General features: G+C 73.1%; 44 protein-coding genes, 1 tRNA gene, 1 other RNA gene and 1 riboswitch (2 of these 47 running past the window's edge). Of the genes, 8 read left to right on the forward strand and 38 right to left on the reverse strand.

The window, feature by feature from the left end; translation table 11 throughout:
- The 3 genes from ACW14Y_RS16335 to ACW14Y_RS16345 all read right to left on the reverse strand — a co-directional run.
- Positions 1 to 701: the 5' portion of a S16 family serine protease gene (locus ACW14Y_RS16335; protein WP_380443615.1), read on the reverse strand. It extends 106 nt beyond the left edge of the window; the window shows 701 of its 807 coding nt (coding positions 1–701); the start codon lies at positions 699 to 701; its stop codon lies beyond the left edge, outside the window.
- Positions 702 to 781: 80 nt separating this feature from the next.
- Positions 782 to 1,432: an IclR family transcriptional regulator gene (locus tag ACW14Y_RS16340; RefSeq protein ID WP_030308168.1), complete on the reverse strand. Its 651-nt coding sequence runs from the start codon at positions 1,430 to 1,432 to the stop codon at positions 782 to 784.
- A gap of 467 nt (positions 1,433 to 1,899) precedes the next feature.
- Positions 1,900 to 3,732 carry a DEAD/DEAH box helicase gene (locus ACW14Y_RS16345; protein WP_380302742.1) on the reverse strand — a complete coding sequence of 611 codons (1,833 nt, stop codon included), beginning with the start codon at positions 3,730 to 3,732 and terminating at the stop codon, positions 1,900 to 1,902.
- 324 nt (positions 3,733 to 4,056) lie between these two features.
- Between ACW14Y_RS16345 and ACW14Y_RS16350 the strand changes: the two genes are divergently transcribed.
- Complete coding sequence (locus ACW14Y_RS16350; protein ID WP_380387105.1) at positions 4,057 to 4,491, forward strand: SsgA family sporulation/cell division regulator; 435 nt, start codon at positions 4,057 to 4,059, stop codon at positions 4,489 to 4,491.
- 90 nt (positions 4,492 to 4,581) lie between these two features.
- Here the strand turns inward: ACW14Y_RS16350 and ACW14Y_RS16355 are convergent, their stop codons facing one another.
- The 3 genes from ACW14Y_RS16355 to ACW14Y_RS16365 are packed head-to-tail and all read right to left on the reverse strand — an operon-like array spanning position 4,582 to position 9,193.
- Positions 4,582 to 7,227 carry a rhomboid family intramembrane serine protease gene (locus tag ACW14Y_RS16355; RefSeq protein WP_402723895.1) on the reverse strand — a complete coding sequence of 882 codons (2,646 nt, stop codon included), beginning with the start codon at positions 7,225 to 7,227 and terminating at the stop codon, positions 4,582 to 4,584.
- The gene (locus ACW14Y_RS16360) at positions 7,224 to 8,552 is read right to left on the reverse strand and encodes an alpha/beta hydrolase (RefSeq protein WP_380312945.1); all 1,329 of its coding nucleotides are present in this window, start codon (positions 8,550 to 8,552) and stop codon (positions 7,224 to 7,226) included. Before ACW14Y_RS16360 ends, ACW14Y_RS16355 begins: the two co-directional genes overlap by 4 nt.
- Positions 8,549 to 9,193, reverse strand: coding sequence for a class F sortase (locus ACW14Y_RS16365; RefSeq protein WP_380312943.1), 645 nt, complete (start codon positions 9,191 to 9,193; stop codon positions 8,549 to 8,551). The genes ACW14Y_RS16360 and ACW14Y_RS16365 overlap by 4 nt, the downstream gene beginning before the upstream one ends.
- A 434-nt stretch (positions 9,194 to 9,627) precedes the next feature.
- Between ACW14Y_RS16365 and ACW14Y_RS16370 the strand changes: the two genes are divergently transcribed.
- Entirely contained in the window at positions 9,628 to 10,872 is a 1,245-nt protein-coding gene (locus ACW14Y_RS16370) for a polysaccharide deacetylase family protein (RefSeq protein WP_380312941.1), read from the forward strand.
- A gap of 154 nt (positions 10,873 to 11,026) precedes the next feature.
- Here the strand turns inward: ACW14Y_RS16370 and ACW14Y_RS16375 are convergent, their stop codons facing one another.
- Together ACW14Y_RS16375 and ACW14Y_RS16380 are read right to left on the reverse strand one after the other, a co-directional pair.
- Positions 11,027 to 12,466, reverse strand: coding sequence for an MFS transporter (locus tag ACW14Y_RS16375; RefSeq protein ID WP_380303863.1), 1,440 nt, complete (start codon positions 12,464 to 12,466; stop codon positions 11,027 to 11,029).
- 105 nt (positions 12,467 to 12,571) lie between these two features.
- Positions 12,572 to 12,886: a DMT family transporter gene (locus ACW14Y_RS16380; protein ID WP_456987352.1), complete on the reverse strand. Its 315-nt coding sequence runs from the start codon at positions 12,884 to 12,886 to the stop codon at positions 12,572 to 12,574.
- Positions 12,887 to 12,931: 45 nt separating this feature from the next.
- Positions 12,932 to 12,996, reverse strand: a riboswitch (guanidine-III (ykkC-III) riboswitch).
- A 259-nt stretch (positions 12,997 to 13,255) separates the two neighbouring features.
- On the opposite strand from ACW14Y_RS16380, the gene ACW14Y_RS16385 reads away from it, so the two are divergent.
- A tRNA-Cys gene (locus ACW14Y_RS16385) sits at positions 13,256 to 13,330 on the forward strand.
- Between the two features lie 125 nt (positions 13,331 to 13,455).
- Here the strand turns inward: ACW14Y_RS16385 and ACW14Y_RS16390 are convergent.
- The 6 genes from ACW14Y_RS16390 to ACW14Y_RS16415 all read right to left on the reverse strand — a co-directional run bounded on the left by ACW14Y_RS16390 (position 13,456) and on the right by ACW14Y_RS16415 (position 20,865).
- Positions 13,456 to 15,783: a xanthine dehydrogenase family protein molybdopterin-binding subunit gene (locus ACW14Y_RS16390; RefSeq protein WP_380303860.1), complete on the reverse strand. Its 2,328-nt coding sequence runs from the start codon at positions 15,781 to 15,783 to the stop codon at positions 13,456 to 13,458.
- Positions 15,780 to 17,033, reverse strand: coding sequence for a (2Fe-2S)-binding protein (locus ACW14Y_RS16395; RefSeq protein ID WP_380303858.1), 1,254 nt, complete (start codon positions 17,031 to 17,033; stop codon positions 15,780 to 15,782). Before ACW14Y_RS16395 ends, ACW14Y_RS16390 begins: the two co-directional genes overlap by 4 nt.
- Positions 17,030 to 17,896, reverse strand: coding sequence for an FAD binding domain-containing protein (locus tag ACW14Y_RS16400; protein WP_266271710.1), 867 nt, complete (start codon positions 17,894 to 17,896; stop codon positions 17,030 to 17,032). The genes ACW14Y_RS16395 and ACW14Y_RS16400 overlap by 4 nt, the downstream gene beginning before the upstream one ends.
- A 303-nt stretch (positions 17,897 to 18,199) precedes the next feature.
- Entirely contained in the window at positions 18,200 to 19,810 is a 1,611-nt protein-coding gene (locus tag ACW14Y_RS16405; RefSeq protein ID WP_456987355.1) for a beta-N-acetylhexosaminidase, read from the reverse strand.
- A 103-nt stretch (positions 19,811 to 19,913) separates the two neighbouring features.
- Positions 19,914 to 20,195, reverse strand: coding sequence for a DUF3039 domain-containing protein (locus tag ACW14Y_RS16410; RefSeq protein ID WP_030394272.1), 282 nt, complete (start codon positions 20,193 to 20,195; stop codon positions 19,914 to 19,916).
- A gap of 85 nt (positions 20,196 to 20,280) precedes the next feature.
- A complete protein-coding gene (locus ACW14Y_RS16415; protein ID WP_030394273.1) occupies positions 20,281 to 20,865 on the reverse strand; it encodes a YqgE/AlgH family protein in 585 nt (194 codons plus the stop codon).
- A gap of 319 nt (positions 20,866 to 21,184) precedes the next feature.
- Between ACW14Y_RS16415 and murA the strand changes: the two genes are divergently transcribed.
- Complete coding sequence (gene murA, locus ACW14Y_RS16420; protein ID WP_380303853.1) at positions 21,185 to 22,558, forward strand: UDP-N-acetylglucosamine 1-carboxyvinyltransferase; 1,374 nt, start codon at positions 21,185 to 21,187, stop codon at positions 22,556 to 22,558.
- Positions 22,559 to 22,654: 96 nt separating this feature from the next.
- Here the strand turns inward: murA and ACW14Y_RS16425 are convergent, their stop codons facing one another.
- From ACW14Y_RS16425 to ftsE, 8 genes are all read right to left on the reverse strand, one after another.
- Positions 22,655 to 22,936, reverse strand: a complete 282-nt coding sequence (locus ACW14Y_RS16425; RefSeq protein ID WP_045938702.1) for an HU family DNA-binding protein — start codon at positions 22,934 to 22,936, stop codon at positions 22,655 to 22,657.
- A gap of 558 nt (positions 22,937 to 23,494) precedes the next feature.
- Positions 23,495 to 24,967, reverse strand: coding sequence for an NAD-dependent malic enzyme (locus tag ACW14Y_RS16430; RefSeq protein ID WP_380303850.1), 1,473 nt, complete (start codon positions 24,965 to 24,967; stop codon positions 23,495 to 23,497).
- Between the two features lie 431 nt (positions 24,968 to 25,398).
- Positions 25,399 to 27,699 carry a HelD family protein gene (locus ACW14Y_RS16435; protein ID WP_380303848.1) on the reverse strand — a complete coding sequence of 767 codons (2,301 nt, stop codon included), beginning with the start codon at positions 27,697 to 27,699 and terminating at the stop codon, positions 25,399 to 25,401.
- Positions 27,700 to 27,827: 128 nt separating this feature from the next.
- Positions 27,828 to 28,210, reverse strand: a transfer-messenger RNA (tmRNA) gene (ssrA, locus tag ACW14Y_RS16440).
- Between the two features lie 86 nt (positions 28,211 to 28,296).
- Complete coding sequence (gene smpB / locus ACW14Y_RS16445; protein WP_030394277.1) at positions 28,297 to 28,773, reverse strand: SsrA-binding protein SmpB; 477 nt, start codon at positions 28,771 to 28,773, stop codon at positions 28,297 to 28,299.
- 44 nt (positions 28,774 to 28,817) lie between these two features.
- Positions 28,818 to 29,966, reverse strand: a complete 1,149-nt coding sequence (locus tag ACW14Y_RS16450; protein WP_456987359.1) for a S41 family peptidase — start codon at positions 29,964 to 29,966, stop codon at positions 28,818 to 28,820.
- Positions 29,967 to 30,088: 122 nt separating this feature from the next.
- On the reverse strand, positions 30,089 to 31,000 hold the full coding sequence (ftsX, locus tag ACW14Y_RS16455) for a permease-like cell division protein FtsX (protein ID WP_266311368.1): 912 nt from the start codon (positions 30,998 to 31,000) through the stop codon (positions 30,089 to 30,091).
- A 76-nt stretch (positions 31,001 to 31,076) separates the two neighbouring features.
- A complete protein-coding gene (gene ftsE, locus ACW14Y_RS16460; protein WP_030394280.1) occupies positions 31,077 to 31,766 on the reverse strand; it encodes a cell division ATP-binding protein FtsE in 690 nt (229 codons plus the stop codon).
- A 350-nt stretch (positions 31,767 to 32,116) separates the two neighbouring features.
- On the opposite strand from ftsE, the gene ACW14Y_RS16465 reads away from it, so the two are divergent.
- A complete protein-coding gene (locus tag ACW14Y_RS16465) occupies positions 32,117 to 32,311 on the forward strand; it encodes a hypothetical protein (protein WP_030394281.1) in 195 nt (64 codons plus the stop codon).
- A 100-nt stretch (positions 32,312 to 32,411) separates the two neighbouring features.
- On the opposite strand, the gene prfB is transcribed toward ACW14Y_RS16465, so the two are convergent.
- The 3 genes from prfB to ACW14Y_RS16480 all read right to left on the reverse strand — a co-directional run bounded on the left by prfB (position 32,412) and on the right by ACW14Y_RS16480 (position 37,080).
- Complete coding sequence (prfB, locus tag ACW14Y_RS16470) at positions 32,412 to 33,527, reverse strand: peptide chain release factor 2 (protein ID WP_380303842.1); 1,116 nt, start codon at positions 33,525 to 33,527, stop codon at positions 32,412 to 32,414.
- Positions 33,528 to 33,630: 103 nt separating this feature from the next.
- Positions 33,631 to 34,890: a serine/threonine-protein kinase gene (locus tag ACW14Y_RS16475; RefSeq protein ID WP_380303840.1), complete on the reverse strand. Its 1,260-nt coding sequence runs from the start codon at positions 34,888 to 34,890 to the stop codon at positions 33,631 to 33,633.
- Positions 34,891 to 35,115: 225 nt separating this feature from the next.
- A complete protein-coding gene (locus ACW14Y_RS16480) occupies positions 35,116 to 37,080 on the reverse strand; it encodes a serine/threonine-protein kinase (protein ID WP_456987363.1) in 1,965 nt (654 codons plus the stop codon).
- Between the two features lie 427 nt (positions 37,081 to 37,507).
- Here ACW14Y_RS16480 and ACW14Y_RS16485 point away from each other — a divergent pair, with 427 nt between their 5' ends.
- On the forward strand, positions 37,508 to 40,324 hold the full coding sequence (locus ACW14Y_RS16485; RefSeq protein WP_456987365.1) for an FtsK/SpoIIIE domain-containing protein: 2,817 nt from the start codon (positions 37,508 to 37,510) through the stop codon (positions 40,322 to 40,324).
- Between the two features lie 411 nt (positions 40,325 to 40,735).
- Here ACW14Y_RS16485 and ACW14Y_RS16490 read toward each other — a convergent pair whose 3' ends face one another.
- The gene (locus tag ACW14Y_RS16490; protein ID WP_456987367.1) at positions 40,736 to 40,957 is read right to left on the reverse strand and encodes a DUF397 domain-containing protein; all 222 of its coding nucleotides are present in this window, start codon (positions 40,955 to 40,957) and stop codon (positions 40,736 to 40,738) included.
- A 17-nt stretch (positions 40,958 to 40,974) separates the two neighbouring features.
- Positions 40,975 to 41,790 (reverse strand): helix-turn-helix domain-containing protein, encoded by an 816-nt coding sequence (locus ACW14Y_RS16495; protein ID WP_375984802.1) that lies wholly within the window; start codon positions 41,788 to 41,790, stop codon positions 40,975 to 40,977.
- A 270-nt stretch (positions 41,791 to 42,060) separates the two neighbouring features.
- On the opposite strand from ACW14Y_RS16495, the gene ACW14Y_RS16500 reads away from it, so the two are divergent.
- Positions 42,061 to 42,498, forward strand: a complete 438-nt coding sequence (locus tag ACW14Y_RS16500) for an ATP-binding protein (RefSeq protein ID WP_456987370.1) — start codon at positions 42,061 to 42,063, stop codon at positions 42,496 to 42,498.
- Between the two features lie 203 nt (positions 42,499 to 42,701).
- Here ACW14Y_RS16500 and ACW14Y_RS16505 read toward each other — a convergent pair whose 3' ends face one another.
- From ACW14Y_RS16505 to ACW14Y_RS16555, 11 genes are all read right to left on the reverse strand, one after another.
- The gene (locus ACW14Y_RS16505) at positions 42,702 to 43,199 is read right to left on the reverse strand and encodes a hypothetical protein (protein WP_456987372.1); all 498 of its coding nucleotides are present in this window, start codon (positions 43,197 to 43,199) and stop codon (positions 42,702 to 42,704) included.
- Between the two features lie 505 nt (positions 43,200 to 43,704).
- On the reverse strand, positions 43,705 to 44,010 hold the full coding sequence (locus tag ACW14Y_RS16510) for an XRE family transcriptional regulator (RefSeq protein WP_043474747.1): 306 nt from the start codon (positions 44,008 to 44,010) through the stop codon (positions 43,705 to 43,707).
- Positions 44,011 to 44,382 (reverse strand): type II toxin-antitoxin system RelE/ParE family toxin, encoded by a 372-nt coding sequence (locus ACW14Y_RS16515; RefSeq protein ID WP_456987374.1) that lies wholly within the window; start codon positions 44,380 to 44,382, stop codon positions 44,011 to 44,013.
- A gap of 113 nt (positions 44,383 to 44,495) precedes the next feature.
- A complete protein-coding gene (locus ACW14Y_RS16520; RefSeq protein WP_456987376.1) occupies positions 44,496 to 45,578 on the reverse strand; it encodes a CU044_5270 family protein in 1,083 nt (360 codons plus the stop codon).
- A complete protein-coding gene (locus ACW14Y_RS16525; RefSeq protein WP_456987378.1) occupies positions 45,575 to 46,204 on the reverse strand; it encodes an RNA polymerase sigma factor in 630 nt (209 codons plus the stop codon). The genes ACW14Y_RS16520 and ACW14Y_RS16525 overlap by 4 nt, the downstream gene beginning before the upstream one ends.
- 100 nt (positions 46,205 to 46,304) lie before the next feature.
- The gene (locus ACW14Y_RS16530; protein ID WP_456987380.1) at positions 46,305 to 47,198 is read right to left on the reverse strand and encodes a hypothetical protein; all 894 of its coding nucleotides are present in this window, start codon (positions 47,196 to 47,198) and stop codon (positions 46,305 to 46,307) included.
- A gap of 111 nt (positions 47,199 to 47,309) precedes the next feature.
- Entirely contained in the window at positions 47,310 to 52,256 is a 4,947-nt protein-coding gene (locus ACW14Y_RS16535) for an NAD-glutamate dehydrogenase (protein ID WP_456987382.1), read from the reverse strand.
- A 333-nt stretch (positions 52,257 to 52,589) separates the two neighbouring features.
- Positions 52,590 to 54,215, reverse strand: a complete 1,626-nt coding sequence (pruA, locus tag ACW14Y_RS16540) for an L-glutamate gamma-semialdehyde dehydrogenase (RefSeq protein WP_456988185.1) — start codon at positions 54,213 to 54,215, stop codon at positions 52,590 to 52,592.
- A gap of 186 nt (positions 54,216 to 54,401) precedes the next feature.
- Positions 54,402 to 55,058 carry an HAD family hydrolase gene (locus ACW14Y_RS16545; protein ID WP_380305097.1) on the reverse strand — a complete coding sequence of 219 codons (657 nt, stop codon included), beginning with the start codon at positions 55,056 to 55,058 and terminating at the stop codon, positions 54,402 to 54,404.
- Between the two features lie 104 nt (positions 55,059 to 55,162).
- Positions 55,163 to 55,672 (reverse strand): DUF6912 family protein, encoded by a 510-nt coding sequence (locus ACW14Y_RS16550; RefSeq protein WP_266269693.1) that lies wholly within the window; start codon positions 55,670 to 55,672, stop codon positions 55,163 to 55,165.
- 198 nt (positions 55,673 to 55,870) lie between these two features.
- The gene (locus ACW14Y_RS16555; RefSeq protein WP_456987385.1) at positions 55,871 to 56,980 is read right to left on the reverse strand and encodes a patatin-like phospholipase family protein; all 1,110 of its coding nucleotides are present in this window, start codon (positions 56,978 to 56,980) and stop codon (positions 55,871 to 55,873) included.
- Positions 56,981 to 57,401: 421 nt separating this feature from the next.
- On the opposite strand from ACW14Y_RS16555, the gene ACW14Y_RS16560 reads away from it, so the two are divergent.
- Positions 57,402 to 57,671, forward strand: partial view of an Rv3235 family protein gene (locus ACW14Y_RS16560; RefSeq protein WP_456987387.1) — the 5' portion only. Its footprint extends 219 nt past the window's final position; the window shows 270 of its 489 coding nt (coding positions 1–270); it begins with the start codon at positions 57,402 to 57,404; the stop codon falls past the right edge of the window.

Here is a 57,671-nt window from a genome sequence, read left to right on the forward strand (position 1 = left end):
TTGGCGTCCGTGCACTCGTCCTTGGGCACCAGGAAGACGGTCGCGCCGTCCCGCGCCGCCGCCTGGGTCTTGAGCGGCACACCGCCGACCGGGCCGATCACGCCCTGGTCGTCGATGGTCCCGGTGCCGGCGACGGTCAGCCCGCCGGTGAGGTCGCCGCCCTGGCCGTCCCCGCGGAGCTTGTCGACGATGCCGAGCGCGAGCATCTGCCCGGCGCTGGGGCCGCCGATGTCACCGAGGTCGATCTTGACCTTCACCTGCGCGGGCGACAGCTGGAGGTAGCCGAGCGCGGCCGTGGTGGCGGCGTCCTGGGACTCCGCCATCTGCTGGGCGGTGACCTCGTTGGCCTTGGCCGGGTCGCCCTGCGGGTAGACGGTCTCGCTGGGCCGGACGGCCTCGTCCTCGTCGAACCAGGCCTGGAGCGAGCGCCACAGCGTGGTCCGCTCCCCCGGGTTGGTCGCCGAGATGGTCACCATCCGCAGCTGCCCCTCGGTGGCGCGGACCGGTGCGCCGGTGACGGTGAGCACCGGGCGGCCCTGGTAGCTGCCGAGGGTGTCCGCGGTCACGCCGGGGAAGGTCAGCGTGTAGGGCAGCGGGACGAAGGCGGCCACCCCGAACAACGCGGCGACCGTCGCGCCGCAGAGCGCGAGGGCCCGGGTCCGGGGGGAGGTCAGGGCCTTGGGCAGCTTGGTGTCGGACACAGGGGCATCCAAACACACCGGGGCCGTCCGGCGGGCACGCACACGGCCACCCGAACGGCCCACCCGGCGGACCGGGGCGGTCAGCGCAGCGCGTCGGCGACCTCGGTGGCCGCCTCCACCACCCGGGGGCCGACCCGCTCCGGGACCAGCCCGTTCAGCATCACCACGCCGACGCTGCCCTCGATCCCGCTCAGTCCGAGCAGTGCCGCGGCGGCGCCGGACGCGCCGGACTGCTCCTCCGCCCGGGTGATGACGAAGCCCTGCTCCGGCCGGCGCTGGCTGGGGAAGGTCCGGGCCTCCAGGATCGCCCGGCCCGCCGCGCTCTCCCCGAGGGGGTGGCGCAGCCCGGTCCGGTAGGCGACGTGGAAGTCGGTCCAGCTGGGTTCGACGACGGCCACCGCGAGCGCCTCGTTGCCGTCCACCAGGGTCAGGTGGGCGGTGGCCCCGAGGTCCTCGGCGAGGCTGCGCAGCGCGGGCAGTGCCGCCTCGCGCAGCAGCGGGTGGACCCGGTGGGCGAGCCGGAGCACGCCCAGGCCCACCCGGGCCCGGCCGCCGATGTCCCGGCGGACCAGCCCGTGCTGCTCCAGGGTGGCCAGCAGCCGGTAGACGACGGTCCGGTTGACGGCGAGGCGGGCCGCCAGTTCGGTCACGGTGAGCCCGCGCTCCGAGTCGGCGAGGAGTTTGAGGACCCGGACTCCCCGGTCCAGGGTCTGGGAGGTCTCTGCAGTCACGACGCGCAATTCCTTTCCGCGGCGGTCGCGGATCGGCTGGCCGGTCCGGGACTCGGTGGTCGCGCGCAGGGGGGTGGCCGCGCCAGGGCCGCGGTGTGTCGTCCTTGACGTCCTGGGGCCCTGCGGCGCCCGTCCCGAGGGGGTTGCCCGGCGGGAGAGCGTGGGGGAAAGGTAGTGAAGGAAATGCGGCGGCGGAAGTGTTTGTCCAAAATTCGGTCAAGATCAATTCTTCCGGGCCGGACAGAAGCGGACGAACTACCGCATTCTGCCCGGCCCGACCGGGCGCAAGTTCGAGCACAGTCCGAAGTCCGGACAGACGCCCGGGGCCGGAGGAGCCGGACGAACGACCCCCGAGCGGCCCCGGAACGCCCGGGAACGACCCGGAGCACCCCCGGAGCCACCCCTCGGACCGCCGCCCCTGCCGCCCCTCCGGCGGGTCCGACCGGTCCGACCGGTCCGACGGATCGTTACTTCGCCCACTCGCGGATCTTGGCGATCCGCGCCTTCAGCTGATTGGCGGTGGCCTGCGCGGTCAGCGGACCGCCGCACTGCCGACGCAGCTCGTTGTGGACCGTGCCGTGCGGCTGGCTGGTGCGGTGGTGCCAGGCGGCCACCAGCGCGTTCAACTCCTTGCGCAGCTCCCGCAGCTCCTGGTGCGTCACCACCGGCCGCTGCTCGGCCGGCAGCTCCAGCAGGTCGGCCTCCTCGGCCGGCTTGCCCTTGCTCCGCTGGATCTGCCGGTGCTGGCGCTTCTGCAGCAGCATCTGCACCTGGTCCGGCTCCAGCAGGCCCGGGATGCCGAGGTAGTCCTCCTCCTCCTCGCTGCCCGGGTGCGCCTGCATCCCGAACTCCATGGCGTTGTACAGCACCCGGTCGAAGACCGCCTCGGAGCCCAGCGCCTCGTAGGAGAACTCGTCGCCGCCCGCGCCGTCCGGGCCGTCGTTGGCCCGCTCGGCCTCGGCGAGCAGCCGGTCCTCCTCGTCGAAGAGGCCCTCGCCCTCCTTCTTCGGCCGGTCCAGCACGTGGTCGCGCTGGAGCTCCATCTCGTTGGCGAAGCCCAGCAGCATCGGGACGGTCGGCAGGAAGACGGAGGCGGTCTCGCCGCGCTTGCGGGCGCGCACGAAGCGGCCGACGGCCTGGGCGAAGAACAGCGGGGTGGAGATCGAGGTGGCGTAGACGCCGACGCACAGCCGGGGCACGTCGACGCCCTCGGACACCATGCGGACCGCGACCATCCAGCGCGAGGTCCCGGCCGCGTAGTCGGAGATCCGCTGCGAGGCCTCGGTCTCGTCGGAGAGCACCAGGGTGACCTTCTCGCCGCTGATCTCGCGCAGGATCTTGGCGTAGGCGCGGGCCACGTTCTGGTCGGTGGCGATCACCAGGCCGCCGGCGTCCGGGATCGCCTTGCGGACCTCGGTGAGCCGGCGGTCGGCCGCCTGCAGCACGGAGGGGATCCACTCGCCCTGCGGGGAGAGCGCGGTGCGCCAGGCCTGGGCGATGAGGTCCTTGGTCATCGGCTCGCCGAGCCGGGCCTCCAGCTCGTCGCCGGACTTGGTGCGCCAGCGCATGTTGCCGCTGTAGGACAGGAAGATCACCGGACGGACGACGTGGTCGGCGAGCGCGTGCCCGTAGCCGTAGGTGTAGTCGGCGACCGACTTGCGGATGCCGTCGCCGCCGGCCTCGTACTGGACGAACGGGATCGGGTTGGTGTCCGAGCGGAACGGCGTACCGGTCAGCGCGAGGCGCCGGGCGGCCGGCTCGAAGGCCTCGAAGCAGGCCTCGCCCCAGGACTTCGAGTCACCGGCGTGGTGGATCTCGTCCATGACGACCAGCGTCTTGCGGGCCTCGGTGCGGTTGCGGTGCAGCATCGGGTTCACGCCGACGCCCGCGTAGGTGACCACGATGCCGTGGTACTCCCGGGAGAGCGGCCCGGAGGAGTAGCCCGGGTCCAGCTTGATGCCTATCCGGGCGGCGGCCTCGGCCCACTGCTTCTTCAGGTGCTCGGTCGGCGCGACCACGGTGATCTGCTGCACCAGGTGGTTGTGGAGCAGGTACGAGGCCAGGGTCAGCGCGAAGGTGGTCTTACCGGCGCCCGGGGTCGCGACGGCGAGGAAGTCGCGCGGCTGCTTCTCGATGTACTTGTCCAGCGCCCCCTGCTGCCAGGCCCGGAGCTTGCCCGCGGTGCCCCAGGGGGCACGGCCGGGGAAGGCCGGGGACAGCTGGTGCGAGGAGGTCGGCGCGGCATGGCCGACGGCCCGGACGGGCGCGTGCGACCCGTTCGCGTCGGAGAAGAGCGGCATCGGGGCGGCGGCAGTACTCACGGTCTCCGAGGGGGGATCATCGCAGGTCAGAGGCGGTTTCGCGGCCTCGATCCGCGGTCGGACGGCGTTCGGACAACCCACCCAGCGTACCGGTCCCGGCGTCGTTCGGGCGGCCACGGCGGGGCCGGGCAGGGCGGGCGTCCGCCCTGCCCGGGGCGGGTGCGGCCGGAAATCGACGTGAGGTGGATCACAGCGGAATTCCGGGAAACCCGCGTAAGCGGAACCCCTCCCACCGCCTCTCTTCGGGGTGAGGCCGTTCCACCCTCCACCGCCCCCGCGGCCTCACCAGCGAAGGGAAGCGCCGTGCACGCCACCGCCGAAGAGACCGTCCAGGCCCGACTGATCCTGTCCGCGCACCGGTCCGCCCGGCTGCGGGTCACCCTGACCTACCGGACGGACGACCCGCTCGCGGTCCGGATGGCCTTCCCCGGCGAGTTCTCGCTGGACGAACCCGCCGGGCCGGCGGGACCGGAGGCGGGCGACATCGTCTGGGTCTTCGCCCGCCGGCTGCTCGCGGGCGGCCTGGAGCTGCCCTCCGGCGTCGGCGACGTCCATGTGCGGCCCGGACCCGGCCGGAGCGCCCTGGTCGAGCTGCGCGCGCCCGAGGGCACCGCGCTGGTCCGGTTCGACGCCACCGACCTGCGGCACTTCCTGTGGCGCAGCCGCCTGCTGGTGCCCGAGGGCGAGGAGCACCTGCACCTGGACGCCGACCGGGCCCTCGCCCAGCTGCTCGGCTGAGCGGGGCGGCCCGGCCGCGCGCACGCGAACGCCGGCCGCCCGGGACCGAGGTCCCGGGCGGCCGGCGTTCCGAGCGGCAATGGCGTCCGGCTAGGAGGACAGCTTGCGCATCAGCCGCACGCCCTGCGCCGGGGTGAGGTGCGGCAGGTACGCCTTGCCGATCGCCCGGGTGATGCTGGGCAGCGCCGCCGGGTCCGGGTACGCCATGTACATCGGCCGGTACTCCGGCTGGAACTTCGCCTTGAAGGCGAGCAGGGAGCGGAAGCCGTACACCGGCTCCAGTACCCGGCCCAGCCAGTCCAGGGTCTTCTGCAGCCCGGTGGGCGGCTCCTTCTCCGAGCGGGCCAGCGGCGCGCCGGAGAGCGAGAGGAACCGCGCGCCCTCCTGCTTGAAGCCGAGCGCGGCCGAGGCGATCAGGAACTCGGTGACGCCGCGGAAGCCGTCCGAGCGGCGGCGCATGAAGTCCAGCGTCCAGCCGACCGGCTCGCCGTTCTCGTAGACCGGCATCCAGCTGGTCAGGCCGTGCACGCTGCGGTCCTCGTCGATCGCGATCAGCAGCCGCACCGCCGGGTCGTCCAGCTCCTCCAGGCCGCCGAGGGTGAAGCCCATCTCGGGCAGGCCCTTCTCGGAGACCCACTCCTCGGAGATGGCCCGGATCTGCTCCTTCAGCGCCAGCGGCGCCTCGTGGTACGACCACCACTCGGCGGTGATGCCCTGCTTGCCGGCCTTGTTGAGCGCGGTCCTGATGTCCTGCCACTTGCGGCCGGTGAAGGCGAGGTCGGGCAGGGCGACGACGGTGTCCTCGGCGACCTGGAGCGAGCGCCAGCCGAGCTCCCCGGCCGCGGCCCTGGTCTGCGGGGTGACGCTGTAGAAGCACGGCGTCCAGCCCCGGGCGTCGCAGTACCGGGCGAAGCCGGCCACCGCGCGGTCCCGGGCCGCCGGGTCGCCGAAGGGGTCACCGGTGGTCAGCGCCACGGTGTTCAGCACCCGGTAGGCGACGGCGGCCCGGCCCTCCTCGTCGAACCAGTAGTGGTTGCCGTCCCAGGTGGTGAGGAAGGACAGCGTGCCGCCGCCGTGCTCGGTGAGCAGCGCCCGGGCCCGGGCGGCGTCCTCGGCGGCGACCTGGACCACCGGCCGGCGGAACGTCAGCAGCAGCGCGGCCAGCGCGACCGCCCAGAACCCGAGCCCGCAGTACGTCTCCAGGGCGCGGGCGAACCGCCCGACCGCGATCGGGTAGTCCGGCAGCAGGTCGTTGTAGGCGGGCGGCAGGAACTGGGCCGGCAGCCCGTGGACCAGCCCGCGGAAGGTCGCGCCCGGCTCGAACTGCCCGGCGACCAGGACGCCCAGCCCGGTGTAGGCGACGGAGGCCACGGCCAGCGCCCCGCCGACCACCGCGAACAGCCGGCCGAGCACGGCGCGCGGCAGCCGCAGCGTGAAGCGCTTGCGGGTGGCCAGCAGCAGGCCGACGGTGACCATCGGCAGCAGCAGCGCCTCGACGAAGTACTGGAAGACGTCGCTCGAACCGGTGCTGGTCTCCGCGAACAGGACGACCAGCATCGCGGTCCAGAGCAGCTCGGTGGCGATGGTGATCCGCCAGGCGAACCGCAGCCCGCGGCGCAGGCCCTCGGCGAGCACCAGCAGCAGGGCCGGGAAGAGCGTGGCCATCAGCCGGGCCGGGGTGTCGAAGATCCGCTGCACGGCGTGCGCGCGGGCGCAGTCGTGGGCCGAGACCGAGCAGAAGTCGGCGACCTCGTCCGGGGTGAGCCGGTGCGAGAGGTAGATCTCCGAGAAGGTGTTGAACGGCCCGGCCGCGTTGTCGTACAGCGAGGCGATCATCGGGCCGAGCGCGGCGGCGACCAGGCAGAGCGCGACCAGCACCCGGGTCTCGGTGTGGGAGGAGCGGTGCGAGCGCAGGTGCGGGCGGCGGCGGAACAGCAGCGCGCCGGCGGCGAGGCCGACCAGCGCCCCGCTGAACCGCTGGACGCTCTGCAGGTGCCCCACGTACAGGGCCATCACCAACGGCATCAGCAGCACCAGCAGGTGCAGCCGTCGGCGCCAGAGCACGGTGAGCCGGTAGCCGAGCACGCCGGCCAGCGCGAACAGGCCGACGCCGGGGCCGACCGCGGTCTGGCCGACGATCGAGAGGGTCCACTGCTCGCCGAGCCGCGCCCCGGCCGCGACCGCGACGGTCCCGGCCATGACGCCGGCCAGCTGTCCGGCGACCAGCACCCCGACGGTGCGCAGCCGGCCGAGGCGGCGCTCGGCGGCCGGACCGACCAGGAGCAGCAGCAGGCTGGTGAAGACGTAGGCGCCGATGCCGGAGCACCAGAACAGCGAGGTGAGGGGCGTCCACCAGCGACCCGCGTGGAGGGTCGGCCGTCCGACGCCGACGTGCTCCAGCAGGGCGTCGGACGGCCCCCGGGTGAGGCTGCCGGTGGCGGCGCCGACGGCCCACAGGCCGACCAGCAGCACCAGGGTCAGCGGGGCCTCGCCGAGCCGGGCGGCCAGCCGGGCGGCGAGGCCCGCGGCCGCGCGGACGACCCGCTGCGGGGGCCTCGGCGCGGGCGCGCCGGGGCCCGGCCCGCCGGCGTCGGCGCCCGCGGGGTCGGTGCCGGTGTCGCCGCCGGGAGCGGTCCCGACCCGGAAGGACCGGGGCATGAGCAGGCGCGACTGCCCGCCACCGCCGGTGTGCTCCTGCTCGGTGGCGACTCCCGGGGTGGCGCCCAGCAGGGTCACCGGATCATCCCGGTCTGCCGGGCCAGCCAGGGCAGCTGGCCCACGATGCCGGGCCGGAAGATGACCCAGCCGTGCCCGCCGGGCATCAAGTCGTACTTGGCCTGCATCCCCGCCTCCTTGACCGCGCGGAACACCTTCTCCTGCTGCGGCCGGAACTCGCTGTCGTCCTTGCCGACCACGATGGCCGCCGCGGTGTCCGGGAACTTCTTGCGTGCCAGCACCTGGAGCGGGTCGACGGCGTCGAACTTCGCGTTGTCGCCGTCGAAGGCCGCCTTGACGGTCTCCTCGCGGGTGCCGAGGGTCGGCTCGTCCTGGCCCGACATGTCGAGGAACGAGCCGTAGACCTCGGGGGCGTTGACGGCGAGCTGGAGCGCGCAGGTGCCGCCCATCGAGGCGCCCGCGATCGCCCAGGACTTCCGTCCCTCGGCGGTCTGGAGGTTGTTGTGCACCCAGTCGGGCACGTCCGCCGCCAGGAAGGTCTGGACGTTGGCGATCTTCGAGTCCAGGCAGAGCGTGTTGTCCCAGGTCGAGCCCAGCTGATCGGGCATCACCACGATCGGGGCCAGTCCGTGGTGCTCGGCGGCGAAGTCGTCGAGCCCCTCGGCGACCTGCCCGTAGAGCACCCAGTCCTCCGGGGTGCCGGGCTGTCCGGCCAGCAGCACGACCACCGGGAGCAGCGGCCGGGGGGTGGCCTGGTAGGCCGGCGGCAGGTAGACGTACCCGTCGCGGGACTGGAAGCCGGAGCGGGTCCCCGGGAAGGAGACGGAGGAGACCGTCCCCTTCTTCGGCAGGTCGGCCGGTGGCTGCCAGACGTCCTCCAGGACCTTGCCGGGCGGCCGGCCGACGGTGGCGGCGGCCTTGCCCGTGGTCAGTTCCTGCGTCTTCGTGAGCCAGCCCGCGAGCATCACCCGACCGGTCGGGAACTGGTCGAAGCCCCGGTTCACCTGCGAGGAGGCCATCAGCAGCACCAGGGCCCCGGCGCCGACGGCCAGCAGCTTGCGGCGCAGCGTCGTGCCGCGCAGCCGGAAGCCCACCAGGGCGAAGCCGAGCAGGGCGACGGCGATCCACCAGGTGACATAACGGGGGGTCCCTTCGGGGAAGGGGTGCCACCAGTCGTCGACCGCGGTGTCGAGCAGCAGGCTGAGGCCCGCCGCCGTGACCAGGGCGGCGGGGAGCCGGCGGCGCCACCACCCGCGGCTGCGGGCGAGGAAGGCGAGGACGAGCAGCGAGCCCCAGCCGGCCACCAGGACGGCGCGCGGGATCGGGCCGCGGGTCAGCGGCCAGTCGATCGGGTTCCAGCTCAGGGCGAGAGAGACGGTGGTCATACGTTCGTCCCCGAACGCCTGGTGTCGGCCAGGAAGCCGTAGGCGACGACGTTGCCGTCGTAGCCCCGCTCCTCGCTGTAGCCTCCGCCGCAGGTGATCACCCGCAGCTGGGCGTCGGCGGCCTGGCGGTACACCCGGTCGTCCGGGAAGTCCTTTCGGTCGTGCACTTCGATGGCGTAGAGCTGGTAGACGGCGGTCCGGCCGTCCTCACGGAGGATCTCGATCCGGTCCCCGCGGTGCAGCGCGCCCAGGTCGTAGAAGACGGCGGGCCCGCTGTGGTTGTCGACGTGGCCGGCGATGATCGCCGTGCCGCGCTGGCCGGGGGTGGCACCGTCCCGGTACCAGCCGGCGAGGTTTCGGTTCTCCTCGGGAGGGGTCTGGAGGTGGCCGTCCCGGTCGAGGCCGAGGGGGGTGACCGGGGCGTCGAGCCGCACGGCCGGGATCCGGATCCTGGTCGGCCGGGAGGGGCCGAGCGCCGGCACCACGGAGACCGGGGCGAAGCCGGTGAGGGCCTGCCCGCTGCCCGGGGCCGGGGGGAGCACGACGTGACCGCCGTCGGTGAGCAGCCACGCACCCAGCACGAGCGCGGCGCCGACCGCCAGGGTACCCGGCCACGGGCTCCTGCTCTGCTGGGCGCCCACCGGCGCTCCCCTCTGCTGACGTCGAACGGTTGCCGGTTTCTGGGAGATGTCTGAGAACTATGCAACCGGATCGGACCTTATGCCACATCCATACGATGGTCGTACTCGCTCCCCCCGTTCGGCAGGGTCCGAGGGGCTCGACATGGTCCGTGCGGGTGAGTCGTCACCGTGACGCCACGCTCCGGTCACCTGGCGGTCGTCCGACGAAGCGACGATCCCTTCATCTGACACTCAGGAACGTCATCCCGGTTGCATCCTTCGGGCGATGAGTTCCGACCATTCGTGGTGAAGCGTTGACCGCTTCCGATCGCGTGCCATGCTGACCCCGTTCACAGGCTTATCACCGCACTTGTCCCACCGGGCCCCGGTCCGGCGGACGGTCGCGCGCGCCTGCCGTGCCCCGCCCCCGCGCACGCCCCACGAACGGAGTGACCATGGACGCCCTCTCCCGCCGCACCCTGCTGGCCGCGGGTGCCGCCGGCGCCGCCAGCCTCGCCGCGGGCTGCGCGAGCCGGACCGGCACCGACGGCGGACAGGCGTCCACTCCGGCCCCGGTCCCGGCCACCCCGGCCGAGGACCACGCCAGCACCCCGACCGAGGCCGCCAAGCCCCCGGTCACCCTGATCGGCGACGGCTCCACCTCGGACACCGGCCCGCAGCCGAACCAGCCCACCCTCGAACCGCTGCGGCCCGGCCAGCGCCCGCCGCAGTTCGTCGTCTTCTCCTGGGACGGCGCCGCCGAGCTCGACAACGGCCTGTTCGCCCGCTTCCGCCGGCTCGCCCGGGAGCACAACGCGTCGATGACCTTCTTCCTCAGCGGCTCCTACCTGCTGCCCGAGGCGAAGAAGGACCTCTACCGCCCGCCGCAGCACAAGGTCGGCGCCTCCGACATCGGCTACCTCAGCGACCAGCACATCCACGACACCCTGCAGAACCTGCACGCCGCCTGGCTGGAGGGGCACGAGATCGGCACCCACTTCAACGGGCACTTCTGCGGCCCCAACGGCGTCGGCCAGTGGTCGCCCGAGGAGTGGGACAGCGAGATCGAGCAGGCGATGGGCTTCGTCACGAACTGGCGGACCAACACCGGCTTCACCGACCTGCCGGCGCTGCCCTTCGACTACCGCAAGGAACTGATCGGCAGCCGCACCCCCTGCCTGGAGGGCCAGCGCAACCTGCTGCCCACCGCCGTCCGGCGCGGCTGGCGCTACGACAGCAGCGGCAACGGGACCCAGGTGTGGCCGCAGAAGATCCAGGGCGGCGCGCTCTGGGACCTCCCGCTGCAGTCCATCCCCTTCCCCGGGCACACCTTCCAGGTGCTGTCGATGGACTACAACATCATGTTCAACCAGTGCGGCAGCAACACCAAGGCCGACCCGGCGCTCCACCCCGGCTTCCAGACCCAGGCCCGGGAGTCCTACCTGCTGGGCTTCGAGCGCGCCTACACCACCAACCGCGCCCCGTTCGTCATCGGCAACCACTTCGAGGAGTGGAACGGCGGCATCTACATGAACGCCGTCGAAGAGGTGATCAAGGCGATCGCCGACCGGCCCGAGGTGCGGATGGTGTCCTTCCGCCAGCTGGTCGACTGGCTGGACGCCCAGGAGCCGGCGCTGCTGCGCAAGCTGCAGGGCCTCGCCCCCGGCCAGGCCCCGGCCGGGGGCTGGGAGAGCTTCTGATTGTCGCCCGCTCGCCTCCGGGGCGCTTTTGTCCGGTGCCGACGGTCGGCGCTCCGATGCCCCTTCGTTCCTCAGGGGCCTCCTCGCGCTCTCCCTTTCGGCACCGGCGCGCCCCTTCGGCTCGGGGCGGGACTCGGGGCGGGAGGCTGCCGGCTCAGGCGGCCTTGCGGACCCGGCCGGAGGCCAGGGCGCCGAGCAGCGCCACCCCGGCCATGACCCCGAAGATCACCGCGAAGGCGCCGGTCGAGCCGGCGCCCGCGGCGCCGTCGTGGACGGCGGCCACCGAGCCGCCGCCCAGCGCCCCGAACAGCACCCCCGCCAGACCCATCAGCAGCACATTGCCCAGCGCGTCGCTCACCTGGAGCGAGGCCGAGTTGGCCCCGGCGTCCTCCGGCGTGGACAGCTTCATCATCAGCACGCTGATGCTCGCCACCGCCAGGCCCATGCCGATCCCGCCGACGCCCCAGGCCACCGCCGCCACCCAGGCCGGCACCGCCGGGACCAGCACCAGCGCCGCGCCCGCGATGGCCACCGCGGTCAGCACGAAGCCGCCGCGGATCATCACCGTCCGGTACCGCTCCGCCCCCGGCCGGCCCTGGAGCCAGGAGCCCAGCGCCCAGGACAGGCCGCCGCTGGTGAGGGTGAGGCCCGCCAGCGTCGGCGAGAGCCCGCGCTCGGTCCTCATCATCAGCGGGATGAACGCCTCGGCCGCGAAGAACGCCCCGGCCGCGACCCCGCGCAGCAGGATCACCGTCGGCAGCCCGCGCCCGGCCCGCAGCGTGCCGGCCGGCAGCAGTCCCAGCACCGCCGGGAGCAGCAGCGCCGCCCCCACGGCGGCCGGCAGCAGACCGGGCAGGTCGAGCCGCTGGCCCGCGTACTGCAGCAGTCCGGCGCCGACCGCGGCCATCGCGGCCAGCCCGGTGCGGCGGCGGTCGAACGCGGCGCCCCCGAGCAGCGGCTGCTCCTTCTCCGAGCGGCGCAGCGCCGGGCCCATCACCGCGAGCGGCAGCAGGATCAGCACCGGCACCGCGAGGAAGACCCAGCGCCAGCCGATGTGCTGGGTGACGGCCCCGGCGACCAGCGGGCCGACGATCGAGGGCAGCACCCAGGCCGCGGAGAAGGCCGCGAAGACCGAGGGCCGCAGCCGCTCGGGGTAGGCCCGGCCGACCACCACGTACAGGGCGACGATCACCAGACCACCACCGAGGCCCTGCAGCGCCCGGCCGCCCACGAAGATCCACATCCCGGGTGCCGCCCCGGCCACCAGCAGACCGGCGCCGAACACCGCGATACCCGTGAACAGGGGCCGCAGCGGCCCGCTGCGGTCGCACCACTGGCCGGAGACGACCAGCGCGAACAGGGTGGTGGTGAAGTAGCCGGAGAAGGCGAAGGCGTACAGCCCGAAGCCGTCGAGCTCGCCGGCGGCGACCGGCATCGCGGTGTTGACGGCCGTCGCCTCGAAGGCGATCACCAGGACCACCGAGACGATGCCCAGGGTCAGCGCCCGGAAGCGGTCGCCCATGACCCCTCCGCCGGGGTCGGTCGATATCGGGACGGAGGCGGTGTCGGCCGACACGGGGGAGGCTGTGGTCATACGTATGATCGTAAGGCCCATCTGGCCCGACGGCCCCTGACCGTGGTCGTAGTTCCACTCCTCCCCCGGTCCTAGGACGGGAGGGTCGGCGCGGGGACGGCAGGGTCAGTGCAGCACCTTCAGGCCCACCACGCCGAAGACGATCAGGAGCAGGCAGCCAATCCGGGCCAGGGTCACCGCGTCACCGAGCACGGTCATGCCGTACAGCGCCGTGCCCACCGCGCCGATGCCGACCCAGATCGCGTAGCCGGTGCCGATCGGGATCGAGCGCATCGCGTACGCCAGGCCGCCCATCGAGAGCGCCAGCGCCACCCCGAACACCACGGTCGGGACCAGGCGGGAGAAACCCTTGGAGGACTCCAGGGCCACCGCCCACACCGTCTCCAGGACACCGGAAATGATCAGAACGAGCCAAGCCATGACAGCCGTACCTCCGCAGTCGGCAGCGGCCCGGTGGCCGCTGTCACTGCGCCGTCTTGTCGTGACCGGGTACGACGCGCTCGTCCGGGGCGGCCCGCGAGGACCACCTGTTCCCGACCGTAGCACACCGGGCCGGGAATCCCGCCACACAGAATTTACAAAGGGATATTGACGCTCCGCCGGGTATTCCGCCAGACTGAATTCATCAACACGGCGAACGACGACAAGGAGTCGGACATGGACAGGAGCACGGCGGCCCTCGCGCCCCGCACCTGCGCCACCGCTCCCCGGTGTTGTCGCGCCTGTCGCTGCTGCCGCTGCGCCTGAGCGCACCCGCAGTTCCAGCCCGCACCACCAGCCCCACCCCATGGCCGTGTGCCCGAGTGGTTTAGGGAACCGCCTGCAAAGCGGTGCACACGGGTTCGATTCCCGTCATGGCCTCCATAAAGACGAATTGCCGGTCCGGCCCCGAAAGGCGCCGCCCGGCAATTCGTCGTGTTTTCCGGAAGAAAAGCGCCGGTCCCGGGCAATTCCGCAGATCCTGCGGAACCACCCGGCGGCACCGGCGCTCAGCCGGTGACGGCGTCCTCCGGGCGGATCGGCAGCCGGCCCACCGGCAGGCCGGTGGCGGCCCGGACCGCCGCGGCCACCGCCGCCGGCGCGGTCACGGCCGGCACCGCGCTGACCGCCTTGGCCCCGAACGGCGCCACCACGTCACGCTCCTCCAGCAGGGCCGCGACCCGGATCTCCGGGGTGTCCAGCGCGGTCGGCAGCCGGTAGCCGGTCAGCGAGGGGTTGGCCAGCACGCCGCCCTCGGTGCGGAGCTCCTCCAGCAGCGCCAGGCCGACGCCCTGGGCGACCCCCGCCTCGATCCGGTCCTCGATCTGCCGCGGGTTCAGCGCCCGGCCGACGTCCTGGGCCACCGTCACCTCGACCACCCGGACCGCGCCCAGCTCGATGTCCACGTCCACCACCGCGCGCATCGCGCAGAACGCGATGGAGACGAAGGCATCGCCCTGCCCCGCCTCGTCCAGCGGCTCGGTCGGGTGCGGGCGGCACTGCGCGGTCGCCCAGAGCTCCTTGCCCTCCAGCGCCTCGGCCACCGGCATGCCGAGCACCCCGTCGTACGAGGTGATCTTGCCCTCGGCGATCTGCAGCAGCTCCACGGACATCCCGAAGTCGGCGGCGATCGGCTGGAGCAGCTGATGGCGGACCATCAGCGCGGCCCGCTCGACCGCACCGCCGGACACCCAGGTGTGCCGGCCCCGGGCCGCCGGCCCGGCCACCGCCTGGTCGCTGTCGGCGGGCGCGATGTACACCTCGCTGACGCCCAGCACGCTCTGCACGATCTGCCGGGCCAGCGTGGCGAAGCCCTGGCCGGAGTCGACCGCGGCGCAGATCACCGTGGCGTGGTCGCCGCTGACCCGCACCGTCGCGGTGGCGACCTCGTCCTCGCCCTCGGCGCCCAGCATGTGCACCATGCCCAGCGCGTAGCCGATCCCGCGCCGCACCGCGGCCGGGTCGCCCGCGCCGCCGGGCCCGCCCGGCAGCAGCCATTCGGCGTCCGGGTCGTCCACCGGCAGCGCCGGCAGCGGCTCCGCGGCCACCGCGTCCAGCAGCGCGGCCACCGGTGCCGGGCAGGTGACGGCCTGTCCGGTGGGCAGCGGGTCCCCGGTCGCCATCACATTGCGCCGGCGGACCTCCACCGGGTCCACGCCGATCCGGGCGGCCAGCTGGTCCAGCTGCGACTCGTAGGCGAAGCACGCCTGCAGCGCGCCCTCGCCGCGCATCCGGCCGGCCGGCGGGTTGTTGGTGCGCACCGCCCAGGCGTCCACGAACACGTTGGGGCAGTTGTACGGGCCGACCGAGAAGGCGGTGGCGGCGGCCAGCGCCTCGGCCGAGACGTCCGCGTAGGCGCCGCCGTCCAGCAGGATCTGCGCCTCGACCTTCACCAGCGTGCCGTCGGCGTCCGCGTGGTGGCGGTAGCGCAGCAGCGCCGGGTGCCGCGAGGTGTGGGTGTGGAAGGACTCCTCGCGGGTGAGCGTCATCTTCACCGGGCGGCCGGTGCGCAGCGCCAGCAGCGCCAGGGTGACCTGGAAGGAGAGGTCCTCGCGGTCGGAGGTGGCGCCGGGCACGCCGGTGACCACCAGCCGGACCCGGTCCGGCTCCAGGCCGAGACAGGCGGCGGTGCGGTCCCGGTCGCCGTGCGGGTCGGTGGAGGAGAGGTGCAGTTCGACCCCGCCGTCCGGGCGCGGCACGGCCAGGCCGGCCTCGGCACCGAGCGGGGCCGGGTCCTGCCGGCCCACCTGGTACAGGCCCTCGACGATGATCTCGCCGGCCGCGTCCGGGTCGCCGGTGCGCAGCGGCAGGTGGCGGAAGAGGTTGCCGTCCGGGTGCAGCGGCGGGGCGGTGAAGGCCTGCTCGGGGTCGGTGACGGCCTCCAGCGGCTCGTACTCGACCACGATCAGACCGACCGCCAGCCGGGCGGTGTCGGGGTGGTCGGCGGCGACCGCGGCCACCGGCTCGCCGTGGTGGCGGACCACGCCGGCGGCCAGCACCGGGCGGTCGGCGACGATCGGCCCGGAGGGCGCGCCGTCCGGGCTGCCGTCCGGACCGGCCGGCAGGTCGGTGGCCGTGACCACCGCGTGCACACCGGGCAGGGCCAGCGCGGCCGAGGTGTCGATGCCGAGGATCCGGGCGTGCGGGTGCGGGGAGCGCAGCACCGCGCCCCACAGCAGGCCCTCGGCCCACAGGTCGGCGGCGTACGGGTAGATGCCGAGTGCCTTGGGCAGGGCGTCGCTGCGCAGCGGGGAACTGCCCAGCCCGAACGGCTCCGTCGCGCCGCCCGCGTCGCCGTCCTGCTGGAGTGCTGCGCCGATGTCGGTAGGCGACGTCATGATGCGTGGTCGTCCTCGGGGAGCCGGATGCCGTGGGCGGGGGTGGCGCCGTACGGGACGCCGGCCGGGGCGGCGCCCTCGGCCGGGGTGCCGTGCGGGGGTGCGGGGACGTACGGCGTGCCGTGCGCGGGGGTGGCGGGGGTCTCGTAGACCGGGCCGTCGTACGCCGAGGCGGTGTCGTAGCCGGGCTGCTGCGGGTAGCCGCCCTGGTCGGGGTAGCCGGTGCCGGGCAGGTAGGTGCCGTGCGCCGGGGTCGCGCCGGGGTACGGCTGCTGCTCGGGGTAGCCCTGGGCGGGGTAGAACCCGGTGGAACCGTCGGGCTGCTGCGCCGGGACGTCCCGGACCGGGGCCAGCACGGTGGTGTCGTACACCCCGCTGTCGTAGCCGCCCGGCCCGTCGTAGGCCCCCCGGCCGTCGGGGGCGCCGTGCCCGTCCTGGGCGCCGTACCCCGTGCCGGCTGCGGCACCGACGCCGGTGCCGGCCGCGGTGCCGGCCTCCTCGGCGCGCGGCTGCGGGACGTGCTCGATCCAGGTGTCCTCGGTGTAGACCGGCAGGTCGGCGGTCGGCGGTCCGGCGTGCGCGGGGGCGGCCGCGGGCACCGGCTCGGGAGCCGCCGCGGCGGGTGCGTCGGCCCGCTCCGCGGGGGTGGCCGCGGCCTCCTCGGCGGCCGCCTCCGCGGCCACGGCCACCGCCGCGCGCGCGTCGGCGACGGTCTGCACGGCGGCCAGCGCGCCCCGGTACCCGGTGCACCGGCAGAGGTTGCCGCACAGCGCCTGGCGCGCCTCGACCTCGGTGGGCCGGTGGTTGCGCTGGAGCAGGTCGTGCACGGCCATCGCCAGGCCGGGCACGCAGTAGCCGCACTGCACCGCGCCGGACTCGGCCAGCGCCTGCTGGACGTCGCTGGCGCCGCCGCCGGCCGAGAGGCCCTCGACGGTGTTGATCTCGCTGTCCTGGGCGAGCGCGGCGGGCACCAGGCAGCCGGCCACCAGCTGGCCGTCGACCTGCACCGAGCAGGCCCCGCACTCGCCCTGCTCGCAGCCGTCCTTGGCGCCGGCCAGGCCCAGCCGCTCGCGCAGCACGTAGAGCAGGCTCTCGCCGATCCAGGCGTCCGTGACGGGCCGTTCGAAGCCGTTGACCCGCAGGGTGTACGAGGTGGTCGGCCGCAGCTCCCGGCTGACCTGCGGCGCGTGGTCGTGCGCGTGGTCGAGCAGCCCCGCGTCCAGGGCCTCGATGGGGTGGTCTGTGGTCACTTGAGCGCCCTTCCCAGTGCCCGGCGGGCCAGCACCGCTACGGTACGCCGCAGACGGACGGCGGCCGCGCTCGGCCCCTCGGTGACGGCCTCCCAGGCGCCCTCCGCGCCGTAGCCGTCGGGGACGCAGGCCGCGGCCACGTACTCGCCGAAGGCCGCGGTCGCGGCGGGGTCGATCTCCCGCGAACCGTCCCAGTCGATGCAGCCCGCCACCCAGGCCTCGGCCTCCAGGGGGCGCAGCGGCACCGGGGCGACGGCGCCGACGGCGCAGCGGACGGCGCGCCGGGCCGGGTCCAGGACGAGGGCGACGGAGGCGGTGGCGCGGGCCGGGCCGCTGCGGCCGGTGGCCTTGAGGAACACCTGCGGGGCGTGCAGCAGCGGGACCCGTACCCAGGTGAGCAGTTCGCCGGGCCGCAGCGGGTCGAGACCGGTCAGCAGGTGGCTGACCGGGACCTCGCGGGTGGCGCCGGCCCTGGCCAGGGTGACGCTGGCCTCCAGCGCGGCGAGCACCGGCAGGGTGTCCCCGGCCGGGGCGGCCGTGGCGATGTTGCCGCCGAGGGTGCCGACGTTGCGGACCTGCGGGGGTCCGGCGGTGCGGGCGGCGTCCGCGAGCGCGGGGATCAGGGCGGCGAAGTCCGGGCGGTCCATCCGGGCGTGGGTCAGCCCGGCGCCGAGGACGGCGGTGCCGCCGTCCTCGTAGCGCCAGCCGCGGAGTTCGGTGATCCGGCCGAGGCCGACCAGCGCGGCGGGGCGGAGGCGTCCGGCGCTGACGGCCTCCATCAGGTCGGTGGCGCCGGCCACCGGCACCGCGGCCGGGTGAGCGGCCAGCGCTTCGACGGCCTCGTCGAGGGAGGCCGGCAGCATGATCGTCCGGTTCACCTGGGTCCCACCGTGCTCCACTTGCTCATCGATCGCCTGCCGCCCGCGGCCCCTGGACCGGGGTGTCCGCTCCGGCAGCCCGGCCTGGCCCGTAGGGTACGGGCGATCGGGCCGGGTTGGGCAACTCTGGCACACAATGCTCGATGATCATTTCGGGACAGGCGAACGGTACTGCCCGATTGGGACCGATACCGGGCGGTATCCGCCCCGGTCCGGTTCGGACCGGGGCGGATGTTCATCTGTTCTTGACGTCCGACGACCGCCCGGAAGTTCCCGCGGCCGACAGGTTCAGACCGCCGGCGGGGGTCCGTCGATCGGTCGGCCCACCACTCCCGGCCTGGTCTGCCACGGGTGCGGCCCGTCGGCCGGGCGGTACTCGACACCGAGCGCGTCCAGCACCTCCAGATGGCCGACCATCCGCCGTTCGAAGCCGGCCCAGTCACGGGCGGCCGGGTCCGCGGGCAGCGCGGACCAGGCGACCTCGGCGAAGGCCGCGAGCCGGGGGAAGGCCCGGTAGTCGATGTCCCGGGCGCTGTCCATGAACTCGCTCCACAGGTTCGCCTGGGTGCCGATCACCCGGCGCGCCGCCTCCTCGTCGAGCTGGGCCGGCACCGGCTCGAACCGGTAGACGTCCTCCAGGGTGCGCACGAAGCCGACCGGGATCGGCTCCCGCTCCCCCGCCGCCTGCCGGTGGTCCAGGTAGACGTGCTGCTCGGGGCACATCACCACGTCGTGCCCGGCCCGCGCGGCGGCGATCCCGCCGTTGTAACCGCGCCAGGAGGACACCGCGGCGCCCGGGGCGAGGCCGCCCTCCAGGATCTCGTCCCAGCCGATCAGCCGGCGGCCGCGCTCGGCCAGCCAGCGGTCGAAGTGCCGGATGATGTGGCTCTGCAGCTCGTCCTCGTTGCTCAGGCCCAGCTCGCGGATCCGCGCCTGCGCGGCCGCGCTGGCCTTCCACTGCTCCTTCGGGCACTCGTCGCCGCCGAGGTGGACGAACTCGGACGGGAAGATCTCCAGGACCTCCTCCAGCACCCCCTCGAAGAAGCGCAGGGTGGCCTCGGAGGGGTTGAGCACGTTCTCGGTGACCCCCCAGTCGGTCCACACCCCGAGCGCCCCGGTGTCCACCACGTCGGTGTTGCCCAGCTCGGGGTAGGCGGCCACGGCGGCCTGGGTGTGGCCCGGCAGGTCGATCTCGGGCACCACCGTGACGGCCCGCTCGGCCGCGTAGGCGACGATCTCGCGCAGGTCGTCCTGGGTGTAGAAGCCGCCGTGCGGGCGGTCGTCGCGCCGTTCGGCGGACCGGTAGCCGACCATCGAGCGCTCGCGCCAGGACGCCCGCTCGGTGAGCCCGGGGTAGCGCTTGATCTCCACCCGCCAGCCCTGGTCGTCGGTCAGGTGCAGGTGCAGCACGTTGAGCTTGTGCGCGGACAGCTGGTCGACGAAGCGCAGCACGTCGGACTTGGGCAGGAAGTGCCGGGCGACGTCCAGCAGCACCCCGCGCCAGCCGAACCTCGGCGCGTCCGTGAGGTCGAGGCCGGGCAGCACCCAGCCGGACGGGCGCAGCGGCGCGCGCCGGTAGGCGTCCGGGCCGAGCAGTCGGCGCAGCGTCTGGGCGCCCCAGAGCGCGCCGGCCGGTCCGCCGGCGGTGACCACCGCGTGGCCGGGGCGCACCGACAGCCGGTACGCCTCAGCGGCGAGCGTCGCGTCGAGGAGCAGTTCGACGCCCTCGCCGGGCCGCCCCGGGGCGAGCGGCAGGCCGGTGGCGGCGGTCAGCGAGGAACGCAGCCACCGTTCGGCCCCGGCCAGCTCGGGCGGCGCGGTCAGGGTGGTCGTCCGGTCGAGCGGGAAGTCCTGGTCCGGGAGGCGGACGGAACTCACGGGGGCAGGGATGAGGTCCATTGCGCCATCCTGCCCCGACCCCGACCAGTGGCATAGACCACTCGGGAAACGCAGCACTATGCAAAACGGTGGTGTGCGGATGTGCGGAACGGGGGAACGCGGGCTACTTGCCCTTGTCGCCGTCCCCGTCCTGCGGCTTGCCGATGCCGTCGTAGATCTCCTTGCACATCGGACAGACCGGGTACTTCTTCGGGTCGCGGCCGGGCACCCACACCTTGCCGCAGAGCGCCACCACGGGGGACCCGGAGAGCGCGCTCTCCATGATCTTGTCCTTCTGGACGTAGTGCGCGAAGCGCTCGTGGTCGCCGTCCCCGTGGGACACCTGCGGGACGGGCTCGACCAGGGTGCCGGTGCCGAGGCCGCGCTCGGGCTCAAGAGTGCTCATGAGTGCCAAGTCTATGGGCGCCCCGGAGAAGCGGGCCAGTGTCGCGGCGCCGGCGTGACGGCGCCCCTTCGATTCCGAGCCGGATTCAGTTCAGGGTCGGATCGTCCGGATAGGTCGCCAGCAGCGCCAGCGGCCCGCGCTGGCGCCGCAGCACCGCCCGCCACAGCCGCTCCGGCTCCGGGCTGGAGATGTCCCCCGGCTCGCAGTCCACCAGGTACCAGGCGCCGGTGGAGATCTCCGACTCCAGCTGCCCGGGCGCCCAGCCGGCGTAACCGGCGAAGATCCGCAGCGCCCCGAGCTCCCCGGCCAGCACCTCGGGCGGCGCCTCCAGGTCCACCAGGCCGATCGCGCCGTGCACCCTCCGCCAGCCGAGCGGCTCCCCGGTGCCCGGCTCCCCCGGCGCCACCGCCAGACCGAGCGCCGAGTCCAGCGCCACCGGACCGCCCTGGAACACCACCGCGGGCAGGCCGACCAGCACCCCCCAGCCGTCCAGCACACTGCCGACCTCGACCGGCGTCGGCCGGTTCAGCACGACACCGAGCGCCCCCTCGGCGTCGTGGTCGAGGAGGAGCACCACCGCCCGGGCGAAGTTCGGGTCGGTGAGCACGGGCGTCGCGACGAGCAGACGGCCGGTGTGGGACCGGCCTCCGTGCGAATGGGCCGCCGTCATGCCTCACATGATCCCGCAGAACCCCCGGCGGCGGCACCCGAAACGGCGACCCCTGCGGCCACCCGGCCCTGCCCGGGTCCGCCCGCCACGAACACCCGTACGGACGCACCGGCGCGCGCGCCCGGACCCGGGGAGAGCACCATCACGGGAGAGGCTCACAGGAACCATCGGCACGACCACTACCATCTACTGATGGTGGACGCCCCTCCACGGTGCCGACTCGGTCACACCGGGGGCCCGACGCGCCCGTGAAACGCTCCACCGACTGGCTCGTCGCCGAGCCCGCCCCACTCCTCTGGCACCCCGGATTGCGAGAACGATGACCGACGACGTCCTGCTGGTCCACGGCGGAAACCCGCTCGAAGGCGAGATCCGCGTCCGCGGTGCGAAGAACCTGGTCCCCAAGGCCATGGTCGCGGCCCTGCTCGGCCAGGGCCCCAGCAGACTGCGCAACGTCCCGGACATCCGCGACGTCAAGGTGGTCCGCGGCCTGCTGCAGCTCCACGGCGTGACCGTGCGCACCGGCGACGAGGACGGCGAGCTGATCCTCGACCCCTCGCACGTCGAGAGCGCCAACGTCGCCGACATCGACGCGCACGCCGGCTCCTCGCGCATCCCGATCCTCTTCTGCGGCCCGCTGCTGCACCGCCTCGGCCACGCCTTCATCCCGGGCCTGGGCGGCTGCGACATCGGCGGCCGTCCGGTCGACTTCCACTTCGAGGTGCTGCGCCAGTTCGGCGCCACCATCGAGAAGCACCCGCAGGGCACCTACCTGGTCGCCCAGCAGCGGCTGCGCGGCACCCGGATCGAGCTGCCCTACCCCTCGGTCGGCGCGACCGAGCAGGTGCTGCTGACCGCCGTCCTCGCCGAGGGCGTCACCGAGCTGCGCAACGCGGCCATCGAGCCGGAGATCGTCGACCTGATCTGCGTGCTGCAGAAGATGGGCGCGATCATCACCCTGGGCACCGACCGCACCATTCTCATCACCGGTGTCGACGAGCTGGGCGGCTACAACCACCGGGCGCTGCCGGACCGGCTGGAGGCCGCCTCCTGGGCCTGCGCGGCGCTGGCCACCAAGGGCGACATCTACGTCCGCGGCGCCCGCCAGCTGGAGATGATGACCTTCCTCAACACCTTCCGGAAGGTCGGCGGCGCCTTCGAGGTGGACGACGAGGGCATCCGCTTCTGGCACTCGGGCGGCGAGCTCAAGGCGATCGCCCTGGAGACCGACGTGCACCCCGGCTTCCAGACCGACTGGCAGCAGCCGCTGGTCGTCGCGCTGACCCAGGCCACCGGCCTGTCCATCGTCCACGAGACGGTGTACGAGTCGCGGCTGGGCTTCACCGGCGCGCTGAACCAGATGGGCGCGCACATCCAGCTCTACAGCGAGTGCCTGGGCGCGACCCCGTGCCGCTTCGGCGCCCGGAACTTCCAGCACTCCGCGGTGGTCTCCGGCCCGTCCAAGCTGATCGGCTCCGAGCTGGTCATCCCGGACCTGCGCGGCGGCTTCTCGTACCTGATCGCGGCGCTGGCGGCCGAGGGCACCTCGACCGTGCACGGCATCGACCTGATCAACCGGGGCTACGAGAACTTCATGGACAAGCTGCGCGACCTCGGCGCCCACGTCGAGCTGCCGGGCGAGCTGCCCCCGGTGGCCGCCGGGGAGCCGAGCGCCGAGCTCGTCGACGCCTGACCGGTGCGTCCGGCGGCCCTCCGGGGCCGCCGGACAACGGCGGGAGGCCGGGTCCCCACGAGGGGGACCCGGCCTCCCGGCCGTTCAAGGGGTTGTTCAGACGCCCTTGGCGGCTTCCTTCAGCTTGGAGCCGGCGCTCACCTTGGCGCTGTAGCCCTCGGGGATCTGGATCGGCTCACCGGTCTGCGGGTTGCGGGCCGTGCGGGCCGCGCGGTGGGTGCGCTCGAAGGTCAGGAAACCGGGGATGGTGACCTTCTCGTCGCCCTTGGCGACGACCTCGCCGACGATCTCGGCGAAGGCGGCCAGAACGGCGTCGGCGTCCTTGCGGGTCACCTCGGCGCGCTCGGACAGCGCGGCCACCAGCTCACTGCGGTTCATGTGTACTCCTGTGGTCTGTTCGCTTGCGGTGTGCCGGGGCCCGTCGGAACTCCCACCGGGAGGCACCCGGACGGGCCGCGGGTCCGCACACTGTGCTCATGCAGGCAATGCGTGGTCGCGAGCCGGGTCCGCACCCAGTGCCGCGCGCCGTGCCTTCGAAGGCCCGCCTGCCTGCCCGGATACGAATCCTGCCCCGACCGGCCCCGAGAAAGCCAATCGGGCCCCGGCGGAACGACCCGAACAGCGCCCGCCCGCCGGAGGTGTGACGCTCCGTCGGCTCCGGCGGACCGGGCGCGGGCGGCGGTCGGGACGACGCGCCGGAAGACCAGGGGGACGTTCCGTACTTGTCGGACACGCCTGCCCCGTGCAGGGCTACCGTACGCCCTAGGTCCGACAAGCCCAAACACGCCCCTCGCCCTTGTGTCGCAAGGGTTCGGGGCGGGAATGGGCGGGTACGACCGCTAATCGGTCATTTGATCGATCCACGTCACCGCGCGGGCACCGCCGCGGAAGCCGGATGCCGGGCCCGGCGCAGGGGCCCGTCGACGGATTCCGAGGTCAGAGCCGCACGGCGGGGAAGGACGCGGTGTCGAGCGTGCCGACGATGCCCGGGGTCGGACGCGACGGCGCGGGCGCCTCCGTGGTGGCGGCCAGGGCGGCGTCCCGGACGGCGGCGGCGACGGTCTTGGCCACGTCCTTGTGGAACACGCTGGGGATGATGTAGTTCGGGTTGAGCTCGTCGTCGCCGACGGTGGCGGCCAGCGCCCGGGCGGCGGCGATCATCATCTCGGTGTTGACGGTACGACTCTGCGCGTCCAGCAGGCCGCGGAAGACGCCCGGGAAGACCAGCACGTTGTTGATCTGGTTCGGGAAGTCGCTGCGGCCGGTGGCGACCACCGCGGCGGTCTGCCGGGCCACCGCCGGATCGACCTCCGGGTCCGGGTTGGCCAGCGCGAAGACGATCGCGTCCGCGGCCATGGTGGCCAGGTCCTCGCCGTCCAGCAGGTTCGGGGCCGAGACGCCGATGAAGACGTCGGCGTCCGCCACCGCCTCCTTGAGGCTGCCGGTGCGGCCCGAGCGGTTGGTGTGGTCGGCGATCCAGCGCAGGTTGTCGTTGAGGTCGTCGCGGCCCTGGTGGACCACGCCCCGTACGTCCGCGACGGTGGCGTGCTCGACGCCCGCCGCCATCAGCAGCTTGAGGATCGCGGTGCCGGCGGCGCCGGCGCCCGACATCACCACCCGGATCCGGGAGATCTCCTTGCCGACCACCTTGAGCGCGTTCATCAGCGCCGCCAGCACCACGATCGCGGTGCCGTGCTGGTCGTCGTGGAAGACCGGGATGTCGAGGGCCTCGCGCAGCCGGGCCTCGATCTCGAAGCAGCGCGGCGCGGAGATGTCCTCCAGGTTGATGCCGGCGAAGCCCGGGGCGATCGCCTTGACGATGGCCACGATCTCGTCGGTGTCCTGGGTGTCCAGGCAGATCGGCCAGGCGTCGATGCCGGCGAAGCGCTTGAACAGGGCCGCCTTGCCCTCCATGACCGGCAGCGCGGCGGCCGGACCGATGTTCCCCAGGCCCAGCACCGCTGAGCCGTCGGTGACCACGGCGACGCTGTTGCGCTTGATGGTGAGGCGGCGGGCGTCCTCGGGGTTCTCGGCGATCGCCATGCAGACCCGGGCGACACCCGGGGTGTAGATCATCGAGAGGTCGTCACGGTTGCGGATCGGCAGCTTCGAGGACATCTCGATCTTGCCGCCGAGGTGCATCAGGAAGGTGCGGTCCGAGACCTTGCCGATCGTGACGCCGTCGATCGTCCGGAGCTTCTCGACGATCTCCTCGCCGTGCGCCACCGAGCTGGCCGCCACCGTCACGTCGATCCGGAGCGCCTCCAGGCCGGAGGCCGTGACGTCGAGGCCGGTCACCGAGCCGCCGGAGGACTCCACGGCCGTGGTGATCGCGCTGACGGCGTTGCCCGTGGCCGGGACCTCCAGCCGTACCGTGATCGAGTTGGAGACACTGGGCACCGTCGCCATCGACGTTCCTTCTTCCGTCTGTCCGTCCGCGAGTTCAACAAATTGTTGAAGTCCCTCGCCTGCGCATGCTAGACCTCGATCGTCGCACCTACCAGGGCACAGTCAGAAATAACGTTCATTGAGTGTGCGGACCCGACAACTTCTTGCCTCCGGCGCCCGATGCGTTACATTGGACGGGACACCGGCTCGATCCAAGCCCCCGGGCCCAACCTTCGTCCCTTCGAGGGACCACTTGCCGCGAGGCGAGCATGGCGGGTCGGTGTCGTAGCTTCTGAAGGCCCCTCACCCACCGGGTGAGGGGCCTTCTTCGTGCTCCGTCACGGTGCGCCGCCGCCGTCCCCGCGCAGGGGTCCGGCGGCCCGGTGACGGCCGGTCCGGGCGGGCCGGCCGTCACACTCCGTCAGGTCGGACGCCCGCCCGGACGGCCGCGCTCAGCCGCGCAGCAGCGCGGGGGTCCCGGCCGCGTCGGGCAGGTCGTCCGGCCCGGACAGCACGGTCAGCCGCTGGGTCGCCCGGGTGAGCGCCACGTACAGCACCCGCAGACCCGCCTCCGACTCGCCGGCGATCCCGGTCGGGTCGGCGACCACGGTCGCGTCGTACTCCAGGCCCTTGGCCTCCAGGCTGCCCAGCGTCACCACCCGCTCGCCCAGCCCCTCGGCCCAGCGGCCCGCCTCGGCCCGCCGGTCCATCGGCACCACCAGGGCCACCGTGCCGTCCACCTCGCCCAGCAGCAGCTCCAGCTCGGCCCGGGCGGCGGCACCGAAGACCTCCGGCGAGGGGTCGGTGACGGCCGCGAACCTCGGCTCGACGCCCACGTGCCGCACCGCGCTCGGCGACGGGGTGCCCGGCGCGGCCAGCGCCAGCACCTTGGCCGCCACCTCGGCGATCTCGGCCGGGTTCCGGTAGTTCACGGTCAGCGTGTAGCGGCGGCGCGGCTTGCCGGACAGCACCTCGTCCAGCGCGGCCTGGGCCTCCTGCGGGAACGGCCAGGAGGACTGCGCCGGGTCGCCGACGATGGTCCAGGTGGCCATCCGGGCCCGGCGGCCGATCATCCGCCACTGCATCGGGGTGAGGTCCTGGGACTCGTCCACGATCACGTGGGCGTACTCGGTGCGCTCGACCGGCGTCCGCTCCCGCTGCCGGGCGTTGCGGTCGGCGAAGGTGGTCACCTCGTCCAGGCCGGTCAGCAGGTCGGCCGCGTCGACCTCGCGGTACTTCGGCCTGGCCGGCTCGCCGAGCAGCAGCTGCAGCTCGTCCACCAGCGCCACGTCGTGCGCCGACAGCTCGCCGTCGCCGTGCTCGGACAGGTGCCGCCAGGAGGCGGCCAGCACCTTCGACTCCTCCGGCGTGACCGTGCCGCGGGCGATCCGGTTGGTGTGCCGGGACTGCTTCAGGGTGCCGAGCACCCGGCGCGGGGTGACCGCGGGCCACCAGGCGTCCAGGAAGGCCAGGAACGGCGCCTCGTCCGAGACGTACTCGTCGAAGGACTCCTTCTCCTCCTGGCGCCGCTCGCGGGCGTAGTGGTCGGCCGGCCTGGGCAGGTCGCGGACGGCCTCCTGCCAGAGCGCGTCCAGCAGCAGCCGGCGGGCGCGCGGGCGGAGCAGGTTGAGCGGGGTGCCGCCGGAGCCGACGACATTGCCGCGCACGGTCCTGAGACGGCCCGCGTCCAGCCGCAGCACCTCGCCGCGGGCGACCACCTTGAGCTCCTGCGGGGCGCGCAGCTCCAGGGCCGCCCGGGCCGCCCGGCGCAGCAGCTGGACCATCCGGGCCGAGCCCTTGATCCGGGCCGCCCGCGGGGTGTCGTAGGTCCCGGCCTCGATGCCGTCGACCAGCGAGCCGACCGCGCGGATGGCGACCTGGCCCTCCTCGCCGAGCGAGGGCAGCACGCCCTCGGTGTAGGAGACCAGCAGCGGGGTCGGCGAGACCACCAGGATGCCCCCGGCGTACCGGCGGCGGTCCTGGTAGAGCAGGAAGGCGGCACGGTGCAGCGCGACAGCGGTCTTGCCGGTGCCGGGGCCGCCGGTGACCAGGGTGGCCCCGGCCGCGGGGGCGCGGATGACCTCGTCCTGCTCCTTCTGGATGGAGGAGACGATGTCGCGCATCGTGTGGCTGCGGGCGCGTCCGAGCGAGGCCATCAGCGCGCCGTCGCCGACCACCGGCAGTTCCTCGCCGTCCAGGGTGGGGGTGAGGTCGGGGCGGAGCAGGTCGTCCTCCACCCCGATCACCTTGCGGCCCTTGGAGCGGATCACCCGGCGCCGGAGGACCCGGCCGGGCTCCAGCGGGGTGGACCGGTAGAACGGCGCGGCGGCCGGTGCCCGCCAGTCGATCACCAGCGGACCGAACTCGGCGTCCAGCACGCCGAGCCGGCCGATGTGCAGGGTCTCGGCGACGACCGGGTCAGCGGGGTCGAGCGGGGTGTTCGAGGGGATCCCGTGCTCCTCCGGGGCATCGGCCTGCTGGAGGTCGACCCGGCCGAACAGGAAGTCCTCGAACTCGTTGTTGAGCCGCTGGAGGTGCGCGCCGGCCCGGTACACCTGGGCATCGCGCTCGGCGAGCGCGCCCGGAGTACCGACGTGCACCCGCTTGGCGGCGTCCTCGAGGATGTACTCGGCCTCGGCGAGCTTCTCCTCCAGACGGTGGTAGACGGTGTCGAGGTGGCGTTGCTCACCGGCGATCTCGCGCGCGCGCAGGGTCTCGTGGTCGGTGGCAGTGGTGTCCGTGTTGCTCTGCATGGCCTCGGTGGTTGCGGCGGATTCCCGCTCCGGGAAACGAGCGGACGAACGATCCTACGCCCAGGCCGGGGGAAACGTGAAGGCCGCCCTCCGCAACGCGGTGGACGGCCTTCACTGTCAACATGGGGTGGTGGAGATGCCGGGAATCGAACCCGGGTCCAGTGGTGCTAATTCAGGGCTTCTCCGAGCGCAGTCCGCTGTGTTTTTCTCGGCCCTGGCGGTCACACGGACAAGCCGCCAACAGGCCCAGCTGCTGTTTGATTTCCCATCCGCCCTCGCAGCCCGGGCGGACGGTTGAGTTCCCTAGATTATGCCAGGGTCCGGGTCGGGAACTCCCCGGTCTGACACCCAAGCGCTATCGGTGCTTAATTAGGCAGCGAGAGCGAACTGCTGGGAATCGCGCTTAGAGTTGGCGATTATTTTTTTGCGACACGTGGTTAACGAGATCATTGCCGCGTTCCTCGGCTCGCTTCCCCTGTTTCAACATCCCCTGTCGAAACCGATCATCCCCATGTTTTTTTGAGAAACAGCTCGGACGGTGACCGTCCTTGTTGCTGGCGCCATCCTACGCGAGGCGACCAGCGGGGGTCCAGCCGATTAACGCTGGCGTCGCCGGGCGGCCGCCACGGCGCGTGCCGTCTCGCGGGTGTCCTGCTTCTCGCGCAGGGTCTGCCGCTTGTCGTAGAGCTTCTTGCCGACCGCGAGGGCCAGTTCGAGCTTCACCCGGCCGTCCTTGAAGTACAGCGAGAGCGGGACGAGGGTGTGGCCGGCGTCGCGGACCTTCGTCTCGATCTTCTGGATCTCCATCCGGTGCAGCAGCAGCTTGCGCTTGCGCCGGGCCGCGTGGTTGGTCCACGTCCCCTGGGTGTACTCGGGGATGAAGACGTTGTCGATCCAGGCCTCGTGGTTCTGGATGTAGGCGTAGCCGTCTACCAGGTTCGCCCGCCCTTCGCGCAGTGACTTCACCTCGGTCCCGGTGAGCACGAGGCCGCACTCGTAGGTGTCGAGGATGGTGTACTCGTGTCGCGCCTTCTTGTTCTGCGCGATCAGCTTGTGTCCGGTTTCCTTTGCCATAGCGCCGTCATTCTCGCACCTCCGGCCGTCCGCCAGCAGCCCCTTTACGTGCGGTTGCCGAGACCGGCGAGCACCCGCAGGGCGAGCGCGTCGGCGTCCTCCGCGGCGCCCGCCGGGACGTCCGGGGCCAGCCCGGTGCCCTCCGGGGAGCGGCCGGCCGGGGTGTAGTAGCGGCCGACGGTGAGTTCCAGCACGGCGCCGTCGGCGAGTCGGCTGGGCTGCTGCACGGTGCCCTTGCCGAAGGTCCTGCTGCCGGCCACCACGGCCCGGCCGCGGTCCTGGAGGGCGCCGGTGAGCAGTTCGGCGGCGCTCATGGTGCCGCCGTCCACCAGCACCACCAGCGGGGTGCGCTGGTCGCCGCCGGGCGGGGCGGTGAGCTCGCGGGTGCCGCCGCGGTCCTGGTAGGAGCCGACCGGGCCGCCGTCCAGGAAGACCCCGGCGGTGCCGACGGCCTCCTCGACCAGCCCGCCGGAGTTGCCGCGCAGATCGAGCACCACCCCGGCGCGCGCGCCGCGCACGGCGGCGCGCACCTGCTCGGCCACGCCGGAGGTGAAGGCCCGGACGGCGATCCGCACCACGCCGCCGGCCAGGTGCTCGACGGTCACCTGCTGGCTGTCCAGCAGCGCCCGGCGCAGCCGGACCTCGCGGACGTCGCCCTCGCCCCGCCGCAGCTCCAGCACCACCTCGGAACCGGCCTGCCGTTCGGCGCCCTCGCGTCCGCGCAGCCGGGCGACCACCTCGGTGACCGGCAGCCGGTCGGCCTCGTCCTCGCCGATCCGCAGCAGCCGGTCGCCGACCGCGATCCCGGCGGCGGCCGCCGGACCGGCGGGCAGCACCTGGGAGACGGTGGTGACGCCGTCCTCGCCCCGGCCGACCGACAGGCCCACGCCCAGGTAGCGGCCGTCCAGGCCCTGGCTGAACTCGGCGTACTCCTGGGCGCTGTAGTACGCGCCCCAACGGTCCCCGGTGGCGCCGATCAGATGCTCGGCCTGCTGCTCGGAGAGGTCCGCGCCGGCCGGGTCCTGCCCGGCCCCGACGGGTGCGGCGACGGCCTGGGCGGTGTCCACCGACGGCGGTCGCGCCGCCGCGCCGGGCTCGCCCCAGGCGCCGGTGGCGGCCCCGGCCAGCAGGACCGCGCCGAACACCAGGCCGAGGGTGGCCGCCTGACGGGTCGCACGGGGAGAGACGGGCATGGCACCGGAGTCTAGGCGCAGCATCCGAGCGTGCGGGCCGCAACGGACGGCGACGGAACGCGGGCGGCCCCGGACGGCGCAGTGCCGTCCGGGGCCGCCCGGTCGTCCGGAGCGTTGTCCGGTCAGACCTTCAGGTACTTGCGGAGGGTGAAGAAGGCCGCGATGCCGGCCATGCCCATACCCACCACGACCAGCAGCGGTATCACCGCGAGCACCGAGGAGAGGCCGATGAAGTGGATGAACTGCACCCGCTCGGCCAGCCAGTTCTGGACGAAGAAGTGCCCGCCGAGCAGCAGGCCGGAGGCCATCACCGCGCCGAGCAGCGCGGAGAACGCGGCCTCCGCGATGAACGGCATCTGCACGTAGAAGTTGGAGGCGCCGACCAGGCGCATGATGCCGGTCTCGCGCCGCCTGCTGAACGCCGACACCCGGACGGTGTTGACGATCAGCAGCAGGGCGACGAAGAGCATCAGCACCATGATCACGAAGGCCGCCGTCTGGAGGCCGTTCAGCAGACCGAAGAGGTTCTCCAGGATCTTCCGCTGGTCCTCGACCGACTTCACGCCGGGCTTGCCGGCGAAGGCGCTCTGGATGACGTCGTACTTGGTCGGGTCCTTCAGCTTGACCCGCCAGGACTGCGGGATGGCGTCCGGGCCGAGGACGGAGATGAGCGGGTTGTCCGGGTTCATCTCCTTCCAGTGCTTGTACGCGTCGGTGGAGTTCTCGAAGGTCGAGGTCTGGACCACCGAGTCCATCTTGTCCAGCTGGGTCTTGATGTCGGCGATCTGCTGGTCGGTGGCCGCGCCCTTGTCGCACTGGGGCGAGTTCCGGGCGTCGGCCTTGGTGCAGAAGTAGATGCTCACCTCGACCTTGTCGTACCAGTACCCCTTCATGGAGTTGACCTGGTCGCGGACCAGGAGGGAGGCACCGGCGAGGGCGAGGGAGAGCGCGACACTGACGACGACCGCGATGGTCATCGTCAGGTTGCGGCGGAGACCCACACCGATCTCCGACAGGACGAACTGGGCGCGCATGCGTTCAACAACTCCAGGGTCGGTACTGCTGGTCGGAGGAGGCGGGCGGACGGCCCACGGGTTCAGCGCCGAACGGTCAGTGCTGGTACCCGTAGACGCCGCGGGCCTGGTCGCGGACCAGCAGCCCCTTGTCGAGCTCGATGACGCGCTTGCGCATCTGGTCGACGATGGCCTGGTCGTGGGTGGCCATCAGCACCGTGGTGCCGGTGCGGTTGATGCGGTCGAGCAGCTTCATGATGCCGACCGAGTTCTGCGGGTCGAGGTTGCCGGTGGGCTCGTCCGCGATCAGCAGCATCGGGCGGTTGACGAACGCCCGGGCGATCGCGACGCGCTGCTGCTCACCACCGGACAGCTCGCCGGGCATCCGGTCCTCCTTGCCGCCGAGGCCGACCAGGTCGAGCACCTCGGGCACCACCTTGCCGATGGCGCTCTTCGGCTTCCCGATGACCTCCAGGGCGAAGGCGACGTTCTGCGCGACCGTCTTGTTCGGCAGCAGCCGGAAGTCCTGGAAGACGGTGCCCAGCTGGCGGCGCATGTGCGGCACCTTCCAGTTGGACAGCTTGCCCAGGTCCTTGCCCAGGACGTGCACCTCGCCGGTGCTGGGCCGCTCCTCGCGCAGGCACAGCCGCAGGAAGGTGGACTTGCCCGAGCCGGACGAGCCGACCAGGAAGACGAACTCACCCTTCTCGATCTCCAGCGAGACGTTGTCCAGGGCGGGACGGTTCTGCTTGGGATAGGTCTTGGAGACGTTGTCGAATCTGATCACGGCTGCATCACGGAGGCCATCCTAGGCGGCGCCAATCCTCGGTCGGTCCGCCCCTCGGCATGCCCGGCCCGGGGCGGGCGAGGGGAACGGAACGGCCGCTCCCGGCTTGGGACCATACGCGAAGGCCCGCCCGGCCCGCAGGTTCGGGGAGTGACAGCGGCAGAAAACTGGGGGAGAATGCCCGGTTATGCCCTGAAAATTGGGAGCCATCTCACAGCCCGGGGGCCGGAACGGCCGGAACCTGGCAGAGTGGAGGTTGCGGTCGGGCCCGACCGCTCCGCCGCACAGGGCACAACGAGGAACCAAGGCCCGCTCCGGTGCGTTGGCAGTAGCAGCGAGGAGGAGATCGCATGACCTGCGACCATCTGGTGTGCGCCAACTGCAACGGCCGCGTCAGCGACGGCCGCTGCCCCGCCTGCCGGGCCACCCGGGCCAGGCTGCAGGAGCAGCAGGGTCCGTTCGCCGCGCTCTCCCCCGCGATGCTGCTGGCCGTCCTGGCCGGGCTGCTCGCGGTGGTGCTGCTCGCGCGGCAGGCACTGGCCTGAGGAAGGCACCGGCGGTACACGTACCCGCGGTGCACGGACGTACGGGAAGGCCCCGACCGGAGATCCGGTCGGGGCCTTCCCGTACGTCCACCGCTGTCGGCTACTGCTGCGCGGCGGTCTCGCGCTGCTTGCGCCAGCGGATCCCGGCCTCGATGAAGCCGTCGATGTCGCCGTCCAGCACGGCCTGCGGGTTGCCGGCCTCGAACGCGGTCCGGACGTCCTTGACCATCTGGTACGGGTGCAGCACGTAGGAGCGCATCTGGTTGCCCCAGGAGCTGCCGCTGTCCTTGAGCGCGTCCATCGCGGCGCGCTCCTCCTGGCGGCGCCGCTCCAGCAGCTTGGCCTGGAGGACGTTCATCGCGGACGCCTTGTTCTGGATCTGCGAGCGCTCGTTCTGGCAGGAGACCACCACACCGGTCGGGATGTGCGTGATGCGCACCGCCGAGTCGGTGGTGTTGACGCCCTGGCCGCCGGGGCCGGAGGCGCGGTAGACGTCGATGCGCAGCTCCGACTCGTCGATGTCGACGTGGTCGGACTGCTCGACGACCGGGAGCACCTCGACGCCGGCGAACGAGGTCTGGCGGCGGCCCTGGTTGTCGAAGGGCGAGATGCGGACCAGGCGGTGGGTGCCCTGCTCGACCGAGAGGGTGCCGTAGGCGTAGGGCGCCTTCACGGTGAAGGTCGCGGACTTGATGCCGGCCTCCTCCGCGTACGAGGTGTCGTAGACCTCGGTCGGGTACCCGTGCCGCTCGGCCCAGCGCAGGTACATGCGCATCAGCTGCTCGGCGAAGTCGGCGGCGTCCACGCCACCGGCCTCGGCGCGGATGTTGATCAGCGCCTCGCGGGCGTCGTACTCGCCCGACAGGAGGGTGCGGACCTCCAGCTCCTCGACCGACTTGGCGAGGGCCGTCAGCTCGACCTCGGCCTCGGCGCGGGTGTCCGCGTCGTTCTCGGCCTCGGCCAGCTCGAACAGGACGCCCAGGTCGTCCAAGCGGCCGCGGAGGCCCTCGACCCGGCGCAGTTCGCCCTGGAGGAAGGAGAGCCGGCTGGTCACCTTCTGCGCGTTCGCGACGTCGTCCCACAGGCTGGGGGCCGCTGCCTCCTCCTCCAGGACCGCGATGTCGGCCCGGATCTTGTCCAGGTCGAGGACGGCCTCGATCGACCCCAGGGTCGTATCGAGGTTCTTGAGCTCTTCGGAAGGATCGACGGCTGCCACGCCCCCAGGGTAATGGTTCCCGGGGTGCACATGACGACCCCGGGGGCCTCCGAGGCCCGGAGCGCGCCCCCGGGACGGCCGCCCCGCACGCGGACGGCCCCGGTCAGGGAGCCCGCGGAGCCGTCGCGGAGGTGGCCGGGCGCGGGCCGGGACCGGCGTCCGGGGCGGTCGCGGCGAAGGCGGTCCAGGCCGCCGCGGCCCCGGCCAGCAGCAGGATCGTGGCCAGCAGCACGGCCAGCATCCGGCGGCGGCGCAGCAGCGCCTGGCGGTCGCGGCGGTGGGCCGTGCCCGGGGCGGTCCGCTGGGCCCGCGACTCGGCCGCGTAGGAGGCCAGCTCGTGCGCGGAGGGGCGGCGCAGGCTGGTGTGGGTGTCCCGGGTGGAGTCGGGGGCGGCGCCCGGCACCAGCGGGACGGCCGGGCCGCGGCGGCGCTTGTGGGTGCCGGGGGCGGCGTCCACCTCGGCGTAGACCGCCTCGCCCGGGGTCAGCTGTTCCTCGGCCGGCACCCGGCCCTGCTGCGGGACGGCCAGCACCGGCAGTCCGGCCAGGGCGGGCAGCTGCTCGCGCAGCCGGGCCGCCAGCTCGGCGGCGCGCAGCCGCGAGGCCGGGGCCTTGGCCAGGCACTCGGCGATGATCCGCCACAGGCCGTCGGGCAGACCGGGGATCGGCGGCACCTGCTCGGTGACGTGCCGGCGCAGCACCGCCCCGGTGTGGCCGCCGCCGAACGGGGTGAAGCCGGCCAGCAGTTCGTAGAGCACGGTGGCGAGGGCGTAGATGTCGACGGCGGCGCGCGGCTCCAGGCCCTCGATGATCTCGGGGGCGAGGTAGTCGGGGGTGCCGATGATCCTGGTCGCCCGGGTGCGGCGGGGGGCGTCGACCAGCCGGGCCACCCCGAAGTCGGTCAGCTTGGCCCGCGGGGCGCCGCCGGGCCCGGGGGCGGCGGAGAGGTCGAGCAGGACGTTCTCCGGCTTGACGTCGCGGTGCACGATTCCGGCCGCGTGGGCGGCGGCCAGGCCGTCGGCGACGTCCGCGATGATCGAGGCGGCGGCCTGCGGGGGCACCGCGCCGTCGCGCTCCAGCCGGGAGCGGAGGTCGGTGCCCTGGACGAGTTCCATCACCAGGGCGAGGTCGCTGCCGTCCACCACCATGTCGCGCACGCCGACCACCCGGGGGTGGTCGAGGCTGGTCAGCGCGGCGCGTTCCTGGACGAAGCGCCCGACCAGCACCTGGTCGGCGGCCAGGTCCTCGCGGAGCAGCTTGACCGCGACCGGACCGTCCGGGCCCTCGCCGAGCCAGACCGTCCCGGCCGAGCCCCGGCCGATCACCTGGTGGACGGTGTAGCGGCTGCCGATCTTGCGTGCCAATGCTGCTCCGTGGGCGGCGGGAGCGCCCCGGGCTGGTCCGGTGCACTCGATGGGGCGGGACAACAGCGACCAACCTACGCGCCCGGACACCCTCCGCGGGCCGCCCGGGGCCGCTCGGCGGGCGGGAAACGGCAAGAATTCCCGGGGATTGTCGACAAAGCGTCAATTCCGCCGACCGGAGCCGGTGCCGGGCCCCGGCACCGCCCCGCCGTCACCGCGGCACCGTCATTTCTTCGAGTCGAAGACGTTGGTCACCCAGTCCTTCGCGCTGGTGAACCAGTCCTGGACGTCGGCCCAGTACTCGGGGAGCGGGGTGAAGTTCCACAGCGCCACCGCGGCCACCGCCAGCACCAGCAGCACCATCAGGCAGCCCTTGAGGCAGCCCAGGCCCGGGATGTACATCCGGTTGCGGCTGCGCGGGCGCGGCTCGCGGCGCGGCGTCTCGCGGGGCGCCTCGCGCGGCGGCTCGGCCCGGCGCTGCGGGGGCTCGCGGTGCTGCGGCGCGGGCGGCTCGGCCCGGCGCTGCGGAGCGGCAGGAGCCGCGGCCGCCCGGCGCGGGGCCGACTGCGCGGGCGCGGGGGCCGGCGGGGGCTGCTGCCCGTACGGCTGGCCCTGGCCCTGCTGCGACGGCTGGTTGTAGCCGGCGGGCGGCTGCGGGCGTCCACCGCCGGGCGGCTGCCCGCCCGGCCCGGTCCGGTACGGCGGCGGGGCGACCGGCGGGCGCTGGGCGTAGCCGGGCGGGGCCTGGTGCCCGCCCTGCTGCGGGTAGCCCTGCGGCGGCTGGCCCTGCTGGTAGCCCTGCGGCGGCCGGTACCCCGGCTGCTGGGGGTGGCCCGGCTGCTGCTGGTAGCCCTGGTGGCCCTGCTGCTGGTGGCCCTGTCCGGCCTGGTAGGGCGGCGGGGCGACCGGCGGGGCCTCGAAGTCCTCGGGCTCGAAGTAGCCGATCTCGGTCTGCTGGTTGCGGTCCCGGGCGGCCCGCAGCTGGGACTGCCACGGGTGCGGCGCGTCGGCCTGCGGCGGCCCGGGCGGGGGCGGCGGCACCGCGGCGGGCGGCATCACCCGGGTGGCGGCCGCGGGGTCGTACGGGGGCGGCTGGGTGCCCATCACCCGGGTGGCCGCCGCCGGGTCGTACCCCTGGCCGGGCTGGCCGGGGGCGGCCTGGCCGGCCGGGAGCACCTGGGTGCGGTCCTCGGCGGCGAACGGCAGACCGGCCACGCCCGGACCGCCCAGCGGGCCCTGGCCCGCGGCGTCCGGGCTGCTCGGCACGACGGTCGGCTGCGGATCGGGCACGAGCAGCGCGCCCACGGCCAGCGCCTCGTCCACCGCCGCCGGGGAGGCGTGCACGCCCACCCCGGCCGCGACCACCCGCAGCGCCCGGGAGAGCGAGACCGCGCCGGGCCGCTGCGCCGGGTCCTTGCGCAGGCAGCGCTCGATCACCGTCCAGAGCGGCTCGGGCATGGTGGACGGCCGCTGCGGCTCCTGGGCGAGGTGCGCCTGGAGGATCGCCAGCGGGTTGTCGCCCTGGAACGGCTGGCGTCCGGTGACCAGCTCGTACAGCATGATCCCGGCGCCGTAGACGTCCACCGCGGAGGTCTGCGGACGGCCCTCGGCGGACTCCGGCGCGACATAGGCGGGGGTGCCGACGAACTCGTGGCTGCGGGTGATGCCCGGGGAGTCGGCGAGCCGGGCGATGCCGAAGTCGGTCAGCATCGGGTGCATCTGCTCGGTGCCCTCGACCACGGCGGTGGCGAGCAGCACGTTGGCCGGCTTGAGGTCGCGGTGGACGATGCCGTCGGCGTGGCTGGCGGCCAGCGCGTCGGCGACCTGGGCCATCAGCAGGGCGCCCGCGATCGGGCTGAACGGACCGTTCTGGCGCAGGTAGCGGGACAGGTCGGGGCCGTCGACGAGGTCCATCACCAGGGCCAGCAGCTCGCCCTCGACGACCAGGTCGCGGACCTTGACGATGTTCGGGTGGGTGAGCCGCAGCAGCAGCGAGCGCTCCCGCAGGAACCGCATCACGACATCGGGGTCGGCGGCGAGCTCCTCGCGCAGGATCTTGATCGCCACCAACTGCCCGGGCGCGGTACCGGGGACTTCGACGTCGGCGCGGACCCGGCCGCGCCAGACGGTGCCGGTGGCCCCCCGTCCGAGGGTCTCCTCCAGCAGATACTTGCTCCCGACTGGCCGCACCTGTCGCACTCCTCGCCGTGCCGCCCGCGCGGGCGGCTCCTCCGCCGGTGCGGTGAGCCTGCCGGGCCCGTGTTTCCGGCCACTCTAACGGGGCTCGTTCACGTTTTTGGGGCGACCGGCAGGGCGTTCGCCCGGGTTGGGGGACATCCCCTACGGGAAGACCCGCAGGGCCCGCCGGCGGTTCCACCGGGGCCGCCGGGCCTGCCTTTCCGGGCACCGGTTGACCTGACTCTCCGTCGCCCGCAAACATGGCGATGATCGCAAGATCGTCAAATCCGGTACCGTGCGCGGACTGTCCGTGACGGATGGCAGGATGACACTCGCCACTCTTGTGGCCCAACCGGTGTCGCGGCCACCCCCGCTCCCCCGCGGCGGCCCCGGGCAGCGGCACAACGGCGTCACACCAGCAGAAGGGACCGCGGGCGAGATGCAGATCCGGCTGACCGTCCTCCGACCGCGCAGCGGCCCGGCAGTCGCCGGCACCGCCATCCCCTACGTGGACGTGCTGGTCACCGCACCCGTGGGCACCGCGCTCGGCTCCCTCGCGGGGGCGCTCGCGGGCGCCGTCGGCGTGCGCGGACCTCGGGCCGCCACCCATGTGCACCTCTACGCCGGGGCGCGCCGGGTGGACGAGCACACCCTGCTCGGCCACCCCCCGCTGCTCGACGGCGCCGTCCTCTCCCTCAACGAGCCGGACCCGACCGCCGACGACCCGGACGACACCCCCGCCGCCGCCGAACTCCGCGTCGTCGGCGGCCCCGACGCCGGCGGCGTGCACCGGCTGCACGGCCGGGAGATCCGGGTCGGCCGCTCCGGCGAGGCCGACGTCCCGGTCGACGACCCCGACGTCTCGCGGCTGCACCTCGCCCTGCACCTCGCCGAGGACGGCACGGTCACCGTCCGCGACCTGGGCTCCACCAACGGCACCACCGTGGACGGGCGGATCGTCCCGCCGGGAGCCCCGGAGGAGGCCGTCCCGCTCGACGGCCCCGGCCTGCTGCGGCTCGGCGAGACCACCCTGCGGGTGACCGTCCCCGACACCCTGGACGGCTCCGGGCCGCCCGCCCGCGCCGCGCTCCCCGACGGCCACGGCCACCTCCAGCTCGCCGCCCCCGCCCCGGCCCGGCCCGCCCCGCCGGTCACCGAGCCGCCCAGCGCGCCCGAACCGCCCACCGGGCGCGGCCGGGGCCTGCTCTCGCTCCGGCTCGGCCGCTCCGCCGCCGAACCGCCCGAGGAGAGCGCCGAGCGCCACCACGCCGCCGTCCGCACCCGGCAGGCCGCCGCCCAGCGCGAGCGCTGGCCCGACCTCGCCACCCTGCTGCTCAACGCGGTCGGCCGCGGGCCCCGGCTCTGGGAGCGCGGCCCCGGCCACCCCGACGCGCTCACCCTGCGGCTCGGCACCGCCGACCGGCCCGGCGGCCCCGGCACCTCGCCCGGCACCGTGCTCCCCGCCGTCCCGGTCACCCTCGACCTGCAGACCGCCGGCAGCCTCGGCCTCAGCGGCCCGCGCGAGCGGCTGGACGCGCTGACCCGCGCCGTCGTCGCCCAGCTCGCTGCCCTGCACCCGCCGACCGGGCTCAGCCTGGTGGTGGTCGACGCCGACCCGGCGCGCACCCCGCAGGACCGCGTCGACACCTGGGCCTGGGCCCTGTGGCTGCCCCACCTGCGGCCCGCCGAGGGCCAGGACTGCCGGCTGCTGCTCGGCCTCGACGACGAGCAGGCCGCCGCCCGGCTCACCGAGCTCACCACCCGGCTCAGCGGCCCGGTCGGCCTCGGCGGCCACCCCGCCACCGTGGTCGTGGTCGACGGCCGCCCGGCCGCCCCGGCCGCCCGGCAGGCGCTCGACCTGCTGCTGCGCCAGGGCCCGGCGGTCGGCATCTTCCCGGTCTGCCTCGCCGAACAGCCCGAGCTGCTGCCGCGCGGCCTCGGCGCCACCGCGCTGATCACCGGCGAGGTCGGCACCCAGCTGTCGCTCGACCGCCCGGGCCCGGTCGCCCGCGGCCGCGAGACCCTGCACGAGATCTCCCTGGACGCCGTCTCCGACGCCTGGGCCGAGCGCCTGGCCCGGGTCCTCGCGCCACTGCGCGAGGCCACCCCGGCCAACCGGGGGCCGCTGCCGGACGCGCTGCGCCTGCTCGACCTGCTCCAGCTGGACACCGTCACCCCGGCCAAGCTCTCCGCCCGCTGGGACGCCCACGCCGGCGGCATCGGCGCCGCCACCGCCCTGCTCGGCACCACCCGCGACGAGCTGTGCGTGCTCGACCTCGCCGACCCCGAACTCACCCTGCCCTCCCCCGACCCGGGCGGCCCGCACCTGCTGATCGGCGGCGCGCGCGGCTCCGGCAAGACCGAGCTGCTGCGCACCCTGATCGCCTCGCTCGCCGTCTCCGAGCGGCCCGAACGCCTCGCCGTCACCGTCGTCGAGGGCCGGGCCACCGAGGACGGGCTCGCCGGCTGCACCGAACTCCCGCACGTCACCGGCCTGGTGAACGCCGACGGCGACCCGCGCGGGGCGCTGCTCGCGGCCGAGGCGCTGGAGGACGAGCTCGCGATGCGGGAGCGGCTGTTCGACGGCCTGGACTTCGCCTCCTGGCACGCGGCCCGCATCCTCGACGGGGAGCCCGTCCCGGTCCCCGCCACCGTCGGCGCCCCGCCGGCGGCGGCGAGCACCCCGCGCATCATCCAGCCGCGCAGCCCCGAGGGCGCGGCCACCCCGGCGGCGGGGGCGGCCGGGCCCTGCCCGCCCCGGCTGGTGGTCGTCGTCGACGACTACGACGCCCTGCTCGCCCCGACCTCCCCGGCCGGGCGACCGCTCGCCCGGGCCCTGGCCGCCGTCGCCCGCCGCGGCGGGCCGCTCGGCATCCACCTCGCGGTGACCACCGGGCACCCGGAGGAGACCACCGGCACCGAGGTCGACGACGCCGCGCTGCTGCGGATCGCGCTGCGGACGGACGACCCGGCCGACTCGGACCTGCTGATCCACCTCGGCGACGCGGCGGCCCTGCCGGACACGACTCCGGGCCGCGGCTACCTGCGCCTGCCGGACGGCGGCGTCACGGCGTTCCAGACCGCCCGCATCAGCGGCCGCATCCCCCGCACCGCCACCCTGCGGCCCACCGTCGTCGCCATAGACCCGCTCCAGCTCGGCGCCCCACCGGCACGTCGCCCGGTCCGCGAGCTGGGCAACGGCCCCACCGACCTCGCCCTCCTCGCCAGCGCCCTCCAACGCGCCGCGGCGCGCTGACCTGAGGTGGGTCGTCCGCCCCTGTCGCGATTCGATCGCGACAGGGGCGGAAGGCTTTGCAGAACCGACGAGACCGGGGAGACGGTTTCGTCCCGCCCTTCTGTCGGCCTGTCGCCGCTTCGGCCGTGCCGAAGCGGCGACACCTGAAAGGTCGCGGGCACGCCGCCCCCGCCCGCCCATCCTTCCCGGAGCCACAAGAGCAGCGGCGGCCCCGGCCTTGGTAGCCGGGGCCGCCGGCATCACCGAGCAACACGGGGCATGACCCGAAAGCCCTCGTTCTGCGCAGGAAGTCGACCGAACCGACTTCCTGCGCAGACGGCAGGAAGGCCACAGGGCACTTGCAGTTTCTGCCCGGCCGCGATCGTGATCGCGGCCGGGCAGGACAGGACAGGGCGGCAAAGGAAGAACATTTCAGACCCCGGCGCCGAACTCCCCCGCGCGCACACCGGCAACGAAGGCCACCCACGCCTCAGAGGTGAACAGAAGAGAGGGGCCCAGCGGATCCTTCGAGTCACGCACGGGCAGAGCCCCGGGAACCCCATCAGCAACCTCGACGCAGTCCCCGGTCTCCCCACTGAACGTGCTCTTCCTCCAGTTCACGCGACTGAGATCGGGAACAGACACCTTCAGCACCTCCGCTTGATACCGAGCTACAACTCTCCTCCGACCCGGGCCAGTAGGTCGAGGCTCTCGGAGACGCTCAACGCACTCGACCGCAGCGAGTCGAACGTGAGCGTATAGGCAGACGTCTCCTCCTGCGTCTCCAGATAGAGCATGCCTGCCCGATGCTCCAGACACACGACATCGGAGAAGGCCGAAGTCGGGAAGCTGAAGAGCACGAACGAGCCCATGATTCCCGCATGGGCACCCGCGCTGAACGGAAGCACCTGCAACTCGATGTTCGGGCGATCACTCACCTGCCGCAGGTGCTCCAGCTGTGACCGCATGACCTCCACTCCGCCTACTTGCCCACGAAGTGCGGCCTCTCCCAGGATCACGCTGAGCCTGGGCGACTCAGCGTGATCCAGAAACCTCTGCCGTTGCAGGCGCACAGCCACCAGCTCATCGATCCGCTGCGGCGGGATGTCAAAAGGTGAAGCCTCGTAGATCGCCCGCGCATAGTCCGCCGTCTGCAACAGACCCGCCACCATCATCGGTTGGAACGAGCGGATGTGGCTGGCGCTCTCCTCGTAGTCGATGTAGTCGACATACGAGGGCGGGGAGATGTCGAACTGCTGCGCCCAACCTCGCTCCGAGCTCTTCCGGTTGAGCGCGACGACCTCCTCCACGTACACGGGGTCGTCCACACCGTAGAACGTCAGCAGATCACGCAACTCACTGCTGGAGATCGGCAGCCAGGCATTCTCCATACGGCTGATCTTCGAACGATGGCAGTCGATCCGCTTCGCCGCCTCGTCGGGCGTTCGGTCCGCCGCTTCCCGATGACGAATGAGCAGGCTCGCCACGCGACGGCGTCGAACTGATGGGCGCAACTGGGACAAGTGATCAACTCCCCGACTCCACAGGTGGAATGGCCTCAGAGTACCCATTTACCAAGATCGGAAATTGTTCTTCGAAGAACAGTTGCGAAGATTCCGACTCCGGGCGCATGCTACCCAAAGTGGCTCACTCATCCACGCTGAGTGATGACCACTCGGGCATTCCTGTGCCCATCACCCTCCACCGGGCCGCCAGTTCGCCCGGACACCCCCCAACCCACCGGAGGTGGCTCCCCCATGCCCGGAACCGACAGGCCCACCGACCCGATGTCCGCGCGCAATGCCTGGCTCCCCCGCTCCCGCAGATCGCCGCAGCTCGCGCGGCGGATGCTGCGCGAGCTGCTCGACACCGTGCCGGGCGGCCAGGACTTCCTGGAGGTCGGCGAGTTGCTCACCTCGGAGCTGGTCGGCAATGCCGTGCTGCACTCGGGGATGCCCGGGCGGCTGATCCGGGTCTTCTTCGACGTCGACGACACCCGCCTCCGCATCGAGGTCCACGACGCGAGCGAGCACCCGCCCGTCCCCCGGCAGCCGGCCGTGACCGACGGGTGCGGCCGCGGCCTGCTCCTCGTCGAGGCCCTCGCCCTCAAGTGGGGGCACTCCGCCCGCGCCGAGGGGCCGGGCAAGGTCGTCTGGTGCGAGTGCGGGCCCTACCCGATCGGGGTCGCCACATGACCCCGATACCCAAGGGTGGGGCCGAGGGCGGGCCCTCGGCCCCACCCTTCTCATCCCGAACGCTTCGCACGCTCCGTGGCTAATGTGCTACGTTCCGCATTATCAACAGAACATAGAAGACCCCGGCGGTGGTGGAACACCCCGGGGTCCGGCACCAGGAGCGACAACTCCAGATGCAGATTCATCGTAGCGCCCACGCGCGCTCATTCACCGTGCTTCCCAACGGCCTGTTGCAGGACCGGCGGCTCAGCTTCACCGCCCGCGGACTCCTGGCCGATCTCCTCTCGCGCCCCGACGGGTGGCGCGAGGACGGCAGACACATGGCGGACACCAGCCCCCAGGGGCGCGGCACCGTCCGCCGGGCCCTCAAGGAACTCACCGACGCCGGGTACTACCGGGTCGTCCGTGTCCGGCGCGCGGACGGGACGATCCGCTCCGAGGCCCACGTCTTCGACGTCCCGCAGCTCGTACCACCGGGTGTCGCCCGTCCGGTCGCCGGTCGACGGAACACCGGCCGCCCTGACGCCCCTCCTGTAAAGAACCCGGAAGAAGTACCCACCCTCCCGGCCGAGTTGCCCGACGAGCAGACCCGCGAAGCCGTGGCCGCACTGTTCCGCGCCCTCCGACCCGAACCGCGCCTGCGCCTCGGGCTCGCCGAGGCGCAGGCGCTCGCACCGCTCGTCCGCCAATGGCTCGAACACGGCAGCACCGCCACCGACCTGGCCCACGCCCTGCTGCCCGGCCTGCCCACGCCCCTCCACTCGCCGGTCGCGCTCCTCCGCGACCGGCTCGCGCGCAAACTCCCACCCCCGCGCGCCGGGGCCGCTCCCGCCACGTACTCCGAGTGCCCCCACTGCCACGACCCGGTCCGCCGCCCCGGGCCCTGCCGCTCCTGCGCCGAAGTCGCCCCGAGCGCCCCGGTCACCGCCGCCGTCGGCGCCACCCTCGCCCGCGCCGCCCTCCACCGGAGAGGACATCCGGGCCACGGCACCCCCTTGACGGGCCTTTTGCCCTCGGCAAGAGTGCGAACGGCAGGCAGGGACGACGGAGCCGGACTCCACGACAGCACTGCCCCGAAACGGCTGTGGGGCCCGCTTCCACCGGGCCCCACAGCTTCACTCAGGACGTGATCAGGCGTTGGTCTGCTTCAGCTCGTCGCCCGGGCTCGCACCGGCGAGCCGGGCGGGGCCGTCACAGACCTCTGCGTCACTGAATGACGAGCTGGCGGTCGCCGAAATCGGCGACCAGGCGGAGCCTGCCTCCGAGCGCCTCCACGTAGGCGCGAATCGTCGCCAGAGCCGCGCCGTCGAGGTCGCCCTTCTCCAGCCGGGACACATTCGGCTGGGTCACGCCGATGATCTCGGCCACCTCGACCTGCGTCAGCGCCTGCTCCTTGCGGATCTCCGCGAGACGGTAGGCCCGCACTTCGGCGTCGAGCTTGGCGCGGTGCGCCGCGACCCGGGCTTCGTCGGTGACAACCTCGGGCCGGACCTCTTTCCAGGACCTGGCCATCTACTTCTCGCCTTCCTTGAGTACTCGGAGATGCTCGTCGAACCTGGCATCCGCGACGGGGGTGTTCTCGTCGTACCACTGGTTCCAGGCGCCCGTCTTGTCGCCCGCCACCAGGAGGATCGCTTCGCGGTCGGGGTCGAAGGCGAAGAGGATGCGGATCTCGACCGCGCCACCGGCGCGAGGCCGGAGCTCCTTCATGTTGCGATGCCTCGACTTCTTGATCCGGTCGACAAGTGGTCGGCCCAACGTGGGCCCGTCGGCTTCGAGCTTGTCGATGGCCGCCGAGACCTGGTCCGCGACCTCCGGCTCATCCTCCACGAGCCGAACGAACCAGGCAACGACCTCTTCATGTAACGAGACTTCCCATGCCACGAACCAACTATGCGCCTCAAGTTATATTCGCTGCAAGTTATATCCTTGCTGCGGCCCCGAAACGGCTGTGGGGCCCGCTTCCACCGGGCCCCACAGCTTCACTCAGGACGTGATCAGGCGTTGGTCTGCTTCGGCTCGTCGCCCGGCTTGTCGGTGATCGAGCGGCCCAGGACCGCCGTGTGGCCGATCACCGTGCCGGCCTTGCCGAAGTCGCCGTCGGTGACGACGACCTCGCGCTCGCCGAGGAACTCGTGGCTCTTCGGGTCGAAGATCCACTCGGTCCGCACGCCGCTGTCCTCGTGCGCCACGGCGACACCGTGGCGGCCCGAGGAGTCCGCCGAGTCCGCGACCGCGGTGACGCCGGGGATCTTGGCGGCGGCGCGGTAGAGGGCGGCACTCACGGCCGGCGGGGCGATCTGCTCGCGCAGCAGGTCCCCGATGGTCGCGAACGCCTCCTGGTCAGGGGTGCGGCCCTGGCCCTTGGTCTCGGCGTAGATCTTCTTCAGCAGCGCGTCCGGGTCGGTCGGCAGACCGGCCAGGTAGTTGTAGGTCGGCGCGCCGATGCTCGGCTTCTTGGTCGGGTCGAGCCACAGCCCGCCGTCGGGGCGCGGCGCGGGGCGCTTGTCCCCTTCCTTCGCAGCGGCCTCGCCCTTGCCGAACTTGCCCTCCTCCTTCAGGACGCCCCACTGGCTGCCGTCCACCGACAGCCAGATCTGGCGGCGGTGCGGCGCGTCGACCTTCGTCTCGCCGGTGGCCAGGTTGGTGCCCGCGAAGGACACCAGGCTGTCGATGTAGACGAACTGGTTCTTGCCGGGCTTCGGGTCCGGCTTGCCGGCCGCAGTGTCGGCGGCCTGGGTCAGCAGCTGGACGGCCGCGACCGGGGCGACGTTCAGCGTGGTGCTGCCGCTCTCGGCCGGCTGCTCGCCCTGGACCTGCCCGCTCTGCTGCTGGGCCAGCGGGGCCTTGGAGGCCGCGCCGTCACTGCCGCCCGGCAGGACCATCGCCAGGGCCAGACCGCCCGCCAGGGCCGGAATCGCCACCCAGCCGAGCTTGCCCCGCCGGACGCGCGCGGGCTTGGTGTCCCGGATCTCACTCATCAGATGTCCCCTCAACAGCCGGTGGCGGTCTGAGGAGAGTTCGGGCCGCGCCGGCGGCGGCAACAGCCGGGCCAGTTCGGCACGCTCGTGCTCGTTCATCGGTTCGTCTCCCGTGTCGACCGGGCCGCATCGGTGCGGCCAACCCGTACCTGTCCGGGCTCGGGGCGGAGTTCCCGCCCTTTCCGCAGTTCTTCCTCGGCGAGCGCCCGGAGCTTGGTGCGGGCGCGCGAGAGCCGCGAACGCACCGTCCCGACGGGCACCCCGAGCGCCTCGGCGGCACTCGCGTAGTCGAGCCCGGCCCAGACGCAGAGGCCGAACACCTCCCGCTCCGCCTTCCGCAGCCGCTCCAGCGCCCGCCGCGCGGCGGCCAGTTGGGCGCTGTCGTCAAGCCGCCCGACGAGTTCGTCGGCGAAGTCCGGCACCACGTCCCTGGGCGGCAGCCGCTCCATCGCGGCGCGGTGCCGCCGGGCCGCGCGGGTCGTGTTCCGCAGCACGTTGGCGGCGACCCCGAACAGCCAGGGGCGGACCGGCTCGTCGCTCTCGCGCAGCTTGTGGCGCAGCCGCCACGCCTCCAGGAAGGTGAGTTGGACGATGTCCTCCGCGACCGCCCAGTCCCCCGACACCCGCACCGCGTACCGGTACAGGTCGTCTGCCGCCTGATCGAAAAGCTCCCCGAACGCCCATTGGTCCCCGTTCCGTATCCGTCCCCGCTGTGACAGCTCCACACCTCCACCTGTCCGCGGCAGCGTCGCGGTTCCGAAGCCGTTGCGGAGGCGGTTCCGGGAGCCGTCCCGACAGCGGCTCAGGAACCCTCCCGGAAGCGGCTCAGGAGCAGTAGCTGTCGTGGTTGACCAGGGCGAGGCCGGTCACCCGCTCGGTGTCGACGGTGAACTCGTACCGCCACCCCTGCTCGACCTGGCCGATGCCGGCCCACAGGGAGTACTTGCCGTCCTTGCCGAGCTGGAGTCCCTGGACGTCGTAGGCCGCCTTGAGCTCCTCGACCGTGGAGCCCGCGCCGATGCCCTCGGCGGTGCGCGCACCGACGGGGGCGACCAGTTCGCGCAGGCCGTCCAGCCCGAAGCCGGCCCGGCCGGTGGTGAGGAAGGCCAGGTCCCGGGCGTCGCGGACCGCCTTCAGCTCGTCGAACACCTTCATCAGCTGGTCGTGCGCCGCGTCGCGCGCCTTCACCTTCTCCTGGAAGGCCGTCAGCTGGTCGGCGAGGGTCCTGAAGTCCTTCGCCGAGGGCTTGGGCGGAAGGGTCGGGAAGACCGCGATCTCCTTCTTCGTCGCCTCGTTCTTGGCCTCGGCGTCGGCGAGCCTGGCCCGGACCGCCTCCTCGGTCGCCATCCGGACCGGGTCCGGGGCAGGGCCGCCCCGGTACGCCAGGTCGGTGCAGCCGTTGAGCACTGACACGGGGGCGGCCTCCAGGGCGCCGGTGGCCAGCGCGACCTCCTGGGTCATCCCGGGCTTGAGCCCGCGGTAGCCGAGGGCGGAGAACGGCTCCGGGGTCGCGGACGGCGTGGGGCTCGCGGTCGACGGCGCACCGGCCCGGCCCGCGACCGCCCCGGCGCCGTCGGCGCCCGCCCCGTTCGACCCGCAGGCCGTCGCCGCTCCGGCGAGCAGCGCGGCCGCAAGCGCGGCTCCCGTCAGACGTCCGACCAGCCCGGCCCGTCCGACCTGCCCGGTCTCTCCGGTCAGCCCGGCCCATGACTTCGACACAGTGATCAATCCCCTCGTTCGGGGGTCACCGTATCGAACGCGTGTGCACACGAAGCGGCGGGCCCGCGTCCACCCAGGACGCGGGCCCGCCGTTGAACCGCTACAGCCTCGTCAGCGCATCGAACCCGTGCGGAGCAGGGTCCGGATGACACGCATCGCGACCGAGAGGCTGGACAGCTCGTAGTTGTCCGAACCCCTTATGTCGTCGAGGGTGCTCTTGGCGCGGTTCAGCAGGGTCGCGTTGAGCTCCGCCCAGGCCGTGTACCGCTCCTCGGGGGTCGCGCCCTCGGGGCCGCAGGCCAGGATGTCGGCGGTCAGCGCCGCGTGGGCCGCGAAGAGGTCCTCGCGGATGGCGGCGCGGGCCATGGACGACCAGCGGTCGGTGCGCGGCAGCTCGATGATCCGGTCGAGCAGGTGGGTGATCTGCAGCCGGTCGGCGAGGTCGTAGTAGAGCTCGGCGACCTGGGCGACGTCCTTGCCGGACCGGTCCGCGACCTCGGTGATGTCCAGGGTCGGGAAGGTCGAGGACAGGCCCGCGATCCGGGAGGCGAGCTCCTCCGGCACACCGGCGCCGGCGAGCTCCCCGTAGACGTGCTCGAACCAGACCAGGTCCTCGCCGCGCAGCGGCTTGGGCAGCGAGCCCCACACCTGGTTGACCCGGTCGTGGAAGAACTCGATGGTGCCGGCGATGTCCAGCGGCTGGCGCCGGTTGTTGAGCATCCACCGGGTCGCGCGCTCGACCAGACGGCGCGAGTGCAGCCGCATCTTGGTCTGCGCCCGGGCCGGGACCCGGTTGTCCAGGCCCTCGATCTCGGACCAGATCTCCTCCAGGCCGAAGACGGCCCGGGCGGCGGTGTGGGTGCGGGCGACCTCTTCGTAGGTCGCGCCGGTCTCCTCCTTCAGGCGGAAGGCGAAGGTGCAGCCACCGCGGTTGATCGTGTCGTTGACGATCAGCGTGGTGATGATCTCGCGGCGCAGCGGGTGCCGGTCGATCTGCTCGGCGAACCGGGCCCGCAGCGCGCTGGGGAAGTACTCGTGCAGCGCGGTGCGGAAGAACGGGTCGTCGGGCAGCTCGGTGGCGAGCAGTTCCTCGGCCAGGGTGATCTTGGTGTAGGCGAGCAGCACCGACATCTCCGGCTGGGACAGGCCCCGGCCGTTCTGCTGGCGGTCGCGGATCTGCCGCTCGGTGGGCAGGTACTCCAGGCCCCGGTCGAGCTGGCCGGCCGACTCCAGCCGGTTGATCATCCGGGAGTGGACGTTGACCATGCTGTGCGCCTGGGCGACCGCGTTGGCCAGCACCACGTTCTGCGCGTAGTTGTTGCGCAGGACGAGGTGGCCGACCTCGTCGGTCATCTCGGCGAGCAGGGTGTTGCGCTGCTTGACCGTCATGTCGCCGTCGGCGACCACCTGGTTGAGCAGGATCTTGATGTTGACCTCGTGGTCCGAGGTGTCCACACCGGCCGAGTTGTCGATGGCGTCGGTGTTGATCCAGCCGCCGGTGCCCTCCGGGCCGCCGGAGGCCGCGTACTCGATGCGGCCGAGCTGGGTGCAGCCGAGGTTGCCGCCCTCGCCGACGACGCGGGCGCGGACCTGCTCGCCGTTGACGCGGATGGCGTCGTTGGCCTTGTCGCCGACCTCGGCGTTGGTCTCGGTGGAGGCCTTGACGTAGGTGCCGATGCCGCCGTTCCAGAACAGGTCGACCGGCGCCTGCAGGATGGCCTTCATCAGCTCGGCGGGGGTGAGCCGGGTGTCGGAGACCCCCAGTGCGGCCCGGACCTGCGCGGTGAGCTGGATCGACTTGGCGCTGCGCGGGAAGATCCCGCCGCCGGCCGAGATCAGCGACTTGTCGTAGTCGTCCCAGGAGCTGCGGGGCAGCTCGAACAGGCGGCGGCGCTCGGCGTACGAGGAGGCCGCCTCCGGGTTCGGGTCCAGGAAGATGTGGCGGTGGTCGAAGGCGGCGACCAGGCGGATGTGCTCGCTGAGCAGCATGCCGTTGCCGAAGACGTCGCCGGACATGTCGCCGATGCCGATGACGCTGAAGTCCTCGGTCTGGGTGTCGACGCCGAGCTCGCGGAAGTTGCGCTTGACGGACTCCCAGGCGCCGCGGGCGGTGATGCCCATGCCCTTGTGGTCGTAGCCGGCCGAGCCGCCGGAGGCGAACGCGTCGCCCAGCCAGAAGCCGTAGGACTCGGCGACACCGTTGGCGATGTCGGAGAAGGTCGCGGTGCCCTTGTCGGCGGCGACGACCAGGTAGGTGTCGTCCTCGTCGTGGCGGACCACGTCGGCCGGGTGGACGACCTCGCCGCCGACCAGGTTGTCGGTGATGTCCAGCAGCGCCGAGATGAAGGTCTTGTAGGACGAGATGCCCTCGGCCAGCCAGGCGTCACGGTCCACCGACGGGTCCGGCAGCTGCTTGGCGACGAAGCCGCCCTTGGCGCCGACCGGCACGATGACGGTGTTCTTCACCATCTGCGCCTTGACCAGGCCGAGGATCTCGGTGCGGAAGTCCTCGCGCCGGTCGGACCAGCGCAGACCGCCGCGGGCGACCTTGCCGAAGCGCAGGTGCACACCCTCGACCTGCGGCGAGTAGACCCAGATCTCGAACGCCGGGCGCGGGGCCGGCAGGTCCGGGATGGCCTTCGGGTCGAACTTCATCGACACGTAGGAGTGCCACTCGCCGGTGCCGTCGTGCTGGAAGAAGTTGGTCCGCAGGGTGGCCTTGATGAGGTGCAGGAAGGAGCGCAGGATGCGGTCCTCGTCCAGCGAGACGACCTCGTCCAGCGCGCCGTCCAGCTCCTCCAGGATGCCCTCGGTCAGCTCCAGCGCGCCCTGCTGGTGGCTGGGGCTGAGCCGGGCCTCGAAGAGGTTCACCAGCAGGCGGGTGGTGTGGGTGTTGTTGCGGAGCGCGTCCTCCATGTAGTCCTGGGAGAACGTGGAGCCCGCCTGGCGCAGGTACTTGGCGTAGGCGCGCAGCATCATCGCCTGGCGCCAGGTCAGCCCGGCGGTCAGGACGAGGTTGTTGAAGCCGTCGTTCTCGGCCTTGCCGGTCCAGGTGGCGGCGAAGGTCTCCTGGAAGCGGTCGCGCGCCTCGTCGGTCAGCTCGACGGCCTCGCGCAGCCGCAGGCCGAAGTCGTACACCCAGGCGGTGGTGTGGTCGGAGCGGGTCAGCGCGTACGGGTGCTCGTCGAGCACCTCGACGCCCAGCCGCTGGAGGACCGGCAGCACCTCGGTGAGCGAGATCGGGCCGCCCACCCGGTAGATCTTGAAGCGGCGCTCGTCGTCGCCCGCGCCGACCGGCTGGTAGAGGTTCAGCCGGAAGTCGCCCTCGCCGTGCAGCGACTCGATCTGCTTGAGGTCCGCGACCGCGGTGCGCGCGGTGAAGTCCGCGCGGTAGCCGTCGGGGAAGGCGTTGGCGTACTTGCGGGAGAGCTCGGCGGCCTTCTCCTCGCCCAGCTCGATGTGCAGCTGGTCGTTGAACCCGTCCATCCAGAACCGGGCGGCCTCGGCCAGCTTGGCCTCGATCCGCTCGATCTCGGCGTCCGACAGGTGCGGCAGCTCGCTGCCGGGGGTGACCCGGACGACGAAGTGCAGTCGGGTCAGCACCGACTCCGTCGACCAGACCGTGTAGTCGATCGAGGCGCCGTTGAGCTCCTGCATCAGGATGTCCATGAGGCGCAGCCGGATGCGGGTGGTGTAGCGGTCGCGCGGCAGGTAGACCAGCGCGGAGAAGTAGCGCCCGTACTCGTCCTGGCGCAGGAACAGCCGCAGCCGGCGGCGCTCCTGGAGGTAGAGCACGCTGGTGGCGATCTGCAGCAGCTCGTCGGCCGGGGTCTGGAAGATCTCGTCCCGGGGGAAGGTCTCCAGGATCTGCAGCAGGTCGCGGCCGTCGTGGCTCTCGGTGGAGAAGCCGGAGTCGACGATGACGTCCTGGACCTTGCGGCGGACGACCGGGATGCGGCTGACCGACTCGGTGTAGGCGGCGGCCGAGAACAGGCCGAGGAAGCGGCGCTCGCCGATGACCACGCCGTTGGCGTCGAACTTCTTCACGCCGACGTAGTCGAGGTAGGACGGGCGGTGCACGGTCGCCCGGCTGTTGGCCTTGGTGAGGACGAGCAGCTTCTTCTCGTGGGCCTTGGCGCGCACCGGCGCGGACAGCCGGCCGAAGGCCTCGCTGACGGCGTGGTGCTGGTCGTCGTGGCCGATCGGGTCGGAGCGCAGGATGCCGAGGCCGGTCCCGGCGACGGCCTTGAGGACCTCCTCGCCCTCGTGCTCGACCAGGTCGTACTCGCGGTAGCCGAGGAAGGTGAAGTGGTCGTCGGCGAGCCAGCGCATCAGCTCCCAGGCCTCGCCGACCTCCTGCTCGGGCAGGCCGGCCGGGGGCTGCTCGGCGAGCTCGTCGGCCAGACGCAGCGCGGAGTCGCGCATCTTGGTCCAGTCCTCGACGACCTCGCGGACGTCGCCGAGCACCCGGCGCAGGTCGGTCTCGATCTCGCGCAGGTCGTCGCGGTCGGTCTCGCGGTCGACCTCGATGTGCATCCACGACTCGACGGTCGCGTCGGCCGGCCACTCGGTGCCGGAGGCCTGGCTGCGGGCGCAGGCGTCGACGTCGAGGATCTCCAGCAGCTTGCCGGTGATGTCGCGGCGGACGACCAGCTGGGGGTGGATGACGATGTGGATCGCGCGGTCCTGGCGGGACAGCTCGTTGGTCACCGAGTCGACCAGGAAGGGCATGTCGTCGGTGACGACCTCGACCACCGTGTGGCCGCAGGACCAGCCGTTCTCCTCGACCGAGGGGGTGTGGACCCGCACCTCGGCGGTGCCCTGGGGGCGCTTGAGGCCCAGACGGTAGTGCGAGGCGGCCGCGCCGTAGACGTCGACCGGGTCGCGGTCGACCAGGTCCTCGGCCGCCGTGTGGAGGTAGTAGTGGTGCAGGTACGCGGACAGAGCGCCGTTGCTCAGTCCCTCCCCCGGCGCCGCTCCCCCCACCTGGCTGTTCTCAGCGGCTGCTGCTGCCTTCCTGAGCAGTTCGGCCTTGGCTGCGTCCAGCTTGGTCTGCATGACTTCTTGGCTCCTGTCGCGCGCCGTTGCGTGACTCGGTGGTGGTATCGGGATCCACCGCCGGGGTCTTCCGCAATCCTGCCGCACCATCCAGCTGAAAAGGCCCCATGGCGCGCATGGAACACCTCTGCAGCGGGTAGGACGCAACGTTCGGCCTGCGGAGCCACCCGACGACGCCAGCCAGCCTAACGGGATCAATCGAAGGTGTCAGGGGACAAGCAGGCGCAAACCTGCAGGAAGATCGGGCCGTCCTGGACAGCTTGTCCAATCAGCCTGCCGGTTTGCGCCGAAAGCCGGAACTTCGTGCGGAGCAGGTGTGCACACGGTCGGCATTCAGCCCATGTGCGGGTGAACGTGGGTGGTCGGCGGCACGAACGTCTCCTTGATCGACCTCGCCGAGGTCCAGCGCAGCAGGTTCTGCGGCGCGCCCGCCTTGTCGTTGGTGCCGGACGCCCGGCCGCCGCCGAACGGCTGCTGGCCCACCACGGCGCCGGTCGGCTTGTCGTTGATGTAGAAGTTCCCGGCGGCGAACCGCAGCGCCTCCAGGGCCTGCGCGATCGCGTAGCGGTCCTGGGCGACCACCGCGCCGGTCAGCCCGTACGGGGCGCCCGCGTCGACCCGACCGAGCACGTCGTCCCAGCGGGAGTCCTCGTAGACGTGCACGGCCAGGATCGGGCCGAAGTACTCGGTGCGGAACATCTCGTTGCGGTGGTCCGAGGAGACCAGCACGGTCGGGCGGACGAACCAGCCGATCGCGTCGTCGTACTGGCCGCCGGCCACCAGCTCCACCGTCGGGTCGGCCTTGGCCCGCTCGATCGCGTCCCGGTTCCGCTCGAACGCGCGCCGGTCGATCAGCGCGCCCATGAAGTTCGAGAGGTCGGTGACGTCACCGACGGGCAGCGCGTCCACCTCGGCGAGCAGGTCGTCCTTGATCCGCTGCCAGAGACTGCGGGGCAGGTACGCGCGGGAGAGCGCCGAGCACTTCTGGCCCTGGTACTCGAAGGCGCCCCGGATCAGCGCCGCCCTGAGGATGTCCGGGTCGGCCGAGCGGTGCGCCAGGAGGAAGTCCTTGCCGCCGGTCTCGCCGACGATCCGGGGGTAGCCGCGGTAGCCGCCGATGTTGGCGCCGATCGTCTGCCAGAGCGACTGGAAGGTCGCGGTGGAACCCGTGAAGTGCAGCCCGGCCAGGGCCGGGTCCGCCAGCGCCACCGCGGACACATGCTGCCCGTCGCCGGTGACCAGGTTGATCACCCCGGGCGGCAGCCCGGCCGCCTCCAGCAGCCGCATCAGGTGGTACGCGGCCAGCGTCTGGGTCGGCGCAGGCTTCCACACCACGGTGTTGCCCATCAGCGCGGGCGCGGTCGGCAGGTTCCCGGCGATCGCGGTGAAGTTGAACGGGGTGACCGCGTAGACGAAACCTTCCAGCGGGCGGTGGTCGACGCGGTTCCACACCCCGGGCGAGGAGACCGGCTGCTCGGCCAGGATCCGCCGGGCGAAGTGGACGTTGTAGCGCCAGAAGTCGATCAGCTCGCAGGCCGAGTCGATCTCCGCCTGCTGGGCGGTCTTGGACTGGCCGAGCATGGTCGCCGCGTTGAGCGTCTCCCGCCACGGCCCGGCCAGCAGGTCGGCGGCGCGCAGGAAGACCGCCGCCCGGTCGTCGAAGGACAGCCCGCGCCAGTCCCGCCCGGCGGCCAGCGCGGCGTCCACGGCGGCCCTGGCGTCCTCCCGGGTGGCGTTGCCCAGCACCCCCAGCTTCGCCGCGTGGTGGTGCGGCTGGACGACGTCGATCCGCTCACCGCCGCCGAACCGCTGCTCGCCGCCGATGGTCATCGGCAGCGGGACCGGCTCGGCCGCCAGCTCGTCCAGCCGGCGCACCAGCCGCTCCCGTTCCGGGCTGCCGGGCGCGTAGCCGAGCACCGGCTCGTTGCCCGGGACCGGGACGTCGGTGACTGCGTCGATGGGCATGGGCGGGCTCCGCTCCTGGTGGGGCGGCCGGCCCGTTCCGACGACGGGCCCGGCACCCGTCCAGCCTGACCAGCGCGGGGGCGCCGCGCCCGCCCGGACACGCCAACGGTGGAGTGGCGCGTGCCACGTCCACGGCCGCTCCGCCGCCGGGCCGGGGCCGGTCCGCCGCCGGGGAACGCCTCAGCCGGTGATCCGGCCGGCCAGCTCCACCGCTTCCGCCAGGCTGTCCACCACCGGCACGCCGACCGGCTCCAGCTTCTCCCTGGTGTGCGAGCCGCCGGTGTAGAGCACGGCGTGCGCGCCCGCCTCCAGCGCGGCCAGCGCGTCGTCCGCCGCGTCCCCGATCAGCACGGTGCGGGCCGGGTCCACCTGGGTGCCCAGCGCCGCCAGGTGCCGGACCAGGTGCTCGGCCTTCTGCCCGCCGGCCGGGCCGCTGCGCCCGTCCACCCGCAGGAACTGCCCGGTCAGGCCGAAGCCCTCGACCACCGGCAGCAGCCGGTCGTGCTCGTACATGGACAGCAGCGACTGGCTCCGCCCGGCCGCCCGCCAGCCGTCCAGCAGTTCGAGGGCGCCTTCGGTGAGACCGCAGGCGGCGCTCAGCTGGTGGTAGCGGTCGTGGAACGCGTCGTCCAGCCGCAGCCACTCGGCCTCGGAGGGCAGCCGGCCGAGCAGCCGCTGGTAGAACCGGGGGATCGGGATCTCGTACTGCTCGCGGTACTCCTGCAGCGTCATCGGCGCGACGCCGATGGTCTCGAACGCCGCGTTGCTCGCTCCGAGCACCGCTTCCATGTCGTGGAAGAGCGTTCCGTTCCAGTCCCAGACGATATGAGTGCGCACGTCTGAACGGTAGCGCCGTGCCCGGCCGGACCGGTAGGACGGGGCTCACGGTGCCCGCGGCCCCTGGTCCTCGTGGTGCTCGTGGTGCGGGACCGGGCGCGGGCTCAGGCCAGCAGGCCGGCGATCTCCTGGGTGGCGAACCACAGCAGGTCGTGGTCCTCCGCACCGTCCACGGTGAACTGGGCGTCCTGGTCGCCCGCGTCCGCGGCCACTACCGCCCCGACCGCCGCCGCCACGTCGGCCACCACGTCGCTGTCCGCGACATCGGCGTGCACGGCGGCCGCCTTGGCCAGCTTCAGCGGCCCGGCCAGCACCACCCGGCCCAGCGAGGCCTGGTCCTGGTACTCGTCGCCGGGGAACGGCGTGACGGCCGAGTCGGCGACGTCGAGCGCGATCACGACCCGGCGGCGCGGGGCGTCCGGCTCGGCGGCCAGCAGGCGCAGCGAGGACTGGGCGGCGCGGTTGAGGGCCGCGTACTCCAGCTCCTCCAGGTCGTCGCTGACGTACCACTCGCGCAGCGCGGGCGTCACGGCGTACGCCGCGGACTGCTCCAGCGCGCCGCCCGAGTGCGCCGCCGCCAGGCCGGTCAGGGTGGTGGGCACGTACACGCGCATCGGTGGCACTCTCCGGTTCGTCCAGCGGCACAGCTTCCAGCGTCCCCAAGAATAAGCTCCGGACGCGGCGTCGCGATCACCCGTGCCCCCGTCGGCCCTCCCGTCGGGCCGTGCGCGCGCCCCGGCGGGCCCACCGGGCGCCCTTCCGGGGCCCGTCCCACCGGCTGTCCGGCCGACTGTCCCGCCGGCCGTCCCGGATCAGCGGGTGGCCGCCAGGACCCGGCGGCAGGTGTCCAGCGCGCTCTCCAGGACCGGGCCCCGGCGGGACGGATCCATCATGTTCGGCCCCATCACGGCCAGGTCCGCGGGTGCGGGCGCGAGCAGATGGACCCGGACGCCGGCCGCCCGCAGCAGTCCGGCCTCGCGCAGCAGCTGCCGGGTCACCGCCCTGCGGTAGCGGCCGACCACCTGGGCGAGCACCCCGCGCGGCAGGTCGCGCCCGCGCCGGGCGCGCGCGAATCCGGACGCGCCCGGGACGGACTCCGAGTGCCCCGGTTGCGGACGCCCCGGCGGGTCGCTGCACAGCGCCATCGGCGCCAGGACGTACACCTCGTCGAGGCCCCGGCCGAGCAGCAGGTCGGCGTTGGTGGCCGACCAGCAGCCGCCGTCCACGTAGTCCGCCCCGCCCACCCGGACGGGGGCGAACCAGCCCGGGATCGCGCAGGAGGCCATCACCGCCTCGCCGACCCCGGCGGGCGGGGCGTCCGGGTCGCCGAAGACCACCCGGTGGCCGCTGCGGTAGTCCACCGCCACGACCCGCAGCGCCGACGCGCGTCCGGCCGCCCCGGTCGCTCCGGCCACCCCGGTGGCCGTCGCCCCGGCACCGCCGAACAGGCCGCTCACCAGCGCGCCCACCGGCTCCAGCGAACCCCGGCCGTGCGGGGCCATCGCCGAGACCAGGGTGAGCAGCGGGAACTCGCGCGGGTGCCGCACGGCGTCCCGCAGCAGCCTCGGCGAACCGATGCCCGCCCGGGGCCGCGGCGGCAGCGCGCCGCCGACCGCCGTGTCGTAGTCGAAGTCGACCCCGGCCAGCGGCCCGGACGTGATCGGCAGTCCCCGCTGGTGGTCCCGGAGCTGGTCGGCGCCGACCCCGGCGGTCAGCAGCGCGCCCAGGATGGCGCCGGCCGAGGTGCCGAGCACCACGTCCGCGTCACCGGCCCGGCGGCCGGTCGCCTCCTCCACCGCGCAGAGCGCGCCCACCGTCCAGGCCGCGCCGAGCATGCCCCCGCCGCCCAGCACCAGACCGCGTCGGGGAGCCCCGGCGGCCCGCGGCGCCGTCGGTCGTGTCCCGGATACCCATGTCGTCATGCCGGCCGCCTGTCCTCGTCGGGGCGGTGCTGGTCCGGAGGGGGCGCGCGGCGGGCGGCCCGATCCCGCTCCGGTCTCCGATCCTGCGCGTCGACCGGCCCGGGCCGCAACGCCCGTCCTGGCGAACCCGACCGTCCTCTTTCGGGCTTTCCCGTTCTTCCCGGTGAGTCAACCCGGTGCCGACCGGCTCCGGCCCGAACCCGTTCCCGTACGGGCCGACTCACCCGGATAGGTGAACTTTCCGGGGGCCGGGACGCCCCGCGCAAAGCCGTTGCCGCCCGCCGCGGACGGCCGCTAACAAGGAACCCGTCCGCACCCGCACCACCCACCGACCGCGGCGCCCGCGCCGCGGCGCCCCGACAGCAGCAGCCGACCAGGCCCCGCCCGGGCCCCGACCCGCCCGCCGCTCCGAGGAAGGCCCATGACCACATGCCCGAACCGCGCCGCTCCCCCGCTCGCCCCGCCCGCCGTCCTGTCGGCGCGCCCGTACCGCCCGCGCGGCACCAGCCGGGACCACCGGACGGCCGCCGAACCGCGACGCCCCCGCCACCCCAGGGCGGCCTGCGCCGACGGACCGCGCCACGACCCGCAGGGCGGTCTGAGCACACGGTTCGCGCACCGGTTGGTGGAGGTGCTGACCGGCTCCCGGCCGTCCGGACAGCTGCTGCGCCACACCACCCTGGACTGCTAC

Source organism: Kitasatospora sp. cg17-2, assembly GCF_054031055.1.

Bases quoted from the DNA above. Each gene is read 5' to 3' on its own strand.
- ACW14Y_RS16345 (WP_380302742.1), bottom strand. From the start codon at position 3,732: ATGCCGCTCTTCTCCGACGCGAACGGGTCGCACGCGCCCGTCCGGGCC.
- ACW14Y_RS16360 (WP_380312945.1), bottom strand. From the start codon at position 8,552: ATGACCACCGTCTCTCTCGCCCTGAGCTGGAACCCGATCGACTGGCCG.
- ACW14Y_RS16370 (WP_380312941.1), top strand. From the start codon at position 9,628: ATGGACGCCCTCTCCCGCCGCACCCTGCTGGCCGCGGGTGCCGCCGGC.
- ACW14Y_RS16375 (WP_380303863.1), bottom strand. From the start codon at position 12,466: ATGACCACAGCCTCCCCCGTGTCGGCCGACACCGCCTCCGTCCCGATA.
- ACW14Y_RS16380 (WP_456987352.1), bottom strand. From the start codon at position 12,886: ATGGCTTGGCTCGTTCTGATCATTTCCGGTGTCCTGGAGACGGTGTGG.
- ACW14Y_RS16390 (WP_380303860.1), bottom strand. From the start codon at position 15,783: ATGACGTCGCCTACCGACATCGGCGCAGCACTCCAGCAGGACGGCGAC.
- ACW14Y_RS16400 (WP_266271710.1), bottom strand. From the start codon at position 17,896: ATGCTGCCGGCCTCCCTCGACGAGGCCGTCGAAGCGCTGGCCGCTCAC.
- ACW14Y_RS16405 (WP_456987355.1), bottom strand. From the start codon at position 19,810: ATGGACCTCATCCCTGCCCCCGTGAGTTCCGTCCGCCTCCCGGACCAG.
- ACW14Y_RS16410 (WP_030394272.1), bottom strand. From the start codon at position 20,195: ATGAGCACTCTTGAGCCCGAGCGCGGCCTCGGCACCGGCACCCTGGTC.
- ACW14Y_RS16415 (WP_030394273.1), bottom strand. From the start codon at position 20,865: ATGACGGCGGCCCATTCGCACGGAGGCCGGTCCCACACCGGCCGTCTG.
- murA (WP_380303853.1), top strand. From the start codon at position 21,185: ATGACCGACGACGTCCTGCTGGTCCACGGCGGAAACCCGCTCGAAGGC.
- ACW14Y_RS16425 (WP_045938702.1), bottom strand. From the start codon at position 22,936: ATGAACCGCAGTGAGCTGGTGGCCGCGCTGTCCGAGCGCGCCGAGGTG.
- ACW14Y_RS16430 (WP_380303850.1), bottom strand. From the start codon at position 24,967: ATGGCGACGGTGCCCAGTGTCTCCAACTCGATCACGGTACGGCTGGAG.
- ACW14Y_RS16435 (WP_380303848.1), bottom strand. From the start codon at position 27,699: ATGCAGAGCAACACGGACACCACTGCCACCGACCACGAGACCCTGCGC.
- smpB (WP_030394277.1), bottom strand. From the start codon at position 28,773: ATGGCAAAGGAAACCGGACACAAGCTGATCGCGCAGAACAAGAAGGCG.
- ACW14Y_RS16450 (WP_456987359.1), bottom strand. From the start codon at position 29,966: ATGCCCGTCTCTCCCCGTGCGACCCGTCAGGCGGCCACCCTCGGCCTG.
- ftsX (WP_266311368.1), bottom strand. From the start codon at position 31,000: ATGCGCGCCCAGTTCGTCCTGTCGGAGATCGGTGTGGGTCTCCGCCGC.
- ACW14Y_RS16465 (WP_030394281.1), top strand. From the start codon at position 32,117: ATGACCTGCGACCATCTGGTGTGCGCCAACTGCAACGGCCGCGTCAGC.
- ACW14Y_RS16485 (WP_456987365.1), top strand. From the start codon at position 37,508: ATGCAGATCCGGCTGACCGTCCTCCGACCGCGCAGCGGCCCGGCAGTC.
- ACW14Y_RS16500 (WP_456987370.1), top strand. From the start codon at position 42,061: ATGCCCGGAACCGACAGGCCCACCGACCCGATGTCCGCGCGCAATGCC.
- ACW14Y_RS16510 (WP_043474747.1), bottom strand. From the start codon at position 44,010: ATGGCCAGGTCCTGGAAAGAGGTCCGGCCCGAGGTTGTCACCGACGAA.
- ACW14Y_RS16520 (WP_456987376.1), bottom strand. From the start codon at position 45,578: ATGAACGAGCACGAGCGTGCCGAACTGGCCCGGCTGTTGCCGCCGCCG.
- ACW14Y_RS16535 (WP_456987382.1), bottom strand. From the start codon at position 52,256: ATGCAGACCAAGCTGGACGCAGCCAAGGCCGAACTGCTCAGGAAGGCA.
- ACW14Y_RS16550 (WP_266269693.1), bottom strand. From the start codon at position 55,672: ATGCGCGTGTACGTGCCCACCACCCTGACCGGCCTGGCGGCGGCGCAC.
- ACW14Y_RS16555 (WP_456987385.1), bottom strand. From the start codon at position 56,980: ATGACGACATGGGTATCCGGGACACGACCGACGGCGCCGCGGGCCGCC.